We start from the raw sequence: 55,448 nt of genomic DNA, 5'->3' as shown, positions 1-55,448 counted from the left end.
AGCGCATCATGGGCAGTGGCGGGAATCAAGGGCGCGCGCTCATAGTGGCGCAGGTCGAGATATTCGATGATCGTCGTCGCCTCGATCACCGGTGTGTCTTCATCCATCAGCACCGGGAACTTGCCGAGCGGCCACTGGTCGCGCAGCGCGTCCATCACGCCTTCGTCTTCCACATTGCGCAGCGTGTAGGGCAGTTCCTTCTCGTGCAGCGCGATCATCGCCTTCCAGCTGTAGCTGGAGAAGGGATGGGCAAAGAGGATGTAACTCACGGGGTCAGTCTCCGGAAAAGGCGGTTTCGAGCGTGGCGATGTCGATCTTGTGCATGGTCATCAGCGCGCTGCTCATGCGGCGGACGGCGTCTGCGTCGTCGCTGGCCTGCATCTCCAGCGCCCGGCGCGGCACGACCTGCCAGGAGACGCCGAAGCGATCCTTGCACCAGCCGCACATGCTTTCCGCGCCGCCATCCGCGATGAGTGCGGTCCAGACGCGGTCCAGCTCGGCCTGATCCTCGACGGGGATGACGAAGGACACGGCTTCGGTCTGCGGAAACATCGGCCCGCCGTTCAATGCGGAGAAGGGACGGCCGCTCAGCGTGAACAGCACGAGCATGGCCGTGCCGGCGGGGAAATTGGGCGGGAAGGGCGAGTCATCGACATAGCGGACGATCCGGTCGATGCGGGAATCCGGGAAGAGCGAGACGTAGAAGGTCGCGGCCTCCTCGGCTGTCCCGTCCATCCAGATGCAGGGCGTGATCGCGCTGGTCATGCTCGCTCCTCCTTATCGACCGCCCACAAGCGCAAAACGCGCGCCCTGCGGATCGGTGCCCATGACGACCCAGTCACCGCCGGGAACCTCATGGGGGCCTGTGGTGATGGTGCCGCCATGCGCCGCCACTGCTTCCATCGCAGCGCGGATGGACGGCACCCGGAAATAGAAGCGCCATTCGGCCCGCTGGTCTTTCTGTTCCAGACTGGCGCCGATGGGCAGATCGCCCACGGACAGGAAGCGATAGTCGCCCATCGGCCCCATCGGCATGGCGGAGGGATTGGTCCAGCCGAACAGGCCTGTATAGAAGGCGAGCGCTGCCGGCTGGTCCGGCGAGGATAGTTCGTTCCAGCCGCAATGGCCCACCGCTTGCGGCGAGAAGGCGCGGCTGACGCCACCCTCGACGCTGCCACGCATGATGTAGAAGGGCGCGCCGTGCGGGTCGGCGGCCATGGCGAAGCGGCCGACACCGGGGATGTCCTGCGGCTGTACGTAGAGGCGACCGCCCATGGCCGGGATCGCCGCCGCTATCGCATCGACATCATCGACGCCGATATAGCCGAGCCAGATCGGGCGGCCGCCGCCGGCGATCATCTCGGCATCCAGCGCCATCATGCCCCCGACCTCGCCATCGGCGGCGCGGATCATGCGATAGTCCATGCCCGGCATGTCGCTTCGCTCCGCGATGCTCCAGCCGACCACGGCCCCGTAGAAGGCGCGTGCGGCCGCCAGATCGGAGGTCATCAGCTCGTACCAGATGAATTCGCCGTGCCTGTTGGTCATGGGGCCTCCTCCTCCCGCCAATGCTATTTGCGCTCGTCCAGAATCACGGTGAACCCACCGTAGATCATGCGCGGGCCGACCATTGGATTGTCCTCCGGGGCGTGCGCCATGCGCTCGTCGGCCATCAGCTTCTGCCAGCCGGAATCGCGAGTCGCCTTGTCCGGCCACTCGATCCAGGAGAAGACGACATCCTCGCCCTCTTCCGCCAGGACGGCGGTGCGCAGATCGTTGGTCTTGCCGGGCTGCACATCGTCATTCCAGCCCTCCACCACGCGCAGCGCGCCATATTCGATGAAGAGTGGATCGACCCGGCGGGCGATTTCCAGATAGTCTGCCTTGCGGCCGGGTTTCACCGGCACGAGGATGCCATCGATATAGGTCATGCGGATACTCCTTCTGATTGGACCGCATCATCGGAGATGAAGTCGGCCATTTGCGCCGCCATGGCGGCCTTGAATGCGGGACGCGCCTCGCCGCGCGCGACATAGGCGGTCAGCACGTCCGGTATGGCGAGGCGATCCGGCGAGAGATTGCGCAGCGCCTCGACCATCAGAAGGTCGCCGACCGTGAAGCGCTCTTCCAGCCAGGGTTTGTCGCCCAGCGCTGCGGCAAGCCGGTCGAGGCGGCCTTCCACCTGCTTGACGGCATCCGGGCGGCGCAGCCTCGCCCACTCCTGCCCGGCGCAGAACAGGTCGATGTCGGCAAGGTGCATGATGCCCGGCTCGATGCTGTTGAGTGCGGCGACGGCCCATGTGATCGCCCGCGCCCGCCCGACGGGATCGCGCGGCATCAGCCGCTCGTCCTTCTCGGCGATGTGGAGGACGATGGCGCCACTCTCGAACAGGGCGACATCCCCTTCCCGATAATGCGGCACCTGGCCGAAGGGCTGCTCGCGATAATAGTCCGCCGGCCGGTCGATGGCGCTGATCAGGCGGGTGCGATAATCGAGGCCTGCCTCCTCCAGCGCCCAGCGCACCCGCAGATCGCGGACATGGCCGCGCGCGAACGGCGGCACCCATGAAAATGCAGTCACCTCGATGGAGGCGCTATCCCTCTGAGACATGTATCACTCCTCTCTATGCGGTCTGAATGCCGCAGGGGCTCAGTCGCCTTCCTTGCGCGTACCCTTGAGCAGGGCGTAGACTGCCATCGCGTGACCCTGACCGAGATCGAAATCGCGCTTGAGACTGGCGACCAGCGTCGCCGCCTTCACCTCCGGGCGCAGCTTCTTCTCGTCGTCGAGAAAGCCTTGAAAGGCGGCGTAAGCGCGCAAGTCGTCCGGCGACTGGCCGGTTTTTGCCTTGATCGTGTCCAGATAGGCCTGGAAGGACATGGTCGCATCTCCTGCCGAAGCGCTCAGGCCGGTTGCGGGACGGCGCTCATGTCCATCCACGCGGTTTCCCAGATGTGGCCATCGGGATCGGCGAAGCTGCGGCCATACATGAAGCCGTGGTCCTGCAGCGGATTGGGATCGGGCGTGCCGCCCGCGGCAGCCGCGCGCTCCGTGATCGCATCCACGGACGCACGGCTCTCCTCGCTGAGTGCGAGCAGCACTTGCGCACATTCATGCGCATCGGGAATTTTTCGCGGCGTGAAACTGGCAAAGCGCTCGCGGGTGAGCAGCATGACGCAGATCGTCTCGGAAAAGCGCATCATCGCGGCGCTCTCGTCGGTGAATTGCGGATCGTTGACTGCTCCGATCGCCTCATAGAAGCGCATCGACTGTGCCAGATCCGTGACTGGCAAATTGACGAAAATCATCCGTTCCATGGCAGCTACCCGTCCTCTCCCAAACCCTCTCGCCGTATCGACCCATCCGAATCACCGACCTTGACGGAAGAAATTAGATGTTGCAACTATGGAGTTAGAAAAAATAACTCGCGAGCCGAATCCGCCGCAGAAGCGCCGGTTTGACGACGCCTGCGGCCTTGCGCACGGGCTCGATCTGGTCGGGGAGCGCTGGGCGCTGCTTGTCGTCCGAGAATTGCTGCTTGGGCCGCGTCGCTTTTCCGATCTGCGCGCCGCCTTGCCGGGGCTGAGCGCCAATGTGCTCACCCAGCGCCTGACCGAGCTGGAGGAGCGCCACATTGTCGAGCGTCTGCGCTTGCCGCCGCCCGCCAATGTGCAGGTTTATGGCCTGACGCCATGGGGCAGGGAGGCCGAGCCGATGGTGCTGGCGATGGCGCAATGGGCCTATCGCTCGCCGACGCATGACCGGATGCTGCCGCTCAACGGCACGGCCATGATGCTCTCCTTCAAGATCAATCTGGATCGGGCAGCGGCGGCGGAGATGGTGCTGCAGGTCGGCTTTCGCATTGACGGCACGCCCTATCGCGCCAGTCTGGATCGCGGGCTTTATCATGTCGAAGCCGGCGAGGTCTCGGCGCCGGACTTCGCCTATGAGGGCAGCGCGCGCGGCCTTGCCAAGCGCTTCTACGGCAAGATGCCCGTCGACCAGCTTGCCGAGACGGGCGAGCTCAGCGTGAGTGGCGATGCGGCGCTGGAGGCGCACTTCGCGGCGCTGTTCAACTTGCCGGCTCGATACCAGCCCAACGAAAGCGGCTCGACTTTGCCCCTCTGACCCGACATAGACAGGGAGGGGAACAAAGAGGGGGCAAGCTTGGTGGCGACGGTGGAAACGGTGGCGTTTCTCGGGCTGGAGGCCCGGCCTGTCGAGGTGCAGTGCCAGCTTGTCTCCGGCTTGCCGAACTTCATCGTCGTCGGGCTGGCGGACAAGGCCGTGGCGGAAAGCCGCGAGCGCGTGCGCAATGCCATCGCCGCCATCGGCCTCTCGCTGCCGCCCAAGCGCATCACGGTCAATCTTTCGCCGGCCGACCTGCCCAAGGAAGGCTCGCATTACGATCTGCCGATTGCGCTCGCCTTGTTGGGGGCGATGGGCGTGGTGGATGCCGAGCAACTGGCCGATCATCTCGTCGTCGGTGAGCTGGGATTGGACGGGCGCATCGCGCCGGTGCCGGGTGTGCTGCTGGCCGCACTCCATGCGGCGCAGGCGGACAAGACGCTGATCTGCCCGGCGGCGCAAGGGTCGGAGGCTGCCTGGGCAGGCTCGGAAGGCGTGCTGGCTGCGCCGGATCTGCTCGGTCTCATCAATCATCTCAAGGGCGCGACGGTGCTGCCGCGCCCGGCACCCGGCACTGTCGAACCGCCTGTGCCGGGGCCGGATCTGCGGCAAGTGAAGGGCCAGGAGGTCGCTAAGCGAGCGCTGGAGATCGCGGCGGCCGGTGGCCATAATCTGGTGATGGTCGGGCCGCCGGGCGCGGGCAAATCCCTGATGGCGAGTTGCCTGCCCGGCATATTGCCGCCGCTGACCCCGGCCGAAGCGCTGGAAGTTTCCATGGTCGCTTCCGTGGCCGGTACGCTCTCGGGCGGGCGGATCAGCCAGAACCGCCCCTATCGCGCGCCGCATCACAGTGCCTCCATGGCGGCGCTGGTCGGGGGCGGGCTGCGGGTGAAGCCGGGGGAAGTCAGCCTCGCGCATCTGGGCGTGCTGTTTCTGGACGAGCTGCCCGAATTTCAGCGCGCGGTGCTGGATAGTTTGCGGCAGCCGCTGGAGACGGGCGAGGTCAGCGTCGCGCGCGCCAATGCGCATGTGACCTTCCCGGCGCGGGTCCAGCTGATTGCCGCGATGAATCCTTGCCGCTGCGGGCATCTCGCCGATCCCGCTTTGGCCTGCTCGCGGGCGCCACGCTGTGCGGGGGATTATCAGGCGAAGGTTTCGGGACCGCTGCTGGACCGGATCGATCTGCAGGTGGAGGTCGGCGCGGTTTCCGCGGCGGATCTGCTGCTCCCGCCCCCGGTCGAGGGATCGGCGGAGGTCGCCGCCCGGGTCGCGCAGGCCCGGGCCCGCCAGACGGCGCGCGCGGCATCGAGCGGTGGTGCGCGCACCAATGCGGAACTGACCGGCGATGCGCTCGATGCCTACGCCGCGCCGGATGCGCCGGGCCGCGATCTTCTCGCGCAGGCTGCTGCGGCAATGAAGCTCAGCGCGCGGGGCTATACCCGCGTGCTCCGGGTCGCCCGCACCATTGCCGATCTGGCGGGCGCGGAGACGGTGGGGCGGGTGCATGTCGCGGAAGCGCTGAGTTACAGGCGGCGCGCGCCAGTGAATTGAGGGGGTGAATTGAGGGGATGGCTTAGCTCTTCGGCGCGGCGTCCATCGCCTCGCGCGTGCCGGTGGCGGGCGGTTCGTCCTTCAAGGAGGCGGCGACCTTCTCGGCCTGTTCCATGACGCGCAGGATGTTGCCGCCGGCCAGCTTGGCGATATTGGCATCGCTCCAGCCGCGTTTCATCAGCTCCAGCAGCAGCGGCGGATAGCTTTCAACGCCGGTCATGCCGTCCGGCAGGGCCGGCAGCCCATCATAATCGCCGCCTAGGCCGACATGATCATAGCCGGCGACCCTGGCGATATGATCGATATGATCGGCGACCATCTGCACCGTCACGTGCGGCTCGGGATTGGCGGCGAGCCAGGCTTCCATGGCGGCCTTCGCCCGGTCCGGCTGGCCGATATAGAGGCCGTTGAGCGGCGGCTGGTTGTAGAGCGCGCGCTGGGCGCCCTGCTGCACGCCCCACACCCGGCGCGCCTCCGAGATATAATTGGGCGCGAAGGCGACCATGACGATTCCGCCGGTGCGCGCGACTTCCTTGAGTACCTTGTCCGAGACGTTGCGAGGATGATCGCACAGCGCCCGTGCGCTGGAATGGGAGAAGATGACCGGCGCGCGGCTGGCGGCGATCGCGTCCAGCATCGTATCCTCGTTCACATGGCTGAGATCGACCAGCATGTTCAGCCGGTTCATCTCCCGCACCGCCGCCACGCCGAACGGAGTGAGCCCGCCATGGGCCGGATCGTCGGTGGCGCTGTCCGCCCAGGCGATGGTGCGGCTGTGCGTCAGGGTGAGATAGCCCACGCCCAGCTCGGCATAAGCGCGCAGGACCGAGAAGCTCTCGTCGATCTGGCCGCCGCCTTCCGCGCCGATCAGCGAGGCGATCCGTCCGGCCTTGTGCGCGGCCCGCACCTGCGCGGCGGTGCGCGCGAGCGTGAACTCGGCCGGGTAGCCGCGCACGATGGATTTCACGAGGTCGATCTGTTCCAGCGTTTTCTTGACCTGCTCCAGCGGCGGCAGCGTCGCGGGGACGTAGACGGACCAGAACTGACCGCCGACCATGCCCTGCCGCAGCCGGGTGATATCCGTATCGAAATCCTCCGTGTTCAGCCGGGTCAGGTCCACCGACCAGCGGGCATCGCCATCATGGCCGGCGATGGCGCCGGGCCAGTCATTATGCCCATCGATCAGCGGCGTGGCGGCGAGCACCTTCTTGAGGCGCGGCAGATTGGGATCGGCGGGGTCGGCCGGTTCGGCCAGCGCGGTTGTCGCGGAGAAAGCCAGAGCGGCGGTGAGCAGGCGCGTGAGCATGGACATGGCTGCATTTCAGCATGTCCGCGGGCTGGTGGGAAGAGCCCGGCGCGGGGCTTGAGGGGGAGAAATGTCGTACGGCGGGCGGCGGCGCTATGGCTCAGCGCCAGCCTGCGTCCCCCTGTGCGGCGAAGAAGCGCACGCCCGATTGGGCGCTGCGGAGGTTGAAGGGCGCCTTGGTGGTCGCCTTCTCGCCATCGACGAGCAGGTCCAGCGTCTTGCCGGCGCTCTCTATCTCCAGATGATCGGCGGTGCCGAGCGATTCGGAAGGCCCATTGCGGAAATCGCCCGAGAGCCAGGCCCAGCCATGCGCGAACAGTTCGCCGGCATTGCGGGCGAGCACGCCATAGGCGTGCAGGCCCTGCTTGGCCGGCTCGACGAAGATCGCGGGATAATCGCGCGGATCGCCGACGAGGGAGACGGCCGGGGCCTCGAAGGTGGCGGTGATGGCCTCCGGCACCTTTTCCGCCAGCGCGGCGAGATCATGATTGCGCAGCGCCTCGCGCACATTGCCCCACGCGGCCGTGGGGCCGACGATGATGCCCGTATAGGCGGTGATCTCGTCTGCCTCGATCACCGGCACGGGCATCACGGTCCCCTTGTCCGCCAGATAGGCCTTGGCGATGGCGAGCGGATCGAGATTGCCGTGGAGCCGGTGGGCCAGCAGGTTCATCGTGCCCCCGGGCAGCGCGAGCAAGGTGCCATCCCAGCCGGCGAGCGCCTGCGCGGTGGAGGCCAGCGAGCCATCCCCGCCGAGAATGATGACGAGGCCGATGCCGCGCTCACGGGCCTGCGCGGCGTCTGGGAGCGGGCCGTCGTCGATGGGCCGGGAGGTGCCGATGGGGCGGCCGGCCTGCGCGAACGCGGCCTGGATCGCGGACACCAGCGCAGGATCGCATGTGCCGCTGCGCTCATTATAGATGAAGAGGGAGTCGCTCATTGTGACCGTCATGCTCGCCGGGAACGTCTGGCGGGGTGTTTGGATGCAGGATGGCGGCGGTGACAAGCAATTTCGCGTGGCCTCCGCTCGGTGCTTGAGCCGCGCGGACACACGCGCTAGGACGCCGCATTGCTTTTATTGCGGCGCGGCATCAAGCGCCCGATCAGCCAGCAGGCGGCAGGAAACAGACGATGGCCGAATTCTCCCTCCCCGCAAACAGCGTCGTTCGCAAGAACGGGACCGTGCATAAGGCGCAGGACGGCGCCACGAACGTCAAGACGTTCAAGGTCTATCGCTACGATCCGGATAGCGGCGAGAACCCCCGCTACGACACGTTCGAGATCGATCTCGATAAATGCGGGCCGATGGTGCTCGATGCGCTCATCAAGATGAAGGGCGAGCAGGATTCGTCGCTGACCTTTCGCCGCTCCTGCCGCGAGGGCATTTGCGGCTCCTGCTCGATGAACATCAACGGCAAGAACGGCCTCGCCTGCACGACCGCGATCGAGGATTGCAAGGGCGAGGTCCGCATCACGCCACTGCCGCATATGGACGTGATCAAGGATCTCGTGCCGGACTTCACGCATTTCTATGCGCAATACAGCTCGATCAAGCCCTGGCTGCAGACCGTCACCCCGCCGCCGAGCGGCAAGGAGCGGCTGCAGAGCCCCGAGGATCGCGAGAAGCTGGATGGGCTCTACGAGTGCATCCTGTGCGCCTGCTGCTCCTCCAGCTGCCCGAGCTACTGGTGGAATTCCGATCGCTTCCTTGGCCCGGCGATCCTGCTCCAGGCCTATCGCTGGCTCGCCGACTCGCGCGATGAGATGACCGGTGAGCGGCTGGACGATCTGGAAGATCCCTTCCGCCTCTATCGCTGCCACACCATCATGAACTGCGCCAATGTGTGCCCTAAGGGCCTGTCGCCCGCCAAGGCCATTGCCGAGACGCGAAAGATGATGGTCGAACGCGCGATTTGACGTCACAGTCGACCGAGACAACGACAATTCGGAGATCGGCGATGGTGAAGGAAGGCGAAGTTCTGGATGGCGGCTGCTTGTGCGGAGAGCTCCGCTACAAGCTGACCGGGCCGACGCTGTGGGTGTCCCAATGCTGCTGCAAGGATTGCCAGAAGGCGACCGGCACCGGCCACACCACGATCATCGGCATCCACAACAGCCAGCTCACCATCGAGGGCACGCCCAAGACCTATACCAACCATGGCGATACCGGCGGGGATGTGACGCGGCATTTCTGCGGAACATGCGGCGGGCGGATTTTCACCTCCGGCACGCTGCCGGGCGAGTTCATCATGGTGCAGGCGGGGTCTCTCGATGAGCCCGACCGCGTCTCGCCGCAAAGCGTCATCTACATGAAGGATGCCGTGGCCTGGGACTATTTCGACCCGGCGCTGCCCAAATATGAGATCATGCAGCCGCGCGTGCAGCACAGCGCCCCGGCGGAGGCCTCCCCGCGCGACGCATGAGTGGCCTGCTCTCCTGTTATGACGACCTTATCGCCGCTGGAGAGCTGAAACCCGATCCGGATCAGCGCGCTGCCGCGATCCGGCTCGACCGGCTGCAGCAGGAGCTGGAAGCCGCGCCAAAGAAAGGCTCGGTGCTCTGGCGGATGCTCCGCAAGGCGCCCGAGCCGATCCGCGGCGTGTACCTCTGGGGTGGCGTCGGGCGCGGCAAGTCCATGCTGATGGACCTGATGCGCGATTGCCTGGATGGCCCGGCCAAGCGCCGCATCCACTTCCACGAGTTCATGCTCGATGTGCATGCGCGGCTGCGGGCGGTGCGCGAGAGCGAGAGCGGCGACCCGATTGCGCCCGTCGCCGCGCAACTCGCGGCCGAGGCCAAGGTGCTGCTGTTCGATGAAATGGTGGTCAACAACATGGCGGATGCCGCCATCATGTCCCGCCTGTTCACCGCCCTGTTCGATGCCGGGGTGACGCTGGTCGCCACCTCCAACCGCGCGCCGGACGATCTCTACAAGGATGGGCTCAACCGCGAGCTGTTCCTGCCCTTTATCGATCTGCTCAAGGCGCGGCTCGACGTGGTGCCGCTCAACGGGCCGACCGATTATCGGCTGGATCGGCTGGGCGGCATGGACATCTGGCATGTCCCCAATGGCGATGAGACCACCGCCAAGCTGCGCGAAATCTTCTTCCGCCTGACGGATTATCCGCCTGAAGACAGCGCCAATGTGCCGAGCGAGGAACTGAGCGTGGGCGGCGGGCGCAGCCTGCATGTGCCCAAGAGCCTCAAGGGCGTGGCGGTGTTTTCCTTCAAGCGCCTGTGCGGAGAGGCGCGCGGCGCGGCGGACTATCTCGCCATTGCGCGGCGCTTCCACAGCGTCATCATCGTCGGCATTCCGGTGCTCGGGCCGGAAAACCGCAACGAGGCCGCGCGTTTTGTCACGCTGATCGACGCCCTGTACGAGCATAAGGTCAAGCTGATCGGCGGTGCGGACGCCCTGCCTCAGCATCTCTATCCGCAGGGTGATGGCAAGTTCGAGTTCGAGCGGACGGTCTCCCGCCTGATGGAAATGCAGTCGCTGGAGTATCTCGCGCTCGGCCATGGCGCGCACGCCAGTTGACGTAAAATTAGGCTGCCGGTGCTAGCGGCTAGCTGAATGATGATCTGATATGCGGGCCGGTGGGCCTGTGGGACGTGGGGAATCAATGAAGCAGGGGTCCAGCGGTGCAGGACGGCTTTGGCTTGCGGCCACGCCCGTCCTCGTGATTTTTGCCATCGCGGCAGTCCTCTTCGCGCGCCTCCAGAATATCTGGATCGACGAGACGACCCAGCTTTCCGGCGTCACCCTCGCGCCCGGCACGCTGCTCTCCTGGTTGGCCGGCGGCTATGATGCCGGGTTCGGCGTGCCGGACGACCGGATGCCGCCGCTCAGCTACTTCATCGATATGATCGGCTGGCACCTGTGGGGTGCGAACGAGCTGGCGTTCCGGCTTTATCATGCCGCGATCACGGCGGGCGGTATCCTGATCCTGATGCGCGCGCTGGCATCCCGCTACGGGTTGCGCGCGGCCCTGATTGCCGGGCTGCTGCTGGTGCTTTCCCCCCGGCTGGTCTCCATGGCCGTCGAAATCCGCGCCTATCCCATCCTTCTCGCGATCAGCTGTGCGCAGGCGGCGATGGTGATTCGCGGCGACGTGGCGCAAAGCGTGCGGCGGCTGGGCCTGTTCGTGCTGCTCGGTGTGCTGAGCGGCTACACGCACTTCTTCGGCATCGTTGCGACATCGGCTTATACGTTGGCCATCTTCATCGATGCGCGGACTGTGCGCGGCGCCGTGCGGGTGGTGCTGGCCTATGCGCTGCTGCTGCTGCTGTGGGCAGGACTGGCGCCCTTCATTCTGGGAGCGGCCAATCTGAGTTCGCCGGCGCCCGGTTCCGCTGCGCCGGCCGGCGGGGTCGGTCTGGGCGACATCGCGGCCTTTCTGGCGCAGATGCTGGTGAGTGGCGCGACTTTGGTCGATCTGCCGGTGGCTGCCTTGTGCTTTGCGGGGGGCGCCATCCTTCTGCTCATCGCCGCAATCGGTCTTGGCGGGCAGGCCGCGACACGCGGAACAGCCATCCGCCATGATCCGGTCATCGGCCTGATCCTCGCGCTGGCTGCGGGCATGATCGTGACCATCGCGGCGGCGCTGCTGGTCTCGCAATTCGATGCGCTCGCGCCGCGCTATAATATCTGGATGCTGGCGCCGCTCGCGGTGATCCTCGCGCTCGCCGCTGACGGGGCCATCGCGAAGCGCGGGCGGATCGCCGACTGGGTTCGCCACGCAGGCACCGCCCTTCTGGTCATCGGTAGCGCGGCGGCGCTGGTCATGTTCCTGGTGCGGGCCGACTGGTTCATCCACGGGCCTTCGCGCACGCTGGAGGCCATGATGGCCAAGGCGGAGAAGCCGCTCGCCGTGCTGCATGTCGGCGATGCGTGGGCATGGGCCTATTTTCCGCTCTATCGCACCCATCGCGACGATCTGCCGCAATGGCTGCTGACGGCGGACGGGCAATCCGCGATTCGGATCACGCGCGGCGGCGATCCGGGTGGGCCGCCGCGGCCGCTGACGGCGCTGGCCGACCGCGCGACATTGCTGGTCAGCCATGTCGAACTCAAAAGCCACAACGACCTGCGCGCCTTGGCGCGGGGGGAGACGCCCCCGCCGGCGAGGGATTTGGTCCCCGCCCTGACGGCGGCCGGATGGCGCCCGGCGGAAACAATCGATCGTCCCGGTAATTTCGCCTTCATCGGTACGCTGTACCATCATCCCGACCCTGCATCCGCGCCGACCCGTCAACCCGCCGCGCCAGCCATTGAGGACCTTTCCGAGTGACCATCCAGACCATGACAGAAGCTCCGGTCGCGGCGCAGATGCTTCCGGCCGAGCTTGCGATCGTCGTTCCGACTTTCAACGAAGCGCAGAATGTGGCCCTGCTCGCCGATCTGGTCGACAAGGCCCTGCCCGGCGTCGCCTGGGAACTGGTGTTCGTGGACGATAATTCGCCCGACGATACCTCTGGCAAGGTGCGGGCGCTGGCTCAGCGCGATCCACGCGTGCGCATTCTCCATCGCTTTGGGCGCCGGGGCCTGTCGAGCGCCTGCGTCGAGGGCATTCTTGCGACGTCCGCCCCTTATGTGGCGATCATGGATGCCGATCTTCAGCATGACGAATCGGTGCTCAAGACCATGTTCGAGCGGATCAGGGCGGACGATGTCGATCTGGTGGTCGGCAGCCGCTATGTCGAAGGCGGCGGCATGGGCGACTGGAGCGAGAGCCGCCAGCGGATGAGCCAGTTCGCCACCAAGCTGGCGCTCAAGCTGACCAAGACGCCGATTTCCGACCCGATGAGCGGCTTCATGATGATGCGGCGGGATGCCTTCATGCGCTCGCTGCCCAATCTCTCGACCGTGGGCTTCAAGATCCTGCTGGATATCGCGGCCAGCGCACCAACGCCGCTGCGGGTTGCGGAAGTGCCCTACACCTTCCGCACGCGCCAGTTCGGTGAGAGCAAGCTCGATAGCCTGGTGCTGTGGGAGTATGTGCAGCTGCTCATGGACAAGGCGGTGGGCCATATCGTGCCCGTCCGCTTCCTGAGCTTCGCCATGGTCGGCGGCACGGGTGTGGTCGTCCACTTTGCGGTGCTGACGCTGCTGTTCGTGGCGCTGGGCATGAGCTTCGCGGTGGCGCAGACCGCAGCGACGCTCGTCGCCATCACCAGCAACTTCCTGCTCAACAACATGTTCACCTACCGCGACCAGCGCCTGCAGGGCTGGGGATTGCTGCGCGGCTGGATCACCTTCAATCTCGTCTGTGCCTTTGGCGCGGCGGCCAATATCGGCGTGGCGGACTGGTTGTTCGTCAACAAGGCCTATTGGGCCTTGTCCGCGCTGGCGGGCATCATGGTCAGCGTCGTGTGGAACTATGTGATGTCGGCCTTCTTCACCTGGAAGAAGAAGGGTTGAGGAACGGACACCCGGCGGTTCGCACATCGCCGGGGCGTTCTGCATCTGACGGGAACGTGCATCGGGCAGGAAGATGCGCTAGCGAAGCGGCAAAGGAGCCGCCAACGTGCTGAGTCTTGTGAAAACTGCCTGGAAAATCATGATGGGGGTGAAGGACGCGCTGGTCCTGCTCTTCCTCATCCTCTTCTTCGCGATGCTCTATGCCGGCCTCAAGGCCGCGCGGATGGAAGAGAGCTTTCCGGCAAGCGGCGCGCTCTATCTTGCGCTGGACAGGCCGATCGTGGAGCAGCCCCGGCCGATCGATCAATATGCGATGGTCGCGGGCACCGGCGGGTCGGGCGAATATCGCCTGCGCGACGTGGTGCGCGCCATCGAGGCAGCGGCGGGCGACAGCGCGATCAAGGCCGTGGTGCTCGATCTGGATGGCTTTGGCGGCGGCGGGCAGGTCGCCATGCAACGTGTGGGCGAGGCGCTCGACAAGGTGCGCGCCGCGGGCAAACCGGTGCTCACCCGCGCCTCTTATTATGACGATGCCAGCTACATGCTGGCCGCCCATGCCAGCGAGGTGTGGCTCGATCCGCTCGGCATGGTCGGGGTGACCGGGCCGGGCGGGAGCAATCTCTACTTCAAGGGCCTGATCGACCGGCTGGGGGTGAAGGCGCATGTCTACCGTGTCGGCAGCTTCAAGAGCGCGGTGGAGCCCTATACGCAGGCCGAACAGTCGCCCGAGGCGCGCGCCGCCAATGAGGCGCTGGTGACGGCGATCTGGTCCGACTGGCTGGAGCATGTCGGCAAGGCGCGTCCGGCGGCGCGGGTGCGCGATTATCTGGCCGATCCGCTGGCGCTGCTGCGCGCCAATGGCGGCGATACCGCCAAGGCGGCGCAGGCGGCGGGGCTGGTCGACAAGCTCGGCGATCCGGTGACATTCGGCAATCATGTCGCCGAAATCGTCGGGGAGGCGAGCGACCCGCGGCCGGGCGATTATGCCGCCATCCCGTTCGAGGGCTATTTGCGCAAGCATAAGGAAGGCAGCGGCGGGCAGGTCGGCGTCGTCACCGTCGCCGGAGAGATCGTGGATGGCGAAGCGGCGCCTGGGCAAGCCGGCGGGACCAGCGTCGCCAGCCTCATCAACGACGCGGTGGCCGAGGATTCGGTGAAGGCGCTGGTGCTGCGCGTCGATTCGCCGGGCGGATCGGCAGCGGCGGCGGAGGAAATCCGTCTGGCTCTGGCGCAGGCGCGCGCCAAGGGCCTGCCGATCGTCGTCTCGATGGGCAATGTCGCGGCCAGCGGCGGCTATTGGGTCAGCACGGCCAGCGACATGATCTTTGCCGAGCCGGCGACGATCACCGGGTCGATCGGCGTGTTCGGCATATTGCCGAGCTTCGAGGATGCGCTCGCCAAGGTCGGTATCACCAGCGATGGCGTGAAGGCCACGCCGCTATCCGGCGAGCCGGATGTGATCGGCGGGGTCAGCCCGGAGTTCAACGCGCTGGCGCAAGCGAGCGTGGAGGATATCTACGGCAAGTTCATCGGTCTGGTTGCCAGCAACCGCAAGATGACGCCGCAGCGGGTCAACGAGATCGCGCAGGGCCGGGTGTGGGCCGGCGGCATGGCGCATCAGCTCAAGCTCGTCGACCGCTTCGGCGGGGTCGAGGATGCCGTTGCGGAGGCGGCGCGGCGCGCCAAGCTGAGCGGTGACGCCGCAAGCGCGCGCTATTTCGATCCCGAACCGGATTCGCTGGCGCAGTTTCTCGGCATGTTCATGAGCGGGGAGGCGAGAGCGCCGACCCTCACCGCCCCGCGCGATCTGCTGAGCTATGCGGCGCGGCAGCAGCGGCAGATTGCCGTGCGGATCATGCGTGACCTGCAGGTGCTGGTCGAGGGGCCGTCCATCCGCGCGGACTGCCTGGAGTGCCGCGCCTTTACGCCGGCCAGCGCCATGACATCGGGCGAGCAGGCAGGCTGGCTCGGCATCCTCCTTGGCGCTGCCCAGCGGCCGCTCTGAAATGGCGGCCGCGATCACCGGCGGTTGCCTGTGCGGTGCCTGCCGCTATGCGACCGATGCGGCGCCGATCAACATTCGCGCCTGCCATTGCCGGCTCTGCCAGAAAGCGACTGGCGCACCGCTTTATGCGCGGGTGCTGGTGCCGCTCGATGCCGTCCGCATCGAAGGTCCGGTGGGATGGCATCACAGCTCGGCGGCTTTGCGACGCGGCTTCTGCACCGCGTGCGGCACCACATTGTTCTCGGAGCGCGCCTCGGCCAATGTGATCGGCCTTGCCATTGGCAGCCTGGATGAACCCGAGCGCTACCCGCCGACCGAGCATATCTGGACCTCAAGCGGGCTGAGCTGGCTGACATCGGCCGATGATCTGCCGCATTATCCCGAGGGGCCACCCGCCTGATCCGGGCTGATGCCGGTGCGATAATGCGGGAGCGCAAGGCCGCGCACGATGGCGACGGCGCGCAGGATGAAGCCGGCGATCACCGCCAGCACGGCGGCCCAAGGGGCTGCCATGCCGATGCTGGCGAGCAGGGCATAGAGGCCGGCCGACAGGGCGGCGGCGGTCACATAGATTTCCGGGCGCAGCACGATGGAGGGGTGGCCGGCCAGCAGATCACGGATGATGCCGCCGACGCAGGCCGTAATGATGCCCATCAGCGCGCTGATGAAGGGCGGGATGTCGAGGCTCATGGCCTTGGCGGTGCCGAACACGGCGAAGGCAACCAGCCCCACGGCGTCCAGCCAGTCGAGCGCGCGCTCGCTCCACCAGCGCTCGGGCGTCATCCACACCACCAGCGATGCACCGAGGCAGATGAGCGCGGGGCGCACATCGTGAATCCAGAAGACCGGTGCGCCGATCAGCAGATCGCGCACCGTGCCGCCGCCAACGCCGGTGGCGATGGCAAAGAAGGCGAAGGTGACGAGGGTCTGGCCGAGGCGCGCCGCCGCCAGCGCGCCCGAGGCCGCAAAGACGAAGATGCCCACCAGCCCCATGGCGGAGAGCAGCGCGTCGACGGGCACGGGCAGATCCTGCGGTGTCATGCGCCTTCCTTAGCGCAGATCGGCGGGCTTTCCATCTCTGCTGCCCCCTCTGCTGATACGGCGTTTCGCCAGTCGCGCAGGATGGGACAGGCTGCTAGGCTCGCGCCGACATTGCCACGGAGCCTGACAATATGAGCCTTTCGCTTCTCGTCTTCTATGGATCCTATCGGGAGGCGCGCGCCGGCATCAGGCTTGCCGATTATTGCGTGCGCACGCTGTCCGAACGAGGCCATAAGGTGGAGCTGATCGATGCGCGCGCGATCGGCCTGCCGATGCTGGACAAGCGCCTCTCCGACTACGCGCCCGGCACCGCACCGGCCGAGATGACGGCTCTCGCCGACAAGATCAGCGCGGCCGATGGCTTCGTGTTCGTCACCGGCGAGTATAATTCCGGTCTGCAGCCCGGCCTCAAGAATCTCATCGACCATTATTATCAGGAATGGCGGCGGCGGCCGGCCGGCATCGTCAGCTATTCGGCGGGGCGGATGGCGGGGGCGCGCTCCAGCTACGCCTGGCATCCGACGCTGACGACGCTGGGGATCGCCGTGATTCCCGCCAGCGTGGCAGTCGGCGGGATCACGGACAGTCTCGATGCGGCCGGCGAACCAAGCGGCGCGGGTGGCGCGGCGCTGGTGCGCAGCTTTGCCGGCTTTGCGGACGAGCTGGAATGGTGGGCCGGCGCGGTGAAGGCGCAGCGCAAGCCGGGCTGACGTCAGATGGCGTCGCGGGTGCCGAACAATGCGGTGCCCACCCGCACATGGGTGGCGCCGAGCATCACAGCCGTCTCATAGTCGCCGGACATGCCCATGGAGCGGCCCGGCAATCCATGATCGCGGGCCAGCTTGTCGAGCAGGGCGAAATAGGGCGCAGCTTCGACCTCCGCAGGGGGCACGCACATCAGCCCGACGACCGGCAGGTCCGCCGCGCGCGCCTGTGCCAGCAGGGCCGGCACATCGGCGATGGCGCAGCCGCCCTTCTGCTCTTCCTCGCCGATATTGACCTGCAGGAAGCAGTCCGGCCGGCGGCCCGCCTTGTCCATGGCCCTGGCCAGCGCCGCGATCAGCGAGGCGCGGTCGACGCCATGAACGGCATCGAACAGCGCGACCGCATCCTCCGCCTTGTTGGACTGAAGCTGGCCGACGAGGTGGAGGCGGATATCGGGATAGGCCTCGCGCAGCGCCGGCCATTTGGCCTGCGCTTCCTGCACGCGGTTTTCGCCGAACACGCACTGCCCGGCCTCGATAAGCGGGCGCACCGCCTCGGCCGGATGCGTCTTGCTGATGGCGATCAGCGTCACCGACCCCGCAGGACGACCCGCGACGCGTTCGACCCTGCTGATGCTGTCCCGCACATGCGCCAGCCGGCTTTCGGCCGTGCCCTCAGCGCTCATCTGATTATTTTGCCCATTCATCGGCGCCGCTATAAAAGGCGCGATGCACGCAGGCCAAGGCAAATCGCGCACTCCCCTGCCAACCCTGTGGCTGATGAGCGACGAGCGCGTTGCGACGGACGATCTGCTGCGCGCCATCGCGCGTCTGCCGCGCCAGTCGGCCCTCATCTTCCGCCATTATCGCCTCGACCCCATCGCACGGCGGGCCTTGTTCAATCAGGTGCGGCGGGCGGCGAACAAGCGTCATTGCCGCATTCTGCTGGCCGGCGATGCGGACATGGCCCGGCACTGGGGGGCAGATGGCCATCATGGCCCGACGGCCGGACCGCGCGACCCGCGCTGGCTGCATAGCGCGCCGGCGCACAGCCATAGGGAAGCGTTGGCCGCGCAGGGCGCCGGTGCGGACGTTGTGCTGCTCTCGCCGCTGTTTCGCACGCGTTCGCACCCCGGCGCGCGACCACTCGGCCCTGCCCGCTTTGCGGCGCTTGCACGACTGGCGACCCTGCCGGTGATGGCGCTTGGCGGGGTTCACCCACGCCATGCCGCCTTGGTGCGGCGCCTTGGGGCTGTGGGTTATGCGGCCATCGACGGGTTGACGCCCAGACGTGGCCCGCGCGGTGGCGCTATTTGAACAGCGCGAGGTCGATGGACGCGGCCAGCGCCTCATAACCTGCATCGGTGCCGTGCAGAAAGTCGCCCATATGATAACCGGGCCGCATCTGTTGCGGATTGGCGGGGTCCGCAAAGGCGGCGTCGAAATCCAGCCAGGCATCGAAGATCGTGCCGGAGCGGATGGCGGCATTGATGCCTTGCCGCACGGTCTCGGCCTCCGGCGTCCAGTAGGTCGCGCCCTTATAGGGGGCGATCGTCGCGCCGACCGCCGTGATGCCGCGCGCCCGTGCACGCTCGGCGATCTGGCGATAGCCCGCCAGCATCGTCTCCAGCGTTACCCTGGTGCCATCGGCGAGGACATTGGGCCGGCCGGTCTGCTGGGCCATGCGCTCGGCGCCAAAGGCGATGCCAAGATCGTTCACGCCCTCGAACACGATCAGATAGCGGATGCCGGGCAGGGCGAGGATGTCACGGTCCAGCCGGGCCAGCGCGCTATCGCCAAAGCCATCGCTGAGCACGCGGTTGCCGCTGATGCCCTGATTGGCGATGCCCCACTTGCCGGGATTCGCCGCCAGCAGACGGGCGGCGAGGAAGTCCGGCCAGCGCCGGTTCGCGCCGGGCGTGGAGCCAATGCCGTCGGTGATCGAATCGGCGAGCATGGCAATCGTTCCGGCACCGTCCTGCGCATCGATCTCCACGGCGGCGAGGAAGGGGCGATGCGGACCTTGCTGCACAGGCTCGAAAGGCTTGCCGAGATAATTGCCGGGGGGTGAGACGCGCAGTGTATCCAGCCCGCTTTCATGGCAGGTGCAGGGGCCGGTATCGCCCGGCACATAGATCTGCACGGAGAGGCGGGCGAGGTCCGGCACGGGCATGTCGACCGTGTCGCTCAGCAAGGGTGCGCGCGCCGGGATGCGGGCTGTCGCCGCGCCGCCGAAGCGCAGCATCCGGGCCGAGCCCGGTACTTCGGCGCCTTGCGGATCGAGCAGGGCGATGCGCACCCCGCCGATCTCCAGCGGCTTTTCGCCATAGGCATTGGTCAAGCGCAGCCGCAGTGCCTTGCCGCCGGCTGCGGTGCGGAGCGTCTGCACCAGCGTCTGATTCTTATAGCTTCTCGGCGCCATGAGCGGGCCAAGATCCGTGCGGGGACGGACCGGCGCGGCGGACCAGCTGGTGATCCAGTCTGCCCGGGCGGGGGCGGCCGAGAGAAGCAGGCCGAGGACCATGGCGACGATGCCCGTCGTGCGTCCGATCCGGCTTTTTTCGGCGTGATCGCGACGATGATGGACGATCTGATTTGTGCGCATAGTCCCTCTCCCCGTTGCGGCGCCATTCGGCGGCCCGCACTGCGGTGCTGCCTTGTGGGGCGCTGCTGTGTCAATCATCGAGACGGAAGAACCACAGCACTTGCGGGCGCGACTCATCGCGCTCGCAAACCAAAGGTCAGCGCACAAGCGGGCTTAGAACTTGAAGGTGGTCCCGACGTAGACGGCCTGGCTGTCCTGCGCCTGATCGGTCACGGTCGGTGCGAGCCGGTTGTTCGGCCCGGCATAGCGCACGCCAGCCTTCAGGTTCAGGTTGCGGGTCAGCGAGTAGCTGCTCGACAGATCGACGGCATAGCTGGGCTCGGCGCCGAGCGTGGCCGGCGTATCTTCCGCCGGGGAGGCGGCAGCGACTTCGCGATGCTCAAGCTGGACATTCGCCGAGAAGCGATCCTGCTTCGGGCGCAGCGTGAAGCTGGCGACCGGCTCGCTGATCGACTTCTCGATGATCGGGTCGAGCCTGGAGGATTCGATGCGGGTGCCCGGCGTGAACCGCGCGAGACCCTTGGTCACGCCCAGCCGGTATGCGACAGGCGCGACGCCGAGATTGGGCAGAACCCGCTCGGACCGGCCATCCAGCGCGGAGGCCATGGCGTTTGGCGTGCGGACGAGAATGGTCAGCGAGCGATTGCCGGCCGCCGAACCGCTGGTCGGCGTGAAGCGGAAGCCCTTGCTCTGCGATTCGCGCGCGGCCTGCGCATAGGCCTTGGCCAGCTTCTCGTCATGGGTGACCGGCGTGAACGAACCGATGCTGCCCAGCATCTTCAGCGACACGCCGCTTTGGTCCAGACCCTTCGATTCTGCGCCGAGAACGGCGGAAAGCGCCGGGGTGAGGGCGAGCGAAAGGGCGGCTGTCAAAGCCCCCGCCAACGCGATCTTTCCCGTCTTCACCGTCACCGTTCGCTCCCTGCGCCGACTCCATTTTGAGGGCCGGTCTGTGTTCTTATATCATGAGGGGATAGCGCGGACCAGAAGCAGAGACGATTCGCTGGAAAGCGTGACCGATTCTCCACAGTGGCCACCGGCGAGCCGGTTATCCCCTTATAATCCCTTCGTGAAACGACCATTGTTCAACACGGTTGCAAAAATCAACCCACCGCAACTGAAATTGCGCCGGGCCGATGCCGGCAGCGGCGCGAGCGGCAGAGCCCGCGCAATCCGCCACTTGTGCCGCCGCCCTGCCTCACTATAGAGGCTGATCGACAGGGAGCCCGGTCACCACCGGACATCACGGGATAGGCAACGCATGGTTCTGAGCGGACACAAGACTTTGAAGGGCGGCCTGCTGCTGGCGCTTTCCTGCGGGCTGCTGGCAGGCTGCGGTGGCGGGAAGGATCGCCCCAAGGCCGATCTGGCCGCCTCGCGCGTGACCAGCATCGGCATCAACGGCTATCTCTGGCGCGCCAGCCTCGAGACGCTGTCCTTCATGCCCCTGCTCCAGACCGATTCCAACGGCGGCGTGATCCTGACCGACTGGTACATCAATCCCGCCGCGACGAACGAGCGCATGAAGCTGACGGTGACGATCCTCGACCAGGATCTGCGCGCCGATGCCCTGCGCGTGGCGGCCAGCCGCCAGATGCTGCAGAACGGCCAGTGGATCGACGCCCCGGTGCAGGCGGCGACGACCCAGAAGCTTGAAGAAATCATCCTGACGCGTGCCCGCGACCTGCGGCGCCGCGCGATCAGCGGCTGACAAAGCCCGGCCTCGGCGCCCGTCACGGGGCCGGACCGGCCCTATTGATGAACGAGGCGAGAGTGAGCGACAGACGCTTCAACCCTGCGCAGGCTGACGCCCGCTGGCAGGCCGTGTGGGACGACAGGGAGAGCTTCAAGGCCGGCACCCGCCAGGGCGCGCCGAGAAGCTATGTGCTGGAGATGTTCCCCTATCCCTCCGGGCGCATCCACATCGGCCATGTGCGCAACTATTCCATGGGTGACGTGCTGGCCCGCTTCCGCCGGATGCAGGGCCATGATGTGCTGCACCCGATGGGCTGGGACGCCTTCGGCATGCCCGCCGAAAATGCCGCGATGGAAAAGAAGATCCATCCGGGCAGCTGGACGCGCGACAATATCGCCTCGATGAAGGCGCAATTGAAGCGCCTCGGCTTCGCGCTCGACTGGAGCCGCGAGCTGGCGACCTGCGAGCCGGATTATTACGGCCAGGAGCAGGCGCTGTTCATCGACCTGTATGAGGCCGGCCTCGTCTACCGCAAGGAAAGCGCGGTGAACTGGGACCCGGTCGACATGACCGTGCTCGCCAATGAGCAGGTGATCGACGGCCGCGGCTGGCGCTCGGGCGCGCTGGTCGAGAAGCGCAAGCTCAACCAATGGTTCCTGCGCATCACCGACTTCGCAGACGACCTGCTCGCCGGCCTGGGCACGCTGGACAAGTGGCCCGAGAAGGTTCGCCTGATGCAGGAGAACTGGATCGGCAAGTCGCAGGGCATGCAGTTCCGGTTCCGGCTGGCAACGCCGGTTGGCGAGATTCAGGAGCTGGAGGTCTTCTCCACCCGTCCGGACACGCTGTTCGGCGCGAGCTTCGCAGCCATTGCCGCCGATCACCCAATTGCGCTGGCGCTCGCTCAGGACAATGCCGATCTCGCCGCGTTCGCCGAGGAATGCCGCCGGTCGGGCACCGCCGCGGCTGACCTGGAGACGCAGGAGAAGAAGGGCTTCGATACGGGCCTGAGCGTTGTCCATCCGCTCGATCCGGACTGGAAGCTGCCCCTGTTCGTCGCCAATTTCGTGCTGATGGATTATGGCACGGGCGCCGTCTTCGGCTGCCCGGCGCATGACCAGCGCGACCTCGACTTCGCGCGCAAATATATGCTGCCGGTGGAGCGCGTCGTCGCGCCGCAGGGCGAGGAGCAGGCGCCGATCCATGACGAGGCCTATACTGGCCCCGGTCGCCTCGTGAACTCGCGCTTCCTCGACGGCATGGCGGTGGAAGAGGCCAAGGCCGAAGTCATCCGCCGCGCCGAGGCCGAGGGCTGGGGCAAGGGCACGACCGTGTGGCGCCTGCGCGACTGGGGCGTCTCGCGCCAGCGCTACTGGGGCACGCCCATTCCGTTCATCCATTGCTCGGATTGCGGCGTGGTGCCCGTCCCCAAGGCGCAACTGCCGGTGGTGCTGCCCGAGGATGTGAGCTTCGACGTGCCCGGCAATCCGCTCGACCGGCACCCGACGTGGAAGCATGTCGATTGCCCCAAATGCGGCAAGGCTGCCGTGCGCGAGACCGACACGCTCGATACCTTCGTGGATTCGAGCTGGTACTTCATCCGCTTCGCCAGCCAGCCCGATGACCAGCCGTTCGACCGCGCCGAGGCCGAGAGCTGGCTGCCGGTCGGCCAGTATATCGGCGGTATCGAGCATGCGATCCTGCATCTGCTCTATGCCCGCTTCTGGACGCGCGCGCTGGCCCATATCGGCAAGATCAGCGTTGCCGAGCCGTTCGAGAGCCTGTTCACGCAGGGCATGGTTACGCATGAGACCTATGCCCGCAAGCAGGGCGAAGGCCTGCCGCCGCTCTACTACGCACCGAGCGAAGTGACGCGCACCGCCGAGGGCGCGACGCTGCTGGCCGATGGCGCGCCGGTCGAGATCGGCCGCGTCATCAAGATGTCCAAGTCCAAGAAGAATGTCGTGGACCCGGACGAGATCATCGAGCGCTATGGCGCGGACGCGGTGCGCTGGTTCATGCTCTCGGACTCGCCGCCTGAGCGCGACCTGCCGTGGAGCGAGGCCGGCATCGAGGGCTCATGGCGCTTCGTCAATCGCTTGTGGCGCATCTTCGGGCAGGTCGGCGAAACCGGCGACGGCAGCGAGGACAAAGCGCTCAAGCGCAAGCTGCACCAGACGGTCGACGGCGTCGCCAGGGATATCGAGGCGCTCGCCTTCAACAAGGGCGTCGCCAAGATCTATGAGCTGGCCAATGCCATCGAGAAGGCGGCGCCGTCCGTCACCCGCGCCGAGGCGATTCGCGCGCTGACGCTGCTGGTCGCGCCGATGACGCCGCACATCGCCGAGGAAGCCTGGGCCGAGATGGGCCATGAGGGCCTGATCGCCGACGCCATGTGGCCGTCTGTCGATCCGGCCTTGCTGGTCGATGACGAAGTGACCATCGCCATTCAGGTGATGGGCAAGCTGCGCGATACGATCACCGTCGCCAAGGGCACCGACAAGGCGACGCTGGAGAGCCTCGCGCTCGCCGCGCCCAATGTCGCGCGGCAGTTGGAAGGCCGGGCGCCGAAGAAAGTGATTGTGGTTCCGGATCGTCTGGTCAATCTGGTCGTCTGATGACCAGCGCTTTCCCTCCCCTCGTTTTGGGCCGCCTCGTTCTGGGCCTCGCCCTTGCCGCCAGCCTCTCGGCCTGCGGATTGAAGCCCATGTATGCGGGCGGGCGCAGCGGGGCTGCGGCGCAGGCGCTGGCGAGCGTGCAGGTGGAGCCGATCCCCGGAAAGAATGGCTGGCTGATGCGCAATGCGCTCAATGACCGGCTGGCGGCGATGGGCGATGCCGCGCCGCGCTTTCTGCTCAAGGTGCAGCTCGATGATCGCATCGAGGGCCTGGGCGTGCGCGCCGATGACACGGTGACGCGCGAACGCCGGACCCTGCGCGCGCGCTATCAGCTGGTCGACACGCAGGATGGCAAGACCGTGCTCGACGAGACGTCAAGTTGGGACGCGGGCATCGATGTGGCCTCCAGCGAATATGCGACGGTTGCGGCCGAGGATAGCGCGCTGGAGCGACTGACCGAGATCGTCGCCGACCGCGTGCTGGCCAGCGTGGCGCTCGCCGCGCGCGAATGAGCCTGCGGGCGGACAATCAGGCCGCGCTCAAGGCGCTGGACGACCCCGCGCCGAACATCCGTCTCTATCTGCTGTACGGGCCGGATGAAGCCGGCAGCGAAGCGCTGTCGGCGCGCGTCGGCAAGGCCATGGGGGCGGGCGCCGAGCGGATCGACCTGGATGGGGCGACGCTGCGCAGTGACCCGGCCCGCCTGCCGGATGAGGCCGCCGCCATCTCCATGTTCGGGGACAAGCGCTGGGTGCGCGTGCAGCCGGCGGGTGAGGAAGTCGTGCCCGCCGTCGAGGCCCTGCTGCAGGCGCCTGCGACCGGCAATCCGGTGGTGATGATCGCGGGCAATCTGCGCAAGACGAGCAAGCTGCTCAAGCTGTGCGAAGGCGACAAGGCGGTGATGGCCATCGTCAGCTATGCGCCGGAGGGTCGCAATGCCGATGCGCTGGCGGTCAGCATGGCGCGCGAACTCGGGCTGGAACTGCCGGGCGATCTGGCCCGTCGGCTGGTTGCGCTGACCGGCGCGGAGCGCGGGCTGCTGGCCGGCGAGATCGAAAAGCTGGCGCTGTATCTGGATGCCTCGCCGGAGGAGCCCAAGGCCGCGACGCCTGAGGCGCTGGATGCGCTGGGCGCCGAGGGGGGCGACCAGCAGCTCTTCAAGGCGGCGATGGTCGTGCTCTCGGGCAATGTCCGCGCCACCGAGCATGAGATGGCCCGGCTGCGCCAGAGTGGCGGCTCGCTGGCGGGGCTTGCCCGCCTCACCCTGCAACGCGCGATCGGCTTTGCGCAGGCACAGGGCGGACAGGCACCGCGCTTTGGCGGGCGTGGCGACGAGGAGGTGGCGCGCCGCTGGAGTGCCGAGGCGCTGGACAAGGCCATTCACCGGTTGGCCGAAGCCGAGCGCACCAGCCGCCTCTCGCACCAGATCGGCGAGACAGTGCTGGCGCAGGAGTTGATCAATGTCGCACGGCTCGGCGCACGCGGGCGCTAGGGCCAATCGACATTCAGCGCTGACGGCCTGCAAATGGCGGCATTCCGCGCTTCCGGTTTCTTAATCTGTCTGGGCCAGCGATCTTCAAGGCAGCGGGATCCCGGATCAAGTCCGGGATGACGAAAGAAGGGCTGACGAAAGCGTTTCTGCCCTCAAACCCGGTGCCATTGACGCGCCCGGGCAGGCACCCGATATTCCGTGCATGGACAAGATGAACCTCAGCGATGCCGAGTGGCGCGAGCGCCTGACCCCCGAGCAATATCATGTGCTGCGCGAGCACGGCACCGAGCGCGCCTTTGCGGGTGCCTATGACAAGCTCAAGGATGCCGGCATCTATCATTGCGCCGGTTGTGGCCTGCCGCTGTTCGACAGTGGGCATAAATATGACAGCGGCTCGGGCTGGCCGAGCTTCACCGCGCCGTTGGAAGACGAGGCAGTCAGCGAATATACCGACACGAGCCACGGCATGCGCCGGGTCGAGGTGCGCTGCGCGCGCTGCGACGGGCATCTGGGCCATGTCTTCCCTGATGGGCCGGGGCCGGAAGGCCTGCGCTACTGCATGAACAGCGTCGCGCTGGACTTCGAGCCGCAGGGCACCGCACAGGACGATTGATATCCTATTCAGCGCTTGTAAAGGCGCTGGACGCTTGTAGCGTCCTGCACAGTTGCAGCACGCAGCGGTTCGGAGCGGTACAAGGCAAGGCATGGCCAAGGCAAAATCGGGGAGCTCGATCAGGCTCTGGACCATCCGGCTGATCAAGGTCGGCATCGCACTCGCCATCGGCGGACTGATCGCGCTGGTGATTGCGGTCGTCATCGCGATGCAGTCGCTGCCGAGCTTCGACTCGCTCAAGAGCTCGCCCAATGGCCAGATGATCCGCGTCCATGCCGCAGACGGCTCGGTGCTCGTCTCGCTCGGGCCGAGCTATGGGCGCTGGCTCAACCATTCGCAGATTCCCGAGGTGATGACCCGCGCTTTGGTCTCGGTGGAAGACAAGCGCTTCTACATGCACCCCGGTGTCGATCCGATTGGCGTCGCCCGCGCGGCCTGGGTGGGCTATGTCCGCCGTGGCGAGGGCCGGCGGTTGCAGGGCGCGTCGACCATCACCCAGCAGTTGGCGCGCAACATCTTCCTCAACAACAGCTATTCCGCCGGCCGCAAGCTGCGTGAGATGATCCTGGCGCTGGCGATGGAGCGCAAGTTCAGCAAGTCCCAGATTCTGGAGCTGTACCTCAACAAGGTCTATTTCGGCGGTGGCGCCTATGGCGTGGATGCCGCGAGCCGCAAGTTCTTCAATCACCCGGCAACGACGCTCAGCCTCGAGGAAGCGGCGATCATCGCCGGGCTGGTGAAGGCGCCCTCGCATTATTCGCCCACGGCCGATGCCGATGCTGCCGCCGGCCGCGCCAGTGTGGTGCTGGACGTGATGGCGGCCAATGGCGACCTTACCAGCGCCGAGCGGGCCGCCGCCGATCTCGACAGCGTGCGACTGGTGCCCGAGAAGGCGCAGGACAGCGTGCGTTACTTCACCGACTGGGTGCTGCCGCAGCTCGATACGCTGATCGACGAGCGCGAGCAGCCGCTCGACGTCTACACGACGCTCGATCCCCGGATGCAGCGGGCTGCCGTCGCGGCGCTCAAGGGCAATGTGCCGGGTGGCGCGCAGGGTGCGCTGGTCAGCCTCGACCGCGATGGCGCGGTGCGGGCGCTGGTCGGCGGGCTGGATTATGTCAGCTCCAACTATAACCGCGCGACCGTCGCCCAGCGGCAGCCGGGCTCGGCCTTCAAGCTGTTCGTCTATCTCTCGGCGCTGGAAGCGGGTTACACGCCCGAGACGCGGGTCGTGGACAGCCCGGTGACGATCAACGGCTGGTCGCCGCGCAACGACAATCGCCGCAATGTCGGCGAGATCGACGTGCGCACCGCCTTTGCCTATTCGATCAATACCATCGCCGCCAAGTTGGGCATGGAAGTGGGCTTCTCGACCGTCGCCGACATGGCGCGGCGGTTCGGCATTTCCACGACGATCAACACCCATCCCTCGATGGTGCTCGGCACGTCCGAGGTCCACCTCATCGACATGACGCAGGCCTTTGCCTCGGTCGCCCGCAAGGGTGTGGCGGTGCGGCCCTATGGCATCCTCAAGGTGACCACGGCCGATGGCACCACCCTGTATGAGCATGAGGACGATACCAGCCGCGTGCTGGTGGCGCCCTGGGTCGCGGCGGGGATGACCGATCTGATGCAGACGGCGGTGAACACCGGCACGGGCCGCGCGGCCCAGATCGGCCGGCCTGTCGCAGGCAAGACCGGCACGACCACCAGCAACAAGGATGGCTGGTTCGTCGGCTTCTCCAGCGGCATCACCACCGGGGTGTGGATGGGCCGCGACGATAGTCGTAGAGTGGGTGGCTTGGCCGGCGGTCGCGCGCCAGCGCGGGCCTTTGCGGCCTTTATGCGCACCGCCGTGGCCAATCGCCCGGTCGAGAATTTCGAGACCGAGGTGGTGCTGCCCGAATGGCAGCTCGAACCGGACGAAGAGGCCTATGGCTCGCCCGACAATGGCATGATGGTGGACGAGAACGGCTTGCCACTGCCGCCTGCCGAGGGCCAGAGCAGCGGTGCCGAAGGCGCAACGCCGGGCGACACCAGCGGCACCGAAGCGCCGCGCCGGATCGACCAGCGCTGGATCGACGAAGTGCTCGGCCGCGACGAACGCCCGGCGCGCCCGGCACCCGCCCAGCCGGGCCAGCAACGCCCGCCGCCGCAACAGCGTCAGGCGCCGCCCGCGCAGCCCCAGCCGCAGCGGGAATCGCCGTCGATCCTGCCATCGGGGATGCAGTAGGGGGCTGGTTCAGCCGCGGAAGACTGGTCAGTGCAGCGCCGGACGTGCGCGAATCTTCCACCAGCATTCAGCCTCGCTGGCGAACAAGCTTACACGCGGGCAAAGGGGAAGCTCCTGACCGGACAGGCCGGTCAGGACGCCAATTCACATGTGGATGGGCTTGCCGAGCACTGCCATCGCGGCTTCCTTCACCGACTCATTGTGCGTCGGGTGGGCGTGGCAGGTGTAGGCGATGTCCTCTGACGTCGCGCCGAACTCCATGGCCTGCGCAGCCTGGGCGATCATCGTGCCGGCGGGATCGGCGACGATCCACACGCCCAGCACGCGGTCGGTCTCGGCATCGGCGATCACCTTCACGAAGCCGTCGGTCGCGCTGATCGCCTTGGCGCGGCTGTTCGCCATCATCGGGAACTTGCCGACCTTGACCTCGCCCTTCTCGCGGGCAGCTTCCTCGGTCAGACCGACACCGGCGATCTCCGGGCTGGTGTAGACGACGCTGGGGATGACGTCATGATTGACGATGCCGGTCATGCCGGCGATGTTCTCGGCGACGGCAATGCCTTCATCCTCGGCCTTGTGCGCGAGCATGGGGCCGGGAATCACGTCGCCCAGGGCCCAGACGCCATCGACCTTGGTGGAGAAATCGGGACCGGTCTCGATCTGGCCGCGCTGGTTCAGCTCCAGCCCGATCTTGTCGAGGCCGAGGCCCTGCGTGTTCGGGCGGCGGCCGATGGCGACCAGCACCGTATCGGCCTCGATCGTCTCGGCGGTGCCACCGGCAGCCGGCTCGACCGTCACGCTGGCCTTGCCGCCCTTGACGGCGACGCCGGTCACCTTGGTGCCGGTGCGGATCTCGAAACCCTGCTTGGCGAACAGCTTGGCGGCTTCCTTGCGCACCTCGCCATCCATGCCGGGCAGGATCTGGTCGAGATATTCAATCACGGTGACCTTGGCGCCCAGGCGACCCCAGACCGACCCCAGTTCGAGGCCGATGACGCCGCCGCCGATCACCACCAGATGATCCGGCACCTTCTTGAGCGCCAGCGCGCCGGTGGAATCGACCACCACGCCCTTGTCATTGTCGATCTCGACTCCGGGCAACGGCGTCACGCTGGAGCCGGTGGCGATAACGATGTTCTTGGCGGTCACCGTCTTGCCGGCCACCTCGACGCTGTGCGCGTCCTTGAAGCTGGCGAGCCCCTTGAGCCATTCAACCTTGTTCTTCTTGAACAGGAACTCGATGCCGCCGGTGAGGCCCTTCACGGCCGCATCCTTGTCCGCCAGCATCGCCGGCAGATCGAGCGACACGGAGCCCAGCTTGATGCCGTGCTTGGCCAGCACGCCATCCTTGGCCTCATGGAACAGGTGCGAGGCGTGCAGCAGCGTCTTAGAGGGAATGCAGCCGACATTGAGGCAGGTGCCGCCCAGCGTCTCCCGGCTTTCCGCGCAGGCGGTCTTCAGCCCAAGCTGCGCGGCGCGGATCGCCGCCACATAACCGCCCGGCCCGGCGCCGATTACGAGAACGTCATAGTCGAACTGGTCTGCCATTACTCGCTCCATTGACCGGTCACCGTTTTGTGTTCCTGCGAAGGCAGGAACCCACGGCTAGGTCGCAATCACCGACCACAGATCGCGCCATTCGGGATTGTTCTCCCTGATCAGGCGGACTTTCCAGGCCCGTTTCCATTTCTTCATTTGCAGTTCGCGCAGCCGCGCTTCCTGCAGATCGTCATATACTGCGTACCAAACAAGGAGCCGGCAACCATAGCGTTTGCTGAACCCTTCGACGTGACCCTCGCGATGCTGATGACACCGCGCGACGAGGACGCTCGTGACGCCGAGGTACAGCGTTCCGTTCGGCTTGCTGGCCATCAGATACACAAAGCCAGATTTCGTCGTTTCTTCTCCGTCGATGGGCTCCTGCCTTCGCAGGAGCACGCGTCAATCTGCTATTTTTCCCTGCCTCACAAATCGATCAGCAGCCGGGTCGGGTCCTCGATGGCGTTTTTGAGGGCGACGAGGAAGGTCACGGCCTCGCGGCCATCGACCATGCGGTGATCGTAGCTCAGCGCCAGATACATCATCGGACGCGCGACGATCTGGCCGTCGACCACCACGGCGCGCTCCTCGATGCGGTGCAGGCCGAGCACGCCGGACTGGGGCGGGTTGATGATCGGCGTCGACATGAGCGAGCCGAACACGCCGCCGTTGGAGATGGTGAAGGTGCCGCCGGCCATGTCCGCCATCGACAGCGTGCCTTCCTTGGCGCGCTTGCCGAAATCGGCGATGGTCTTCTCGATCTCGGCGATGCTCATCGTCTCGGCATTGCGGATGACCGGCACCACGAGGCCATTGGGCGCCGACACCGCGACCGAGATGTCGCAGAAATCATTGTAGACGATCTCGTCGCCCTCGATCTGCGCATTGACGCCCGGAATATCCTTGAGCGCCATGCATGCGGCCTTCACGAAGAAGCCCATGAAGCCCAGACGCACGCCGTGCTTCTTCTCGAACAGATCTTTGTACTTGGCGCGCGCCGCGATGACGGCGCTCATGTCCACATCGTTGAACGTGGTCAGGATCGCGGCGTTGTTCTGCGCTTCCTTGAGGCGCCGCGCGACAGTCTGACGCAGGCGCGTCATCTTCACGCGTTCCTGGTGGCGCGACGGGCCGGAGCTGCCGGCAGCCGGTGCCGGCGCGGCGGCGGCCACGGCGGACTCGCTCGCGACGGCGCTGCCATCGGCGATGGCGGCCATCACGTCGTCCTTGGTCAGGCGCCCGTCTTTGCCCGTGCCCTTGATCTTGCTGGGGTCGAGGCCATGCTCCAGTACCAGCCGGCGGACGGCAGGCGAGAGGGTGATGGCGCCAAGCGTGCTGTCGCCCTCATGCGCGGCCTGCGCGGGCGCGGGTGTGAGCGTCGGCGTCGGTGCAGGCGCTGCCTCGGTCTTGGCCGGGGCCGGCGCAGCGGCTTCCGCCTTGGCCGGTGCGGGCTTGCTGGCCGCAGCCGCACCTTCCTGCACGGTGGCGATGACGGCGCCGACATTCACGGTGTCGCCTTCCTTCACCAGCAGCTCGCCCAGCACGCCGGCAACCGGCGCGGGGACTTCCACCGCAACCTTGTCGGTCTCCAGGCTGGCGATCGGCTCATCGGCCTTCACCGCGTCGCCGGGCTTCTTCAGCCACTGGCCCACCGTCGCTTCCGTGACGGATTCACCCAGAGTCGGCACTTTCACTTCAGTGGCCATGTCTTTCCTCCTGCCCGGCGCGGCCTGCGCGGACTATGCTTTCTTCTGGCGCTTGATCTCGGTGCGCACATTGTGACCGAGCGCGTCCGCAATGAGCGCACCCTGCTCGGCCTGGTGACGGCGGGCAAGGCCGGTGGCGGGCGAGGCCGAAGCCTTGCGACCTGCGTAGCGGGCGCGCATCGGCGCCTTGCCGGCCTGATCGAGCGCCTCCTCGATATAGGGCTCCACGAAGAACCACGCACCATTGTTGCGGGGCTCCTCCTGACACCACACCACTTCCTCCAGCACGGTCATGCGCTTGAGGCGCGTGGCGAGCGCCTCGGTCGGGAAGGGATAGAGCTGCTCGATGCGGACGATCTGCACGTCCTTGTCTCCGGCTGCGTCGCGCGCTTCCATGAGGTCATAGGCGACCTTGCCGGAACACAGCACCAGCCGGCGCGTCTTCTCGTCCGCCGCGGGCGCGGGGTCGGATAGGATGCGCATGAAATGGCGATCGCCCTGGAAATCCTCGGCCTTGCTCACTGCCAGCTTGTGCCGCAACAGCGACTTGGGCGTGAAGATGATGAGCGGCTTGCGGAATGGGCGCAACATCTGCCGGCGCAGGATGTGGAAATAGTTGGCCGGCGTGGTGCAGTTGGCGATCTGGATATTGCCTTCCGCGCAGAGCTGCAGGAAGCGCTCGAGCCGTGCGGAGCTGTGCTCGGGCCCTTGCCCCTCATAGCCATGCGGCAGCAGCAGCACGAGGCCATTGGCCCGCAGCCACTTGGACTCGGACGAGGCGATATATTGATCGATGATGATCTGCGCGCCATTGGCGAAATCGCCGAACTGCGCTTCCCACAGCACCAGGCTCTTGGGGTCCGCCATGGCATAGCCATATTCAAAGCCCAGCACGCCATATTCGGAGAGCGGGCTGTCATAGACCTCGAAATGGCCGTGCGGCACGGTGGAGAGCGGGATGTACTTCTTCTCGCTGTCCTGATCGACCCAGACGGCGTGACGCTGGCTGAACGTGCCGCGGCCCGAATCCTGACCCGACAGGCGCACGCCATAGCCTTCCGACAGTAGCGAGCCGAAGGCCAGGGCCTCGCCCGTCGCCCAGTCGAAATTCTCGCCGGTCTTGAACATCTCCGCCTTGGCATCGAGCACGCGGCGCAAGGTGCGGTGGACGTTCACGCCTTCGGGCACCGTCGTCAGCGTCCTGCCCAGGCTCTCGAACAGCTTGGGGGAGACGGCGGTTTCGACATTCTTGCGCGCGGTTTCGATGTCGGCGGGCTGATGCAGGCCGGACCAGCGACCGGCGAACCAGTCGGCATGATTGGCCTTGTAGGTCTTGGCCGATTCAAACTCTTCCTCGAGATGATCGACGAAGCCCTCGACCTGCGCGGAGAGGAACGAATCGTCCACCACGCCCTCTTCACGCAGACGCGAGGCATAGACCTCGCTCACCGGCGGATGCTGCTTGATGCGCGCATACATGAGCGGCTGGGTGAAGCTCGGCTCGTCGCCCTCATTGTGGCCGAAGCGGCGGTAGCACCACATGTCGATCACGATGTCGCGATGGAAGGTCTGGCGATATTCGATCGCCAGCTTGCAGGCGAAGGTCACCGCCTCGGGATCATCGCCATTCACATGAATGATCGGTGCCTGCACGCCCTTGGCGACGTCGCTCGGATAGGGCGAGCCGCGCGAGAATTGCGGGCTGGTGGTGAAGCCGATCTGGTTGTTGACGACGAAGTGGATGCAGCCGCCAGTATTGTAGCCGCGCACGCCGGAAAAGCCGAAGCACTCCCACACAATGCCCTGACCGGCGAAGGCCGCATCGCCATGGATGAGCACGGGCAGCACCTGCTTGTGCTTGCCGGGGCCGATATCGTCGCGGAACAGCTGCTGCGCGCGCACCTTGCCGAGCACGATCGGGTCCACCGTCTCCAGGTGCGAGGGGTTGGGCACCAGCGACATGTGGACATTGATGCCGTCGAAATCACGGTCGGTCGATGTGCCGAGATGGTATTTCACGTCGCCGGAGCCGCCGACATCCTCGGGATTGGCAGTGCCGCCCGAGAACTCGTGGAAGATCACGCGGAAGCCCTTGGCCATCACATTGGCCAGCACATTGAGGCGGCCACGATGGGCCATGCCGTACACGATCTCGCGCACGCCGAGCTGACCGCCATATTTGATCACAGCTTCGAGCGCCGGAATCATGGATTCGCCGCCATCGAGGCCGAAGCGCTTGGTGCCGACATATTTGCGGCCCAGGAACTTCTCATATTGCTCGGCCTGGATGACCTTGGCGAGGATCGCCTTCTTGCCCTCGGGCGTGAAGATGATTTCCTTGTCCTTGCCTTCCATGCGGTCCTGCAGGAAGCGGCGCTCCTCCACATCGGAGATGTGCATATATTCGAGGCCAACATTGCCGCAGTAATTGGCGCGCAGAATGTCCACCAGCTCGCGGATCGTCGTCCACTCAAGGCCGAGCGCGCCGCCGACATAGACCTTGCGGTCCTGCTCCGCGCCGGAGAAGCCATGATATTCTGGCGTCAGGTCGGCCGGCAGGTCGCGCTGGCTCAGGCCGAGCGGATCGAGATTGGCCGCCAGATGGCCGCGCACCCGATAGGTGCGGATGAGCATCATCGCGCGGATCGAATCGGCGGCGGCCTTGGCGACATCGGCCTGCGAGGCGGGCGCGCCGCTCCTGGCGGCGGCGGCCTTGATCGCCACCTGCATCTGCGTGGGGTCGAGCGCGGCGGTCAGGTCGTCCGTGCTGTCGAGTGGCCAGCCCTTGCGCGCCCAGCTCGGCCCTTGTTCGGCCTCTTGCGCGCCGCTGAATTCCTGATTCTCGTAACCCATCGGTTCGATCCTTGCCTCTCTCCGCCGGGCGGAAGACGCCTGTGCCGCCATCCCGGACCGGCCTTGTAAGCCGTCCCGGGTGAAGCGGCTGTTAACCACCTACGCCTTGAGCACCTCAAGCAGCGTCGTGCCCAGCTCCGAAGGGCTGGCCGCGACCTTGATGCCCGCTGCTTCCATCGCCGCGATCTTGCTTTCCGCATCGCCCTTGCCGCCCGAGACGATCGCACCGGCATGGCCCATGCGACGGCCCGGAGGCGCCGTGCGGCCCGCGATGAAGCCGGCCATCGGCTTCTTGCGGCCCTTCTTGGCCTCGTCGATCAGGAACTGCGCGGCCTGCTCCTCGGCATCGCCGCCGATCTCGCCGATCATGATGATGCTCTGCGTCGCCTCATCGGCGAGGAACAGCTCCAGCACGTCGATGAAATTGGTGCCGTTGACCGGATCGCCGCCGATGCCGACGGCAGTCGTCTGGCCAAGGCCGGCATTGGAGGTCTGGAACACCGCCTCATAGGTCAGCGTGCCCGAGCGCGACACGACGCCGACGCTGCCCTTGCGGAAGATGGAGCCGGGCATGATGCCGATCTTGCACTCGTCCGGCGTCAGCACGCCGGGGCAGTTCGGGCCGATGAGGCGCGACTTGCTACCCGAGAGCGCGCGCTTCACGCGCACCATGTCGAGCACCGGAATGCCTTCCGTGATCGTGACGATCAGCGGCACTTCCGCGTCGATCGCTTCCAGGATCGAATCGGCGGCGAATGGCGGCGGCACGTAGATGACGCTCGCGGTGGCGCCGGTCTTGGCCACGGCTTCTTCCACCGTGTCGAACACCGGCAGGCCGATGTGGCTGGTGCCGCCTTTGCCCGGCGTCACGCCACCGACCATCTGCGTGCCATAGGCCAGCGCCTGTTCGGTGTGGAACGTGCCGGTCGCGCCGGTCATGCCCTGCGTGATGACCTTGGTGTTCTTGTCGACGAGGATGCTCATGGGCTCGCTTCGCTTCCTTGTTCCCCGGCGAAGGCCGGGGTCCAGTTCTGACAGATGGACTCGAACAGATCGTTCCAGTCCGGGTTTACTTCTTCAATGATCCGCAGTTCGCGCTGTCGCGCGTTCTGAAGATCGTCATGGGCTTCGTACCAAACCAGCAGCTTGCAGCCATATTTGGCGGTGAAGCCCTTGATCTCTCCTGTCCGATGCTGAGTGACGCGTCTCACCAGATCACTCGTCACACCGGTATAAATCGTCCCGTTCCGCCGACCTGCCATGATGTAAACATAGCCGGCGCAGGTCATTGCATCACCGCCGCTGCTGGGCCCCGGCCTTCGCCGGGGAACAGGAAGAGCAAGCGATGCGCTTCATCGCTTACGCCAGGCTCGGATCGATGCCCTTGCACGCCACCAGCAGTTCCTTGACCGCATCGACGCTGACCTGGAGATTGCCCTTGGCTTCGTCATCCAGCGCGATCTCGACGATCTGCTCGACGCCGTCCTTGCCGATGATCACCGGCACGCCGACATACAGGCCGTCGACGCCGTACTTGCCCTCGACATAGGCGGCGCAGGGCAGCAGGCGCTTCTGATCGCCCAGATAGGCCTCCGCCATGGCGATGCCGCTGGTTGCGGGCGCATAATAAGCCGAGCCGGTCTTGAGCAGGCCGACGATCTCGCCGCCGCCCGAACGAGTGCGCTGCACGATGGCATCGATACGCTCCTTGGTGGAGCGGCCCTGCTTGATGAGGTCGGGCACGGGAATGCCGGCGACGGTCGAATATTGCACGACCGGCACCATGGTATCGCCATGGCCGCCGAGCACGAAGGTCGTGACGTCCTTGGCGGACACTTCGAACTCTTCGGCGATGAAGTGGCTGAACCGGGCCGAATCGAGCACGCCGGCCATGCCAACGACCTTGTTGTGCGGCAGGCCGGAGAATTCGCGCAGCGCCCAGACCATCGCGTCGAGCGGGTTGGTGATGCAGATCACGAACGCGTCGGGCGCATTGTCGCGAATGCCCTCGCCGACGGCCTTCATGACCTTGAGGTTGATGCCGAGCAGATCGTCACGGCTCATGCCCGGCTTGCGGGCGACGCCGGCGGTGACGATGATGACGTCGGCCCCGGCAATGTCGGCATAATCGTTGGAGCCGGTGATCTTGGCGTCGAAGCCTTCGACCGGACCGCACTGCGAGAGATCGAGCGCCTTGCCCTGGGGAATCCCTTCGACCACGTCGAACAGGACGATATCGCCAAGCCCTTTGAGAGCCGCGAGGTGAGCAAGCGTGCCGCCGATATTGCCGGCACCAATAAGCGCGATCTTCTTCCGGGCCATGCGCGTCTCCTTCTTTGCGCGGTGGTCGATGAGGCGCCCATAGGCCCAATTTCCTTACCGTTCAATGACGATCGGGCCAGATTCCGGCTTTTCTTTGCGATTAGTTCGCAATATCATTTAGGGGCGTTCAGCCGGTCCTTGAGGCGGATGAGTGACCGTCATCGATGGATCGCGACGCCTTCGACGCGATACCGTCCAACGGCCGAGAACGCCGAACGGTCCACCGCGCGGGCAAAAGAACGAATAGTTTTTTGCTGCACTGCGCCTTGACGTGGGGTTCGACCGACCCATATGGCGGCCGTTAGCACTCACTCGCTGACAGTGCTAACACAGTGTTTCACAGGCGGGGTGCCGGAGTCGGTATCCGGGGGGCGCGCAGGCTTCGGCAAGGGCCGGCCGGGCGATCCATCGGAGAGCGACAGCGCCCGCCGCTATGGAAAGGACTTGGATAATGGGATTTCGTCCGCTGCACGACCGCGTGCTCGTTCGCCGCATCGAAGCCGATGAGAAGACTGCCGGTGGCATCATCATTCCCGACAGCGCCAAGGAAAAGCCGCAGGAAGGCGAGATCGTCTCCGTGGGTACGGGCGCCAAGGCGGAAGACGGCAAGGTGACGCCGCTCGACGTCAAGGCCGGTGACCGCGTGCTGTTCGGCAAGTGGTCCGGCACCGAGGTCAAGGTCGACGGTGAAGACCTGCTCATCATGAAGGAAAGCGACATTCTGGGCGTCATCGCCTGATTCTCGCACTCCGTTGAATTCAAGGAAGGACTAGCAACATGGCAGCCAAGGACGTCAAATTTTCCCGCGATGCCCGTGAGCGCATCCTGCGCGGCGTGGACATTCTCGCCGATGCAGTGAAGGTCACCCTCGGTCCCAAGGGCCGTAACGTCGTGATCGACAAGAGCTTCGGCGCCCCCCGCATCACCAAGGACGGTGTGTCGGTCGCCAAGGAAATCGAGCTCAAGGACAAGTTCGAGAACATGGGCGCCCAGATGGTGCGCGAAGTGGCCTCGAAGACCAACGACATTGCCGGTGACGGCACCACCACCGCGACCGTTCTCGCCCAGGCGATCGTGCGCGAGGGCATGAAGTCGGTTGCGGCCGGCATGAACCCGATGGACCTCAAGCGCGGCATCGACCTCGCGGTGACCAAGGTGGTCGAGGACCTCAAGGCCCGCTCCAAGGCCGTTTCCGGCAACAAGGAAATCGCCCAGGTCGGCATCATCTCCGCCAACGGCGACACCGAAGTCGGCGAGAAGATCGCTGAGGCTATGGAAAAGGTCGGCAAGGAAGGCGTGATCACGGTCGAGGAAGCCAAGGGCCTCGATTTCGAGCTGGACGTCGTGGAAGGCATGCAGTTCGACCGCGGCTACCTCTCGCCCTACTTCATCACCAATCCCGAGAAGATGCAGGTCGAGCTGGCTGACCCCTACATCCTCATCCACGAGAAGAAGCTCTCCTCGCTGCAGGCGCTGCTTCCCATCCTGGAGGCCGTGGTGCAGTCGGGTCGTCCGCTGCTCATCATCGCCGAGGATATCGAGGGTGAGGCTCTGGCCACGCTCGTCGTCAACAAGCTGCGTGGTGGCCTGAAGGTCGCTGCCGTGAAGGCGCCGGGCTTCGGTGACCGTCGCAAGGCCATGCTGGAAGACATCGCCGTCCTGACCAAGGGCGAGGTGATCTCCGAGGATCTCGGCATCAAGCTCGAGAACGTCACGGTCGGCATGCTCGGCACCGCCAAGCGCGTCACCATCGACAAGGACAACACCACCATCGTCGATGGCGCTGGCGATGCGGATGCCATCAAGGGCCGCACCGAGCAGATCCGCGCGCAGATCGAGACGACCACGTCCGACTACGACCGCGAGAAGCTGCAGGAGCGTCTGGCCAAGCTGGCTGGCGGCGTGGCCGTCATCAAGGTTGGCGGTGCGTCCGAGGTCGAGGTGAAGGAGCGCAAGGATCGCGTTGACGATGCGCTGCACGCCACCCGCGCGGCTGTCGAGGAAGGCATTGTCCCCGGCGGTGGTACGGCTCTGCTGTACGCCACCAAGGCGCTGGCCGGCCTCAAGGGCGTCAATGACGACCAGACCCGCGGCATCGACATCATCCGCAAGGCCATCGAAGCGCCGCTGCGTCAGATCGCCCAGAATGCGGGCTTCGACGGTGCCGTCGTCGCTGGCAACCTGCTGCGCGAAAATGACGAGACCCGGGGCTTCAACGCTTCGACCGACGTCTATGAGAACCTGGTGGAAGCCGGCGTGATCGACCCGACCAAGGTTGTGCGCGCGGCTCTGCAGGACGCGGCTTCGGTTGCCGGTCTGCTCATCACCACCGAGGCGACCATTGCCGAGCTGCCCGAGGACAAGTCCTCGGCTCCGGCTGGCATGCCCGGCGGCATGGGTGGCATGGGCGGCATGGACTTCTAAGAAGTTCACCGTTTTGGTATCAGGGAAGGCCGTCGGGAAACCGGCGGCCTTTTCCTTTGGGCAACGGCGGGCCGTGCGGGCGCCGCCGGTTTCGCACAAGCATCTTCCCATCGGCGCGCAATGCCGACACAGTAGGACATCGCAACCTGGCGCTGCCTGTTCCGCGGCGCCCGATCAGGATGACCGCATGACCGACCTTTCCCGCCGCGAAGCCGTGGCCGCCGCCGCCCTCGCCGGCCTCGCCGCGCTGGCGCCCGCTTCGCTTGCCGCGCAAACCGCCTCAAACCGCGATCTCACCTGGGATCTCAGCGCGCTTTATGCCGACGATGCCGCGTGGGACAGCGCCCGCCTTTCCGCGCTCGAGGCGGTCAAGGGCATGGCGGCCTATAAGGGGCGGCTTGGCGAAAGTGCCGAGACGCTCGCGGCGGCCTTCACCATGCAGTCCGACCTCTACCGGCAGATCCTGCGCGTCTATGTCTATGCCAGCCTGCGCGCCGACGAAGATGTGCGCGTCTCTGCGAACCAGGAGAAGCAGGGGCAGGCGGTTGACCTGTTCACCGCGTTCAGCGAGGCCAGCGCCTGGATCGCGCCGGAAGTGCTGAGCATTGGCGAGGCGAAGATCAAGCAGTTCATCGCCGCGAATGCCGTGTTGCGCGATCGGTTCGATCATGCGCTGGCCGACATGCTGCGTCGCGCGCCGCATACCCTCTCGCCGGAAGGCGAAGGGCTGCTGGCGAGCGCAACATCCGTGCTCTCGGCGCCCGGCGACATTTCGGACCAGTTGCGCAGCTCGGACATCCTCTGGCCCAGCATCACCCTGTCCACCGGCGAAAAAGTGAAGCTCGACAATCAGGGCTATACCGTCCACCGCGCAGCGCCCGAGCGGGCGGATCGCAAGGCGGTGTTCGATGCCTTCTGGAAGACCTACGGGGAGTTCCGCAACAGCTTCGGTGCGACCTATCTGGCGCAGGTCCGCGGCAATATCTTCGATGCCAAGGCGCGCAAATATCCCACCGCGCTGGCGTCGGCCCTCGCCGGATCGAATGTGCCGGAGGGCGTCTATCGCACCCTGGTGGCGGAGACCAACAAGGGCCTGCCCCAGCTTCACCGCTATTTCGAGCTGCGCCGCCGGATGCTCAAGCTGCCGGACCTCTATTATTACGATATCTACCCGCCGCTGGTGGAAACGGGGCGCCGCTTTTCGCTCGATGAGATGCGGCGACTGACGCTCGCGGCGGTGCAGCCGCTGGGGCGCGATTATGCCGCCTCCCTCTCACGCGCGACGGCCGCGCGGTGGATGGACCCGTGGCCACGGACCGGCAAGCGGCCGGGCGCCTATATGCAGTCCAGCGCCTATGATGTGCATCCCTATCTGCTGCTCAACCTGAGCGACGAATATGAGAGCCTGAGCACCTATGCGCATGAGTGGGGCCATGCCATGCACAGTCTGCTCGCCAATGCCGCGCAGCCCTTTGAGAAAGCGGATTATCCGATCTTCACCGCCGAGATCGCCTCGACGCTGAACGAGCTGCTGCTGCTCGATTATATGGAGTCGCAGGCCAAGACGCGCGAGGAGAAGCTCTTCTATCTCGGCCAGCGGATGGAGAATATTCGCGGCACCTTCTTCCGCCAGACGATGTTCGCCGAGTTCGAACTGGTGGCGCATGACCGGGCCGAGGCGGGCGATGGTCTGTCGGGTGGCGCCTTCACCACGCTCTACACCGATCTGCTGGCGCGCTACCATGGGCCGAAGGTCGGCATGGAGCCGGCCTATGGCAATGAATGGGCCTATATTCCGCACTTCTACAACAGCTTCTACGTCTACCAATATGCCACCTGCTTCTCCGCCGCCGTCTATTTCGCCGGTGAAATCAAGCGCCGCGGGGCGAAGGCGCGGGATAATTATCTGGCCGTGCTCAAGGCCGGCGGCTCGGATTATCCGGTCGAGATCCTCAAGCGGGCGGGGCTGAACATGGCGGGGCCGGAGCCCTATCGTGCCGTCGTCCAGCTCCTGTCGGATACGCTGGATGAGGCCGAGGCGCTGATGGCCTGAGCCAAGGCCGGCGCGCGGGGTCTTCACCGCACGCGACTCATGAAAATGGGGGCCGGCATCGCTACCGGCCCCCACGATGCCATCGCCTTCCAGCCCGTCTCCGGGACATCCGGCGTCTGGCACGACGCTCTCGACCGTGAGATCGTGCGCCTCACGTCCTGTTCCTTGCGGAAGTCCGACGTGCTGATCCGGCTGCGGCAGGCCGCCTTCGGATCGACCGCGCGAGGCTCGCCCGAAGGGCAAGCCGTGCCGGCCTTTGCGGATGCGGGATCATGCCTAGACGGCAGAGCCTGCATCCTTCCCGCTGCCTCGCGATCCTGTTCCCGGGGGAAGCGTGATCCTGCGGTTGGCGGCGGGCCGAACCAATCCGCCGAGCACGTTGCCGCGCGGAGGTCTTGGTCCGTAAGATCGACTCAACATCCTGATTTAACAGAACATTTCTGTCTCTCTATGGCTTGATGGTCTCACGAGAATCGAGTCGTGCAAAGCATTATCCGCCGCTGCAATGCGGGGAGCGAGATCAAAACTGTGGATGAGTGTGGATAAGTCCGGGGATAATCCGCGCCGGACCGATCATTGTTCTGCGCTGTAGGGAAGCGGCCGCAGATTCGCCAGCAAAAAGGCGCACAAAAAAGGCGACGCCTTGCAGCGTCGCCTTTTTGATTTGCAGCAGAGCGACCTCAGTGGGTCGCGCCGTGCCTCATCTGCTTACAGGCCGCCGAACGGAACGCTCATGGCAGCGGCAGAGATGTAGGCAGCAAAAATCTTCTTGAGAATGGTCATGTCGTGGCTCCCGGAATTGATCGGGCGCAGCGCCCGGGTCTCTGGAGGCCATTTGTGTTGCAACGCAGCAAAGTTCAATTGCAAAGGCCGGGCGATGGATGCAAAAACTGCAATCGTTGTGGCCTGCGCATTCAATCGGAAATGCTTATTGCTCCGATAAATCAACGATTCTCTGGAATTCCTCGTCGCTCACTGACGACACGGACAGGCGCGATTGTCGCACCAAAGCCATGTTCGCAAATGCAGGATCGGCCTTGATCTGCTTGAGCGTGACCGGCTTGGCGAGTTTGCGCACTGGCGCGACTTCCACCGCGAACCACTTGCCGGTTTCGTCCGTGCTGTCCTGCTCGGCCCCGCGCACGATCTCCATGATGCCGACGCATTCGACGCCGATATTGCTGTGATAGAACAGCGCCTGGTCACCGACCTCCATGGCCTTCATGTTCAGCTTGGCGGCATGGTTGCGCACCCCGTCCCACTCGGCGCGGCCCTTCTCGACCAGATCGTCCCAGGAGAACACATCGGGCTCCGATTTCATCAGCCAGTAGCGCATGGGCGATCGATCCTCCTTTGCCAGCCTGCCCGGGCGCCATTCCATGCCGGTCTGCGGGGTGCAAGGCCTTTGCTGTCACCAAGCCCCGGCGTGACAGCCCCGCCGCGAACGCCTAGTCAGGCATCATCATTTCACGTTCGAGTGAGACCGTCATGACGTCATCCGATCCGCTGGGGCATGTCCCCACTCTCTCGCTCGCGCGCCTCTCGCCGCAGGATTTCGCCGATGCGATCGGCAGCAGCTTCCGCGAATATGGCTTCGCCATCGTCACCGATCATGGGATGGACCCGGACCTCGTGGCGCGGGGCTGGGCGCTGGCAAAGGCGTTCTTCGCGCTGCCCGATCCGGTCAAGCGCACCTATCTCGTGCCCGGCGGCGCGGGACAGCGCGGGTACACGGCGTTCGGGACAGAGGTCGCCAAGGGCGCCAGCGAGAACGACCTCAAGGAATTCTGGCATGTCGGCCGCGCCCTGCCGGCCGGTCATCCCCTCGCCGCCGATATGCCGCCCAACATCTGGCCGGACGAGATCGCGGGGTTCGAGGAGACTTTTACAGCGCTGTTCGCGGCGTTCGATGCCGTGGGCGCGCGCATCCTCTCCGGCGTCGCGCGCCATCTCGGCCTGGCGCCCGACTGGTTCGACGCCAAGATCGACGAGGGCAATTCCATCCTGCGGCTGCTGCATTATCCGCCCGTCTCCGCGCAGGCGCCGGGCATTCGCGCCGGCGCGCACGAGGACATCAACCTCATCACCCTGCTGCTCGGCGCCGAGGAAGGCGGGCTGCAGCTGCTGACGCGCGAGGGTGAGTGGATTCCGGCCACACCGCCCGCTGGCGCGCTGGTCATCAATGTCGGCGATATGCTGCAGCGGCTGACCAATCATGTGCTGCCCTCGACCAGCCACCGCGTCGTCAATCCGCCGCCCGAGCGCCGGCACATCCCGCGCTATTCCATGCCTTTCTTCCTGCATCTGGAGCCGGACGTGATGATCGAGGCGCTGCCGCAATGCGTGAGCGCGGAAAATCCGCTGCGTGAACCGCCGATCAGCGCGCATGACTATCTGCACGAGCGGCTGCGCGAGATTGGGCTGAAGAAGGGTTAGGTTTTCACCAAGCACATCCCGTTCGTGTCGAGCCCTTCGACTGCCCGCAGGGCGGGCGCTCAGGATAAACTTCAGCTGCAAGCTGAAGTCGAGACACGCGAGCGCTGTTCTAACGTGTCTCGACTTCGCTCGACACGAACGGGCGGAGGAATGTGGGTCTGCGAACCCTATTTCCGCCAGCGGGAGAGGGTGATGCCGATCTTCTCGTTCCGCTCGGAGAGGGCCAGCTTGACGATCTTCACCGTCACGTGGCGCGCCTTGCGGTCCTGCAGGAAGATGGTGTCGATGATGTGATCGGCCACGGCCTCGACCAGCATGAAGTGCTGGCCGCGCGTGATCGCCGTGGTCGCCGCATGCTTGAGGTCCATATAGTTTTTGGACGTGCTGAGCGGCGTATTCGGCTCGTAATGGCTGCGATGCTCGAGCAGGGCGCGAATGCTGATTCGCAGCGGCTGCGGCAGATGGGTTTCCTCGGAATAGATGCCGGTCAGCACATCCACCTCAAGATCCTCAATCTCGAGCAGCAGCATGTCATCCATGGGATTCACGCCGTTTGCCGGATTGGCGCTGTGCCCTCCCGTTCCTGGCATTCCCGCCTCGCGTCCCGCCATCATAGCCTCGAATAACCCTTTTCATTTGGGCGTGAAGCGCTAAAGGCCGCCGCCTCGGGCGCTATTGCCCGCTTGGAAGGCGGACGGCAAGCGGTGACACGGATCGGCGAGCTGGCAGGAACCGGAGACGCGGCCATCACCGCGTTGCTCGATGCGGCATTTGGTCCGGCGCGCCACGGCCGCACGGCCTATCGCATCCGCCTGGGCATGGCCTGGTTCACGGACCTCTCCTTCGCCGCCTTCGATTCGGACGGGCAATTGATCGGCACGCTGCAAAGCTGGCCGGTGGCGCTGCACGGCCCGGACGGTCGCGAGACACCCCTGATCATGGTCGGGCCGGTCGCGGTAGTCCCAGCGATGCAGCGCCATGGCACCGGCCGTGCGCTGATGGACCGGCTGATCGAAACCGTCGATCTGCATCCGGGCGATCCGCTGGTGATGATCGGCGATCCTGAATATTATGGCCGCTTCTGGGGCTTTACGGCCGATGCAACGGGGGATTGGGCGGTGCCCGGTCCGGTCGAGCGGCACCGCTTGCTGACCCGCGCGGCGCCCGGCATGGTGCTGCCCTCCGCTGGCAGTCTTGGCCCGCGCGGCACGGCCCTGGTGGCGGGGGCGACGGCCACGCCGGCGGTCTGAGCGCGCTGATCGCGGCGGACGCCGTGTGGTACGGGTGCGAGACGCCCTTTGCCAAGCCGGCTGGCCTTGCCTATCTGCAGCGCATGGTTGCGCCTCTCGATCCCGGTTCCGATCTGCCCATTGCCGGCGTCCCGCAGGATGCCGATCCGGCGCGCCCCTATCCGGTCATGGACTGGTCGCCCACGCGCTGCGGGCACAGCGCCATGCGAATCGATGCGCAGGGCCGCTGGTTTCATGAGGAGCGCGAGATCCGCCGCCCCGAACTGGTGAGCCTGTTCGCGCGCTTGCTGCGGCGCGAGCCGGACGGGCGGCATGTGCTGGTGACCCCGGTCGAGATGCTCGACATCGAGGTCGAGGACGCGCCTTTGTTCGCGGTGGAAGTGGCGAGCGACGGGGAAGGGCAGGCGCGCACGCTGCGGTTTCGCATTGGAGCGACCGGGCAGTGGATCACGGCGGACGGCGCCCATCCGCTGGGGATGGAAGAGAATGCGGCTGGGCTGCGTCCCGCGCTCGGGCTGGAGGCTGGCCTGCGCGCGCGGCTGATCCGCCCGGTCTATTATGCGCTGGCCGATCTTGCCATCGCGGAGGGGCTCGATCCTCTGGGCCTGTGGAGCGGCGGCGTCTTTCACGCGCTGGAGACGACGGCATGAGCTGGCGGGACCGGCTGACCGCCTCTTTGCGGCCGGAATTCGACTCGGCGCATACCCATGATTTCTTCCTGTATCGCAACCGGCCCGAGCCGGCGGGGCCGTTCACGCCGGCAGCGGTGCTGATCGCCGTAACCGACCGCCCCGATCCGGGCATGATATTCACCCTGCGCCACGCAGGGCTGCGCGCCCATGCCGGGCAGGTCGCCTTCCCTGGTGGCCGGCTGGACCCGGGTGATCGCGACGCGGTGGAAGCGGCGCTGCGCGAGGCGCATGAGGAAATCGCGCTGCCGCCCGAAGCGGTGGAGGTGATGGGCCGATCGGATCGCTTCCGCACCGGCACGGGGTTCGAGATCGAGCCGATTGTCGGCATCGTCCCGCCCGATCTGGCATTGCGGCCGTCCGAGGCGGAGGTTGACGCCATCTTCGAGGTGCCGCTCGATTTCCTGCTCGATCCCGCCAACCGCGCCTTGCGCACCGTGGATTGGGAAGGCGGCACCCGCAGCTATTACGAGTTTCTGTGGCAGGAGCACCGCATCTGGGGCGTGACGGCAGCGATGCTGGTCAACCTTGCCCGGCGCATCGAGGCGGCCGCATGAGCGCGCCCCTCCCCGAGCGGCTCCCCGATGCCGAATGGCGGGCCTGGCCGGGCCTGCTGGCGCTCTGCGAGGCGCTGGGCGCAGACCAAGGCGAAGCCCGCTTCGTCGGCGGCGCGGTGCGGGACGCGCTGCTGGGCATCGCGGTCAAGGATATCGACATCGCGACCGTCCATCTGCCGGAGGAGGTGGTCCGCCGGGTGAAGGCCGCTGGCCTGCGCGCCGTGCCGACCGGCATTGCGCATGGCACGATCACTGCCATTCTCGATCATCGCCCGATTGAGATCACCACATTGCGCCGGGATGTTTCCACCGACGGGCGCCGGGCCACGGTCGCCTTCGGCACGGATTGGCGAGATGACGCGGCCCGCCGCGACTTCACGATGAACGCGCTTTATGCCGATCCCGCCAGTGGCGCCTTGTCCGATTATTTCGACGGGCGCGCCGATCTGCTGGCTCGCCGCGTGCGCTTCATCGGCGATCCCCATCAGCGCATCGCCGAGGATCATCTGCGCATCCTGCGCTATTTCCGCTTTACGGCCCGGTTCGGCACGCTGGATCGTGACACGCCGGATTATCGCGCCTGCGTGGCGCACGCGACCAGCCTCATGGCGCTTTCACGGGAGCGCGTCGCGGACGAGATGCTCAAGCTGCTCGGTCTGCCCGACCCGGCGGACGTGATCGCGGCGATGGTGGGCGATGCAGTGCTGGCGTCCGTGATGCCGGAGATCGATGCCCACGGCGTTGCCGCCTTGCGCGCGCTGATCGCCGCCGAGCAGGCGACGGGCATCGCGCCCGCAGGCTTGCGCCGGCTGGCGGCGCTGCTGCCGCCCGATGGCGCGCTGGCCGATCAGGTCGGTGCACGGCTGCGCCTCTCCAACAAGGCGCGGCAGCGTTTGCGCGCGGCGGCTACCCCGACCTCGGCGGCCACTCCACAGGCACTGGCCTATGCCCTGGGCGAGGACAGCGCGGTCGATCAGCTGCTGCTGGGCCGGGCCTTTTCGCCCGACTGCGCGCCCGCGCTGATCGGCTGGCAGGCGCCGCGCCTGCCGCTTTCGGGAGGCGATCTGATTGCGATGGGGCTGACGGCTGGCCCGCTGGTGGCGCGGACACTGCAGGCGCTGGAGAGAGCGTGGATCGACCGGGGCTTTCCCGCGCCGGACGAGACGCGCGAGATGGCGCGTCAGATGGTCGGGGCGGCGCTGCGCTCCAGCCAGTAGTGGAAGGCCTCCTGCGGCGGCAGGGGGCGCGCGAAATGATAGCCCTGACCGAAATGGCAGCCGAGCTTGCGCAGGGCATCGGCCATGTCCGGCGTCTCGATGCCCTCCGCGGTGGTTTCCATGCCGAGCGCGCCTGCAAGGCTGACGATGGCGCGCACGATGGCGATCTTGTCGGCGTCGCCGATCATGTCCGTCACGAAGCTGCGGTCGATCTTGAGCACGTCGATGGGGAGCGACTGGAGGCTGGCGAGGTTGGAAAAGCCGGTGCCGAAATCGTCCATCGCCACCGTGACGTCCATCGCCTGCAGCGCCCCCAGCAATTGCCGGGTCTTGTCCGGGTCGGCGATGAGCGCGCTTTCGGTCAGCTCGATGATCAGGCGGTTGCCGGCAATGCCGGCATAGCGCAGCGCTTCTTCCACCGCGCGGGGCACATTGTCGCGCACCATCTGCACCGGTGAGAGGTTGACGTTCATGGTGATCGGCAGGGTTTCCCCGAACCGCCTGTCCCAATCCGCGAGGGTCTGCACGCACTCGCACATTGCCCAGCGCCCCAGCGGCACGATCAGCCCCGATTCCTCGGCGACCGGAATGAACTCATTGGGGGAGACCTGCCCCAGCACCGAATCTTCCCAGCGGGTGAGCGCCTCGAAGCCCTTCACCGCGCCGGTCTGCAGGTTGATGAGCGGCTGGAACACCATGGTCAGCTCGCCATTGTCGATCGCCTCGCGCAGGCGGTTCTCCAGCGTGAAGCGCTTGAGCGCCTCGCGGAGCACATTGGCCCGGTAGACTTCCAGCGCGCCGGACTTCTTGGCGCGCTTCACCGCCGCCTGCGCCTGCCGGAGCAGCCGCTCGATATCGTCGCTGTCTTCCTGCGCCAGCGCGCAGCCCAGCGCGACCTCGACGTTGATGAGATAGGTGGAGAGGCGGATGGGTGCCTCGAACGCCTTGCGCACGCGCTCGGCGATCTGGAGCACTTCGGACAGGCCGTGGCCGACATGGGCGAAGATGGCGAACTCGTTGCCGCCGATTCGGGCCAGCACGTCCCCTGCGCGCAGCACGGATTTGACGCGGCGCGCGACGGTGATGATCAGCTCGTCGCCCGCCATGGCGCCCAGCGATTCGTTGATGCGGCTGAATCGCACGAGATCGAAGCCGATGATCGCATAGGTCGCCTTGCTGGCGGCCGGGCGGCCGTTTTCGGCGAGGCCTTCGATCTGCTCCACAAAGCCGATACGGTTGGGCAGCGAGGTCAGGCTGTCCGTCATCAGCTCCTTGCGCAATGTGCTTTCCGCATTGCGCTCGCTGGTGCGGTCCGTGGCGGTGAAGAGCACCAGCCGGGCGGGCTGCGCATCGTCTTCCTCCACCCAGGTCAGCGAGCAGCTGTAGGCGCGCAGCCCGAGCCGGTCATGAAATTCCAGCTCGAAGCGGTCGGAGCGGCGCTGCGAATCGAACATCGCCTGCGCGCGGTGCCGCCAGTTGCGCTGCCTGCGTTGGCTGTCCTCGCAGTCGAGCAATTCGTTGGCGGCCTGATCCTCGACGAAGCTGAAAAACTCCGCATTGCCGACCAGAACGTGCAGGCCTGATGGCGATTGGGTCAACAGTGCAGCCGGGTAGGGCAGCGCCTTGAGGAAGGCGGTATAGCCGCGCAGGTCGTCGACCGCCGGCAAGGGCGCTGTCATGGAGGCGTCAAAGGGCGCAGGCCGCGGGCGTGCCGCTGCCTCTACATGCTCCGTCTCGCGTTTCGCGCTTGCCGTCATGGATCGCCGGGTTAACGGCCCATGGTAAATTAAGGCTGAAAGTCTGGCGCAAGCCCCTATTTTTGTTGATGCTGCAACAGTCCCCCTCGTCCCGTGACGGGAAAAGGAGGATTTGTGCGCTGAGGGGTCAGTCGAATCGGTTGTCGCGGGGGAAGCCGTTGGGCGGCATTCGCCCGGCAGCGCCGCGGGCTGCGCGCCAGGAGAGCAGGTCGGTTTCGGTGCGGGTCCGGCCGCTGTCCCCGCCCATCGTCCAGGAGAGGCCCTGCGCCAGCGTAAGCGTCATCGCGTCGGAGAGGCCGCCATCCTTGTAGCGCTGCAGAGTGACGCCCTGTCCGCGCGCCATTTCCGGCAGTTCGGCGAGCGAGAAGATGACCAGCTTGCGATTCTCGCCGATGACAGCGACCGAATCGGCCCCCGGTGCCACCGGCCGCACCACCTTGAGCTGCGCGCCGGCCTTGAGGTTCACTACTTGCCGGCCCTTGCGGGTCTCGGCGATGATCTCGCTCATCGCCGCGATAAAGCCGCGCCCGTCGCTGGCGGCGAGCAGCAGTTTGCCGTCCGCCTTGGCCGGCAACAGCGCGACGATGTCGGTCTCATTGGCCAGATCGATCATCAGCCGCACCGGCTCGCCAAAGCCGCGCCCGCCCGGCAGCTTGTCAGCGCCCAGCGTGTAGAAGCGCCCGTCCGATCCGGCGAGCAGCAGCTTGTCCGTGGTCTGCGCGTGGAAGGCATAGGCCGGGCCATCGCCTTCCTTGAACTTGAGCGCATCGGTCGCGGTGAGGTCGGCATGGCCCTTCATCGCGCGAATCCATCCGCGCTGGGACATGATGACGGTGATCGGCTCGCGCTCGATCATCGCCTCGAGCGGAATTTCGCGCGCCGGCCCGGCCTGCTCGAGCCCGGTTCGCCGTGCGCCGATGCCCTTTTCCGGCGTGTAGCGCTTGCGCAGATCGGCGAGGTCGCGCTTGAGGCGGGTGCGCTGGCGGGCGGGCGATTCGACGAGCTTGTGCAGATCCTCGCGTTCGGCGGCGAGGTCGTCGCGCTCGCGCCGCAGCTCCATTTCCTCCAGCTTGCGCAAAGAGCGCAGCCGCATGTTGAGGATCGCCTCGGCCTGCCGGTCGGTCAGCTGGAACTCCGCCATCATCACCGGCTTGGGCTCATCCTCGCTGCGGATGATCTCGATCACCCGGTCGAGGTTGAGATAGGCGATGATATAGCCGTCGAGCAGTTCCAGCCGGTTGTCGATCTGTTCGATGCGGTGCCGGGCGCGGCGGACCAGCACCTCGATCTGGTGCTTGAGCCATTCGGTCAGCAGATCGCGCAGGCCCATCACGCGGGGCGTGTGGCTGGCATCCAGCACGTTCATGTTGAGCGGGAAGCGGCTCTCCAGATCGGTCAGGCGGAACAGGCTGTCCATCAGCACGTCCTGATCCACCGTGCGGGCGCGGGGCTCCAGCACGATGCGCAGAACCTCGTCCGACTCGTCGCGCACGTCGGCGAGGATCGGCAGCTTCTTGTCGGCGATGAGCTGGGCGATCTGCTCGATCAGCTTGCCCTTGGCGACGCCATAGGGAATCTCGTCGATCACCGCGATCCAGGTGCCGCGCCCTTCATCCTCGCGGTGCCAGCGGGCGCGCAGGCGCATGCTGCCCCGGCCGGTCGCATAGGCGTCCGAGATCACCGAGGGCGGATCGACCAGCACGCCGCCGGTCGGGAAATCCGGCCCTCTCATATACTGCATGAGCTGGGCATGCTCGGCCTCCGGCTGGTCGATCAGCAGCGTGGCCGCGTCGATCACCTCAGCGACATTGTGCGGCGGAATGCTGGTCGCCATGCCGACGGCGATGCCGCTGGCGCCATTGGCGAGCAGATTGGGGAACAGGCCGGGGAAGACCTCGGGCTCTTCCTCCTCGCCATTATAGGTCGGGCGGAAATCGACGGTGCCATGGTCGAGGCCGGCCATCAGATCGGCAGCGGCCTGCGTCAGCCGCGCCTCGGTGTACCGCATGGCGGCGGCGTTATCGCCATCGATATTGCCGAAATTGCCCTGCCCGTCGACCAGCGGGGTGCGCAGGGAGAAGTCCTGCGCCAGCCGGACCATCGCATCATAGACCGAGGCGTCGCCATGCGGGTGATATTTGCCGATGACGTCGCCCACGACGCGGGCGCATTTCTTGTAGCTGGTGGTGTTGCGCTCGGGATTGGCCACCAGAATATCCGGCGCCGGCCCGCTCGGTTCGAGCCGCAAGAGGCGCATTGCCCACAGCAGGCGGCGGTGGACCGGCTTCAAGCCGTCGCGCAGATCGGGCAGCGAGCGCGCGGTGATCGTGGAGAGCGCGTAGACCAGATATCGCTCGGACAGCGCGGAATCGAAGGGGTGGTCCTTGATGCTGTCCAGCGGATCGCGAAAATCTGTCATGCCGAGCGATTAGCAAGCGCAGCGGCGCTTGGGTAGGGGAGCTATGCGCCTTCGGTTGCGTCGCCTGCATTCTCCGAGCCATTGGCCTCCATGATCGCGGAGGCGGCGTCGGCCAATCGGCGAGCGGCGAGGATGTCGTTGGCCATGTTGGCGCGCAGCAGGGGCGCCAGTCGCTCGGCTTCCGACATGAGTTGCGCGCAGAGCCAGGTGAAGCGGTCGGCCAGCGCCACGAGATCGTCCGCCGCCTGCGCTTTCTCGCCATCCGGGCGGGCGCGGACGAGGCGTGGAAAACCGACGGCGTCCGCCTTGGCAGCGGCCAGCGCGCGATCCTGGAGGGCGCACAGCCGCGCCGCCGAATCGTGCAGGGCGGGGTCGACTGGGGGATGGTGGAGGCTCACCGCGATCGCCTTGCGCAGGCAGGCAATGCCCATCGCCAGCGCACAGGCTGCAGCCGTGCCGGAGCCGGACGAGAGGTCGCCCGAGGCGATCTCCTCCAGAACATCCTCAAATGGTGCGCGCGCCAGCATGCGCCTTAAGCGGACCTGCGCAGATTAGGTTCCCGTGGCTTGATCCGCTCAGGCTGGCAGCGGGACGGGGCGCCCGGCGGGCGGCATATGCTGGTCGACAATGAAGGAGGCTGCCGAGACGAGAATGGCGCCGACTGCCAGCACCGCGAAGAAGGGGATGACGCTGCCATTGCCCAGTTCCAGCAGCGCGCCGCCGAACGCACTGGCCGACACCGCGCCGACCCGGCTCATGAAGATACCGAAGCCGATTCCCGACGAGCGGCAGGAGGGCGGATAGCCATGGGTCATGATGACATACATGGTCGCGATGCCGCCGCTGAAGGCCGCCGCCGAGGCGCCGATCAGGCTGACCACGATCAGCCGCTCGGTCTCGGTCGGCACCGGGGAGAGCGTCTCGACGAAAAAGCCGAGCGTGACGATGCAGAGGAACAGCGCGATGCTGATGCCGCTCATCACCGTGCGGGTGCCCAGCCGCCGGCTGAGGAAGCCGGCGGCAATCGCCGCGACCATGGAGGTGATGCCCGCCACCGAGACGGCATTGCCCGCCTGCGGCAGGGTGAAGCCGGCGGCGGTCAGGAATGTGGTGGACCAGTTGAGGATGCCATAGGCGACGAGGGCGCAGGCGGTGAAGGAGGTGCAGACGCCGATGTTCATCCGCAGATTGCTGCGGTGGAGCACGCCGATGGCGACGCCGGCGCCATCATCCGCGCGATGGCGCTCCGGCATGAGGTCGATGTCTTCATCCAGCACGCGGCGGGCAACGGCCTGCGCCTCCGCCTTGCGGCCGCGCGCGATGAGGAAGGAGGGGCTGTCGCGCAGCACGGCGATAATCAGCACGATGAGGAAGAGCGTCGCGATGCCGAAGACCATGAAGGTCCAGCGCCAGCTATAAAGGTCCGACAGGGCCGGGGCGACCCAGCCGACGACGGCGCCGCCAATCGGGGTGCCGACCGAGAGCGAGCTGACCGTGATCGGCCGCAGCCGGTCCGGCAGCCACTCGCTCGCCATGGTCAGCGCGTTGGAATAGGCCGCGCCAAAGCCGATGCCGCTGACCAGCCGCCACAGGGCCATGCTGGTCACGCTGCCGGCCTGGCCCGCCGCGATGGTGCCGAGGCCGAAGATGATCGCGGCGAAGGCGAGGGCGTAGCGCCGGCCGATCCTGTCGCCCAGCATCCCGCCCAGCCAGCCGCCAAGGCCGAAGCCGATCAGCGCCGCGCTCATCGCAATGCCGAATGTGCCGCGATCCACGCCGAAGTCAGCGATCACCAGGGGCGCGACGATGCCGAGCAGCTGCATGTCGATGCCATCGCTGACGAGGATGAGCAGGCAGATGCCGACCGTTATCCACTGGAACCTGCGCACGGGCCTGCTGGCCAGCGCGGCGCTGAATGTGGTGGCGGCGGTGGATGCCATGCCTGCCTCTCCCCTCGGATCTGTTGTTGGCCGGATATCGGCCGTTTGCGACGGCGTAACGGATTGAATATCATTTGTCGAAGGAATGAACGTGGATGGGCGCGCCCCGCCGTCTCTCAGGGGCGGGCGGCGCCGCAGCCATTGATCGGGGCGCGCGAGAGGCCTATCCCGCCGGCATGACGCACGCTGCCTATCCCGAGCTTCGCCTTCGCCGTACCCGCGCTGCCGCCTGGAGCCGCCGGCTTCATGCCGAGCATCGCCTGACGCCGGCCGATTTCATCTGGCCGCTGTTCATCACGGCGGGTCGTGGGGTCGAGGAGCCGGTCGGCTCGTTGCCGGGCGTCTCGCGCTGGTCGGTCGATCTCGCCGTGGCGCGCGCGCGGGAGGCTGCGGCGGCGGGCATTCCCTGCCTCGCGCTGTTCCCCAACACCCCGCGTGACTTGCGCAGCGACGATGGCGCGGAGGCGCTCAACCCGGACAATCTGATGTGCGAGGCGATCCGCGCGATCAAGGATGCCGTCCCGGAGATCGGCCTGCTGACCGACGTGGCGCTCGACCCCTATACCGCGCACGGCCAGGACGGGCTGCTCGATGAAGCCGGCTATGTCGTGAACGATGCTACGGTGGAGATGCTGATCGGCCAGGCGCTCAATCAGGCCGCCGCCGGCGCGGACATCATCGCGCCGAGCGACATGATGGACGGGCGCATCGGCGCGATTCGCGAGGCGCTGGAGGCCGATGGCCACGCCAATGTGCAGATCATGGCCTATGCCGCCAAATATGCGAGCGCCTTCTACGGCCCGTTCCGCGATGCGGTCGGCTCGGGCGGGCTGCTCAAGGGCGACAAGAAGAGCTACCAGATGGACCCGGCCAATGGCGCCGAGGCGCTGCGCGAAGTGGCGATGGACATTGCCGAGGGCGCGGACAGCGTGATGGTGAAGCCCGGCCTGCCCTATCTCGATATCGTCGCGCGGGTGAAGGATACCTTCAACATCCCGGTCTTCGCCTATCAGGTGAGCGGCGAATATGCGATGATCGAGGCTGCCGTGACCGTCGGCGCGGGCGAGCGCGACGCGCTGGTGATGGAAACGCTGATGAGCTTCAAGCGGGCCGGCTGCACGGGCGTGCTGACCTATCACGCGCTGCATGCCGCCCGGCTGCTGGGCGGCTGAGCGGGCCAGTGAGGGAGCGCCATGGCCAGAATGATCGCTGAAACCGAGCGGCTGATCCTGCGGACCGAGCGGCCGGGCGATCAGCAGGTCTGGCTTGCCCACATGAACACGCCGGAAGTGCGGGCCTATCTGGGCGGCCCCAGACCGGCGGAGGCCATTGCGGACAATTTCGCGCGGATCGCGGCCGATTGGGAGACCAAGGGCATCTCGCTGGCGATGATCGAGCGCAAGGCCGACGGGTTGCTGCTCGGCGATTGCGGGCTTGGCGTCATCGATTCGCCGGAAGCCCCGGCCGCGCTGGCCGGGCAGTGGGAGATCGGCTGGATCATCCGGCACGATTGCTGGCGCAAGGGCTATGCGCAGGAGGCTGCGCGGGCGATGTTGGCGCGGGCGTTCGGGCCGTGGGATCTGCCGGCGGTCTTCGCGCAGACCTCGCTCAGCAATCCGCCCTCCTGGGGCCTGATGGAGAAACTCGGCATGCGGCGTCGTGCCGATCTGGACTATGGTGACAGCCGTTATCCCGCTGCCGACAATCCCACGATCATCTATGAGATGCGGCGCGCGGACTGGACGGCGCTGAGCGAGGACAAGTCATGACCCGGCCTCTTATTCTTCCCTTCAACGGCAAGACGCCGAAGATTCACGAAACCGCCTTCGTGGCGCCGGGCTGCGTCATTATCGGCGACGTCGAGATCGGCCC

At 66.2% G+C, this 55,448-nt stretch carries 55 protein-coding genes (2 of these 55 cut by a window edge); 28 read left to right on the top strand and 27 right to left on the bottom strand.

What is annotated here, in order from left to right; genetic code table 11:
• The 7 genes in view from M2339_RS13650 to M2339_RS13620 are tightly spaced (at most 39 nt apart) and all read right to left on the bottom strand, a layout consistent with a single transcriptional unit that may run on beyond the window.
• Positions 1-269: the start of a glutathione S-transferase family protein gene (locus tag M2339_RS13650; RefSeq protein ID WP_264588227.1), read on the bottom strand. Its footprint begins 388 nt before the window's first position; 269 of the gene's 657 nt are visible here — the first part of the coding sequence; its start codon is at positions 267-269; its stop codon lies beyond the left edge, outside the window.
• 4 nt (positions 270-273) lie between these two features.
• Positions 274-765 (bottom strand): VOC family protein, encoded by a 492-nt coding sequence (locus M2339_RS13645; protein ID WP_264588228.1) that lies wholly within the window; start codon positions 763-765, stop codon positions 274-276.
• Positions 766-777: 12 nt separating this feature from the next.
• Positions 778-1,548: a VOC family protein gene (locus tag M2339_RS13640; RefSeq protein ID WP_264588229.1), complete on the bottom strand. Its 771-nt coding sequence runs from the start codon at positions 1,546-1,548 to the stop codon at positions 778-780.
• Positions 1,549-1,571: 23 nt separating this feature from the next.
• Positions 1,572-1,931, bottom strand: a complete 360-nt coding sequence (locus tag M2339_RS13635; protein WP_181560964.1) for a DUF1428 domain-containing protein — start codon at positions 1,929-1,931, stop codon at positions 1,572-1,574.
• A complete protein-coding gene (locus tag M2339_RS13630; protein WP_264583930.1) occupies positions 1,928-2,611 on the bottom strand; it encodes a glutathione S-transferase family protein in 684 nt (227 codons plus the stop codon). Before M2339_RS13630 ends, M2339_RS13635 begins: the two co-directional genes overlap by 4 nt.
• A gap of 39 nt (positions 2,612-2,650) precedes the next feature.
• On the bottom strand, positions 2,651-2,881 hold the full coding sequence (locus M2339_RS13625) for a DUF4287 domain-containing protein (RefSeq protein WP_181560962.1): 231 nt from the start codon (positions 2,879-2,881) through the stop codon (positions 2,651-2,653).
• Between the two features lie 23 nt (positions 2,882-2,904).
• Positions 2,905-3,318, bottom strand: coding sequence for a VOC family protein (locus M2339_RS13620; protein WP_264583931.1), 414 nt, complete (start codon positions 3,316-3,318; stop codon positions 2,905-2,907).
• A gap of 88 nt (positions 3,319-3,406) precedes the next feature.
• Here M2339_RS13620 and M2339_RS13615 point away from each other — a divergent pair, with 88 nt between their 5' ends.
• Complete coding sequence (locus M2339_RS13615) at positions 3,407-4,129, top strand: winged helix-turn-helix transcriptional regulator (protein WP_264588230.1); 723 nt, start codon at positions 3,407-3,409, stop codon at positions 4,127-4,129.
• 39 nt (positions 4,130-4,168) lie between these two features.
• Positions 4,169-5,680, top strand: coding sequence for a YifB family Mg chelatase-like AAA ATPase (locus tag M2339_RS13610; protein ID WP_264606396.1), 1,512 nt, complete (start codon positions 4,169-4,171; stop codon positions 5,678-5,680).
• Between the two features lie 22 nt (positions 5,681-5,702).
• Here M2339_RS13610 and M2339_RS13605 read toward each other — a convergent pair whose 3' ends face one another.
• Both M2339_RS13605 and M2339_RS13600 read right to left on the bottom strand, forming a co-directional pair.
• Positions 5,703-6,992: a dipeptidase gene (locus M2339_RS13605; RefSeq protein WP_264606395.1), complete on the bottom strand. Its 1,290-nt coding sequence runs from the start codon at positions 6,990-6,992 to the stop codon at positions 5,703-5,705.
• Positions 6,993-7,086: 94 nt separating this feature from the next.
• Positions 7,087-7,926: a diacylglycerol/lipid kinase family protein gene (locus tag M2339_RS13600; RefSeq protein WP_264588233.1), complete on the bottom strand. Its 840-nt coding sequence runs from the start codon at positions 7,924-7,926 to the stop codon at positions 7,087-7,089.
• Positions 7,927-8,117: 191 nt separating this feature from the next.
• Between M2339_RS13600 and M2339_RS13595 the strand changes: the two genes are divergently transcribed.
• The 7 genes from M2339_RS13595 (at position 8,118) to M2339_RS13565 (ending at position 15,812) form a co-directional block, all read left to right on the top strand.
• Positions 8,118-8,903 carry a succinate dehydrogenase iron-sulfur subunit gene (locus M2339_RS13595; protein ID WP_264574082.1) on the top strand — a complete coding sequence of 262 codons (786 nt, stop codon included), beginning with the start codon at positions 8,118-8,120 and terminating at the stop codon, positions 8,901-8,903.
• A 41-nt stretch (positions 8,904-8,944) separates the two neighbouring features.
• Positions 8,945-9,409, top strand: a complete 465-nt coding sequence (locus M2339_RS13590) for a GFA family protein (RefSeq protein WP_264588234.1) — start codon at positions 8,945-8,947, stop codon at positions 9,407-9,409.
• A complete protein-coding gene (gene zapE, locus M2339_RS13585; RefSeq protein WP_181560955.1) occupies positions 9,406-10,524 on the top strand; it encodes a cell division protein ZapE in 1,119 nt (372 codons plus the stop codon). Before M2339_RS13590 ends, zapE begins: the two co-directional genes overlap by 4 nt.
• A gap of 85 nt (positions 10,525-10,609) precedes the next feature.
• A complete protein-coding gene (locus tag M2339_RS13580; RefSeq protein ID WP_264606394.1) occupies positions 10,610-12,277 on the top strand; it encodes a hypothetical protein in 1,668 nt (555 codons plus the stop codon).
• Positions 12,274-13,407: a glycosyltransferase family 2 protein gene (locus M2339_RS13575; RefSeq protein WP_319801026.1), complete on the top strand. Its 1,134-nt coding sequence runs from the start codon at positions 12,274-12,276 to the stop codon at positions 13,405-13,407. The genes M2339_RS13580 and M2339_RS13575 overlap by 4 nt, the downstream gene beginning before the upstream one ends.
• A gap of 109 nt (positions 13,408-13,516) precedes the next feature.
• Positions 13,517-15,412: a signal peptide peptidase SppA gene (sppA, locus tag M2339_RS13570; RefSeq protein ID WP_413714914.1), complete on the top strand. Its 1,896-nt coding sequence runs from the start codon at positions 13,517-13,519 to the stop codon at positions 15,410-15,412.
• Positions 15,387-15,812 carry a GFA family protein gene (locus tag M2339_RS13565; protein ID WP_264606393.1) on the top strand — a complete coding sequence of 142 codons (426 nt, stop codon included), beginning with the start codon at positions 15,387-15,389 and terminating at the stop codon, positions 15,810-15,812. The genes sppA and M2339_RS13565 overlap by 26 nt, the downstream gene beginning before the upstream one ends.
• Here M2339_RS13565 and M2339_RS13560 read toward each other — a convergent pair.
• Positions 15,788-16,453 (bottom strand): trimeric intracellular cation channel family protein, encoded by a 666-nt coding sequence (locus M2339_RS13560; RefSeq protein ID WP_264583964.1) that lies wholly within the window; start codon positions 16,451-16,453, stop codon positions 15,788-15,790. The genes M2339_RS13565 and M2339_RS13560 overlap by 25 nt on opposite strands.
• Positions 16,454-16,584: 131 nt before the next feature.
• Between M2339_RS13560 and M2339_RS13555 the strand changes: the two genes are divergently transcribed.
• Entirely contained in the window at positions 16,585-17,163 is a 579-nt protein-coding gene (locus tag M2339_RS13555) for an NADPH-dependent FMN reductase (RefSeq protein WP_264588238.1), read from the top strand.
• A 2-nt stretch (positions 17,164-17,165) separates the two neighbouring features.
• On the opposite strand, the gene M2339_RS13550 is transcribed toward M2339_RS13555, so the two are convergent.
• A complete protein-coding gene (locus tag M2339_RS13550; protein ID WP_264588239.1) occupies positions 17,166-17,843 on the bottom strand; it encodes a YggS family pyridoxal phosphate-dependent enzyme in 678 nt (225 codons plus the stop codon).
• 94 nt (positions 17,844-17,937) lie between these two features.
• Between M2339_RS13550 and M2339_RS13545 the strand changes: the two genes are divergently transcribed.
• Positions 17,938-18,474, top strand: a complete 537-nt coding sequence (locus tag M2339_RS13545; protein WP_264606392.1) for a thiamine phosphate synthase — start codon at positions 17,938-17,940, stop codon at positions 18,472-18,474.
• Here the strand turns inward: M2339_RS13545 and M2339_RS13540 are convergent.
• Positions 18,467-19,762 carry an SGNH/GDSL hydrolase family protein gene (locus M2339_RS13540; protein ID WP_264588241.1) on the bottom strand — a complete coding sequence of 432 codons (1,296 nt, stop codon included), beginning with the start codon at positions 19,760-19,762 and terminating at the stop codon, positions 18,467-18,469. The genes M2339_RS13545 and M2339_RS13540 overlap by 8 nt on opposite strands.
• Positions 19,763-19,915: 153 nt before the next feature.
• On the bottom strand, positions 19,916-20,674 hold the full coding sequence (locus M2339_RS13535; RefSeq protein ID WP_181560946.1) for a hypothetical protein: 759 nt from the start codon (positions 20,672-20,674) through the stop codon (positions 19,916-19,918).
• 349 nt (positions 20,675-21,023) lie between these two features.
• Between M2339_RS13535 and M2339_RS13530 the strand changes: the two genes are divergently transcribed.
• The 6 genes from M2339_RS13530 to M2339_RS13505 all read left to right on the top strand — a co-directional run bounded on the left by M2339_RS13530 (position 21,024) and on the right by M2339_RS13505 (position 28,414).
• Positions 21,024-21,473 (top strand): DUF3576 domain-containing protein, encoded by a 450-nt coding sequence (locus M2339_RS13530; protein ID WP_264574095.1) that lies wholly within the window; start codon positions 21,024-21,026, stop codon positions 21,471-21,473.
• Positions 21,474-21,520: 47 nt separating this feature from the next.
• The gene (gene leuS / locus M2339_RS13525) at positions 21,521-24,076 is read left to right on the top strand and encodes a leucine--tRNA ligase (RefSeq protein WP_264588242.1); all 2,556 of its coding nucleotides are present in this window, start codon (positions 21,521-21,523) and stop codon (positions 24,074-24,076) included.
• Positions 24,076-24,588: an LPS assembly lipoprotein LptE gene (lptE, locus tag M2339_RS13520; protein WP_264588243.1), complete on the top strand. Its 513-nt coding sequence runs from the start codon at positions 24,076-24,078 to the stop codon at positions 24,586-24,588. Before leuS ends, lptE begins: the two co-directional genes overlap by 1 nt.
• Positions 24,585-25,568 carry a DNA polymerase III subunit delta gene (locus tag M2339_RS13515; RefSeq protein WP_181560942.1) on the top strand — a complete coding sequence of 328 codons (984 nt, stop codon included), beginning with the start codon at positions 24,585-24,587 and terminating at the stop codon, positions 25,566-25,568. Before lptE ends, M2339_RS13515 begins: the two co-directional genes overlap by 4 nt.
• A 202-nt stretch (positions 25,569-25,770) precedes the next feature.
• The gene (gene msrB / locus M2339_RS13510; protein ID WP_264572327.1) at positions 25,771-26,181 is read left to right on the top strand and encodes a peptide-methionine (R)-S-oxide reductase MsrB; all 411 of its coding nucleotides are present in this window, start codon (positions 25,771-25,773) and stop codon (positions 26,179-26,181) included.
• A 91-nt stretch (positions 26,182-26,272) separates the two neighbouring features.
• The gene (locus tag M2339_RS13505; RefSeq protein ID WP_264588244.1) at positions 26,273-28,414 is read left to right on the top strand and encodes a transglycosylase domain-containing protein; all 2,142 of its coding nucleotides are present in this window, start codon (positions 26,273-26,275) and stop codon (positions 28,412-28,414) included.
• A gap of 144 nt (positions 28,415-28,558) precedes the next feature.
• Here the strand turns inward: M2339_RS13505 and lpdA are convergent, their stop codons facing one another.
• The 7 genes from lpdA to mdh form a co-directional block, all read right to left on the bottom strand.
• Positions 28,559-29,962, bottom strand: coding sequence for a dihydrolipoyl dehydrogenase (gene lpdA / locus M2339_RS13500; RefSeq protein WP_264588245.1), 1,404 nt, complete (start codon positions 29,960-29,962; stop codon positions 28,559-28,561).
• A 57-nt stretch (positions 29,963-30,019) separates the two neighbouring features.
• Positions 30,020-30,328: a GIY-YIG nuclease family protein gene (locus M2339_RS13495; RefSeq protein WP_264606482.1), complete on the bottom strand. Its 309-nt coding sequence runs from the start codon at positions 30,326-30,328 to the stop codon at positions 30,020-30,022.
• A 50-nt stretch (positions 30,329-30,378) separates the two neighbouring features.
• A complete protein-coding gene (gene odhB, locus M2339_RS13490; RefSeq protein WP_264588246.1) occupies positions 30,379-31,659 on the bottom strand; it encodes a 2-oxoglutarate dehydrogenase complex dihydrolipoyllysine-residue succinyltransferase in 1,281 nt (426 codons plus the stop codon).
• A 33-nt stretch (positions 31,660-31,692) separates the two neighbouring features.
• Positions 31,693-34,512, bottom strand: a complete 2,820-nt coding sequence (locus M2339_RS13485) for a 2-oxoglutarate dehydrogenase E1 component (RefSeq protein ID WP_264588247.1) — start codon at positions 34,510-34,512, stop codon at positions 31,693-31,695.
• A 99-nt stretch (positions 34,513-34,611) separates the two neighbouring features.
• A complete protein-coding gene (gene sucD / locus M2339_RS13480) occupies positions 34,612-35,496 on the bottom strand; it encodes a succinate--CoA ligase subunit alpha (RefSeq protein WP_181560935.1) in 885 nt (294 codons plus the stop codon).
• Positions 35,493-35,801: a GIY-YIG nuclease family protein gene (locus tag M2339_RS13475; RefSeq protein WP_264588248.1), complete on the bottom strand. Its 309-nt coding sequence runs from the start codon at positions 35,799-35,801 to the stop codon at positions 35,493-35,495. Before M2339_RS13475 ends, sucD begins: the two co-directional genes overlap by 4 nt.
• Before the next feature lie 70 nt (positions 35,802-35,871).
• Positions 35,872-36,834 (bottom strand): malate dehydrogenase, encoded by a 963-nt coding sequence (gene mdh, locus M2339_RS13470; protein WP_264576916.1) that lies wholly within the window; start codon positions 36,832-36,834, stop codon positions 35,872-35,874.
• A 451-nt stretch (positions 36,835-37,285) separates the two neighbouring features.
• Between mdh and groES the strand changes: the two genes are divergently transcribed.
• The 3 genes from groES to pepF all read left to right on the top strand — a co-directional run bounded on the left by groES (position 37,286) and on the right by pepF (position 41,311).
• Positions 37,286-37,573, top strand: coding sequence for a co-chaperone GroES (groES, locus tag M2339_RS13465; RefSeq protein ID WP_181560932.1), 288 nt, complete (start codon positions 37,286-37,288; stop codon positions 37,571-37,573).
• Positions 37,574-37,611: 38 nt separating this feature from the next.
• Positions 37,612-39,258: a chaperonin GroEL gene (gene groL, locus M2339_RS13460; protein ID WP_181560931.1), complete on the top strand. Its 1,647-nt coding sequence runs from the start codon at positions 37,612-37,614 to the stop codon at positions 39,256-39,258.
• Between the two features lie 187 nt (positions 39,259-39,445).
• Positions 39,446-41,311 (top strand): oligoendopeptidase F, encoded by a 1,866-nt coding sequence (gene pepF / locus M2339_RS13455; protein ID WP_264606390.1) that lies wholly within the window; start codon positions 39,446-39,448, stop codon positions 41,309-41,311.
• Positions 41,312-42,019: 708 nt separating this feature from the next.
• Here the strand turns inward: pepF and M2339_RS13450 are convergent.
• Together M2339_RS13450 and M2339_RS13445 are read right to left on the bottom strand one after the other, a co-directional pair.
• Complete coding sequence (locus M2339_RS13450; RefSeq protein WP_264588250.1) at positions 42,020-42,229, bottom strand: hypothetical protein; 210 nt, start codon at positions 42,227-42,229, stop codon at positions 42,020-42,022.
• A 10-nt stretch (positions 42,230-42,239) separates the two neighbouring features.
• On the bottom strand, positions 42,240-42,647 hold the full coding sequence (locus tag M2339_RS13445; RefSeq protein ID WP_181560927.1) for an EVE domain-containing protein: 408 nt from the start codon (positions 42,645-42,647) through the stop codon (positions 42,240-42,242).
• Between the two features lie 152 nt (positions 42,648-42,799).
• Here M2339_RS13445 and M2339_RS13440 point away from each other — a divergent pair, with 152 nt between their 5' ends.
• Complete coding sequence (locus M2339_RS13440) at positions 42,800-43,747, top strand: isopenicillin N synthase family dioxygenase (protein ID WP_264588251.1); 948 nt, start codon at positions 42,800-42,802, stop codon at positions 43,745-43,747.
• Positions 43,748-43,914: 167 nt separating this feature from the next.
• On the opposite strand, the gene M2339_RS13435 is transcribed toward M2339_RS13440, so the two are convergent.
• Complete coding sequence (locus M2339_RS13435; RefSeq protein WP_181560925.1) at positions 43,915-44,286, bottom strand: dihydroneopterin aldolase; 372 nt, start codon at positions 44,284-44,286, stop codon at positions 43,915-43,917.
• A gap of 165 nt (positions 44,287-44,451) precedes the next feature.
• Here M2339_RS13435 and M2339_RS13430 point away from each other — a divergent pair, with 165 nt between their 5' ends.
• From M2339_RS13430 to M2339_RS13415, 4 genes are all read left to right on the top strand, one after another.
• Positions 44,452-44,997: a GNAT family N-acetyltransferase gene (locus tag M2339_RS13430; RefSeq protein ID WP_264588252.1), complete on the top strand. Its 546-nt coding sequence runs from the start codon at positions 44,452-44,454 to the stop codon at positions 44,995-44,997.
• Positions 44,998-45,080: 83 nt separating this feature from the next.
• Positions 45,081-45,647 (top strand): DUF1285 domain-containing protein, encoded by a 567-nt coding sequence (locus tag M2339_RS13425; protein WP_264606389.1) that lies wholly within the window; start codon positions 45,081-45,083, stop codon positions 45,645-45,647.
• Positions 45,644-46,243 (top strand): CoA pyrophosphatase, encoded by a 600-nt coding sequence (locus tag M2339_RS13420; RefSeq protein ID WP_264571538.1) that lies wholly within the window; start codon positions 45,644-45,646, stop codon positions 46,241-46,243. The genes M2339_RS13425 and M2339_RS13420 overlap by 4 nt, the downstream gene beginning before the upstream one ends.
• Complete coding sequence (locus tag M2339_RS13415) at positions 46,240-47,460, top strand: CCA tRNA nucleotidyltransferase (protein ID WP_264588254.1); 1,221 nt, start codon at positions 46,240-46,242, stop codon at positions 47,458-47,460. The genes M2339_RS13420 and M2339_RS13415 overlap by 4 nt, the downstream gene beginning before the upstream one ends.
• Here M2339_RS13415 and M2339_RS13410 read toward each other — a convergent pair.
• The 4 genes from M2339_RS13410 to M2339_RS13395 all read right to left on the bottom strand — a co-directional run bounded on the left by M2339_RS13410 (position 47,424) and on the right by M2339_RS13395 (position 53,576).
• Positions 47,424-49,139: a putative bifunctional diguanylate cyclase/phosphodiesterase gene (locus M2339_RS13410; RefSeq protein WP_264576906.1), complete on the bottom strand. Its 1,716-nt coding sequence runs from the start codon at positions 49,137-49,139 to the stop codon at positions 47,424-47,426. The two genes, M2339_RS13415 and M2339_RS13410, sit on opposite strands and share 37 nt — an antisense overlap.
• Before the next feature lie 205 nt (positions 49,140-49,344).
• Complete coding sequence (gene parC, locus M2339_RS13405) at positions 49,345-51,636, bottom strand: DNA topoisomerase IV subunit A (protein WP_264588255.1); 2,292 nt, start codon at positions 51,634-51,636, stop codon at positions 49,345-49,347.
• Positions 51,637-51,677: 41 nt separating this feature from the next.
• Complete coding sequence (locus M2339_RS13400; protein ID WP_264583985.1) at positions 51,678-52,163, bottom strand: cyclodeaminase/cyclohydrolase family protein; 486 nt, start codon at positions 52,161-52,163, stop codon at positions 51,678-51,680.
• Positions 52,164-52,211: 48 nt separating this feature from the next.
• Positions 52,212-53,576: an MFS transporter gene (locus M2339_RS13395; RefSeq protein WP_264577840.1), complete on the bottom strand. Its 1,365-nt coding sequence runs from the start codon at positions 53,574-53,576 to the stop codon at positions 52,212-52,214.
• A 176-nt stretch (positions 53,577-53,752) separates the two neighbouring features.
• On the opposite strand from M2339_RS13395, the gene hemB reads away from it, so the two are divergent.
• The 3 genes in view from hemB to M2339_RS13380 are tightly spaced (at most 21 nt apart) and all read left to right on the top strand, a layout consistent with a single transcriptional unit that may run on beyond the window.
• Positions 53,753-54,748, top strand: coding sequence for a porphobilinogen synthase (gene hemB / locus M2339_RS13390; protein WP_264588421.1), 996 nt, complete (start codon positions 53,753-53,755; stop codon positions 54,746-54,748).
• Positions 54,749-54,769: 21 nt separating this feature from the next.
• Complete coding sequence (locus tag M2339_RS13385; protein ID WP_264588256.1) at positions 54,770-55,345, top strand: GNAT family N-acetyltransferase; 576 nt, start codon at positions 54,770-54,772, stop codon at positions 55,343-55,345.
• Positions 55,342-55,448, top strand: partial view of a gamma carbonic anhydrase family protein gene (locus M2339_RS13380; RefSeq protein ID WP_264588257.1) — the 5' end (the start) only. Its footprint extends 451 nt past the window's final position; 107 of the gene's 558 nt are visible here — the first part of the coding sequence; the start codon lies at positions 55,342-55,344; its stop codon lies off the right edge, out of view. The genes M2339_RS13385 and M2339_RS13380 overlap by 4 nt, the downstream gene beginning before the upstream one ends.

Source organism: Sphingobium sp. B2D3C, from assembly GCF_025961835.1.
Classification (GTDB): Bacteria; Pseudomonadota; Alphaproteobacteria; order Sphingomonadales; family Sphingomonadaceae; genus Sphingobium.
The sequence above is the reverse complement of the archived record's forward strand: the minus strand, read 5'-3'. Positions and strand labels throughout refer to the sequence as shown.

What these genes read in the sequence shown, in the direction of transcription:
- M2339_RS13645 (WP_264588228.1), bottom strand. Translation starts at nt 765, where the DNA reads ATGACCAGCGCGATCACGCCCTGCATCTGGATGGACGGGACAGCCGAG.
- M2339_RS13640 (WP_264588229.1), bottom strand. Translation starts at nt 1,548, where the DNA reads ATGACCAACAGGCACGGCGAATTCATCTGGTACGAGCTGATGACCTCC.
- M2339_RS13635 (WP_181560964.1), bottom strand. Translation starts at nt 1,931, where the DNA reads ATGACCTATATCGATGGCATCCTCGTGCCGGTGAAACCCGGCCGCAAG.
- M2339_RS13630 (WP_264583930.1), bottom strand. Translation starts at nt 2,611, where the DNA reads ATGTCTCAGAGGGATAGCGCCTCCATCGAGGTGACTGCATTTTCATGG.
- M2339_RS13625 (WP_181560962.1), bottom strand. Translation starts at nt 2,881, where the DNA reads ATGTCCTTCCAGGCCTATCTGGACACGATCAAGGCAAAAACCGGCCAG.
- M2339_RS13620 (WP_264583931.1), bottom strand. Translation starts at nt 3,318, where the DNA reads ATGGAACGGATGATTTTCGTCAATTTGCCAGTCACGGATCTGGCACAG.
- M2339_RS13615 (WP_264588230.1), top strand. Translation starts at nt 3,407, where the DNA reads ATGGAGTTAGAAAAAATAACTCGCGAGCCGAATCCGCCGCAGAAGCGC.
- M2339_RS13605 (WP_264606395.1), bottom strand. Translation starts at nt 6,992, where the DNA reads ATGTCCATGCTCACGCGCCTGCTCACCGCCGCTCTGGCTTTCTCCGCG.
- M2339_RS13600 (WP_264588233.1), bottom strand. Translation starts at nt 7,926, where the DNA reads ATGAGCGACTCCCTCTTCATCTATAATGAGCGCAGCGGCACATGCGAT.
- M2339_RS13595 (WP_264574082.1), top strand. Translation starts at nt 8,118, where the DNA reads ATGGCCGAATTCTCCCTCCCCGCAAACAGCGTCGTTCGCAAGAACGGG.
- M2339_RS13590 (WP_264588234.1), top strand. Translation starts at nt 8,945, where the DNA reads ATGGTGAAGGAAGGCGAAGTTCTGGATGGCGGCTGCTTGTGCGGAGAG.
- zapE (WP_181560955.1), top strand. Translation starts at nt 9,406, where the DNA reads ATGAGTGGCCTGCTCTCCTGTTATGACGACCTTATCGCCGCTGGAGAG.
- M2339_RS13580 (WP_264606394.1), top strand. Translation starts at nt 10,610, where the DNA reads ATGAAGCAGGGGTCCAGCGGTGCAGGACGGCTTTGGCTTGCGGCCACG.
- M2339_RS13560 (WP_264583964.1), bottom strand. Translation starts at nt 16,453, where the DNA reads ATGACACCGCAGGATCTGCCCGTGCCCGTCGACGCGCTGCTCTCCGCC.
- M2339_RS13555 (WP_264588238.1), top strand. Translation starts at nt 16,585, where the DNA reads ATGAGCCTTTCGCTTCTCGTCTTCTATGGATCCTATCGGGAGGCGCGC.
- M2339_RS13550 (WP_264588239.1), bottom strand. Translation starts at nt 17,843, where the DNA reads ATGAGCGCTGAGGGCACGGCCGAAAGCCGGCTGGCGCATGTGCGGGAC.
- M2339_RS13545 (WP_264606392.1), top strand. Translation starts at nt 17,938, where the DNA reads ATGAGCGACGAGCGCGTTGCGACGGACGATCTGCTGCGCGCCATCGCG.
- M2339_RS13540 (WP_264588241.1), bottom strand. Translation starts at nt 19,762, where the DNA reads ATGCGCACAAATCAGATCGTCCATCATCGTCGCGATCACGCCGAAAAA.
- M2339_RS13530 (WP_264574095.1), top strand. Translation starts at nt 21,024, where the DNA reads ATGGTTCTGAGCGGACACAAGACTTTGAAGGGCGGCCTGCTGCTGGCG.
- leuS (WP_264588242.1), top strand. Translation starts at nt 21,521, where the DNA reads ATGAACGAGGCGAGAGTGAGCGACAGACGCTTCAACCCTGCGCAGGCT.
- lptE (WP_264588243.1), top strand. Translation starts at nt 24,076, where the DNA reads ATGACCAGCGCTTTCCCTCCCCTCGTTTTGGGCCGCCTCGTTCTGGGC.
- M2339_RS13515 (WP_181560942.1), top strand. Translation starts at nt 24,585, where the DNA reads ATGAGCCTGCGGGCGGACAATCAGGCCGCGCTCAAGGCGCTGGACGAC.
- msrB (WP_264572327.1), top strand. Translation starts at nt 25,771, where the DNA reads ATGGACAAGATGAACCTCAGCGATGCCGAGTGGCGCGAGCGCCTGACC.
- M2339_RS13505 (WP_264588244.1), top strand. Translation starts at nt 26,273, where the DNA reads ATGGCCAAGGCAAAATCGGGGAGCTCGATCAGGCTCTGGACCATCCGG.
- lpdA (WP_264588245.1), bottom strand. Translation starts at nt 29,962, where the DNA reads ATGGCAGACCAGTTCGACTATGACGTTCTCGTAATCGGCGCCGGGCCG.
- odhB (WP_264588246.1), bottom strand. Translation starts at nt 31,659, where the DNA reads ATGGCCACTGAAGTGAAAGTGCCGACTCTGGGTGAATCCGTCACGGAA.
- M2339_RS13485 (WP_264588247.1), bottom strand. Translation starts at nt 34,512, where the DNA reads ATGGGTTACGAGAATCAGGAATTCAGCGGCGCGCAAGAGGCCGAACAA.
- sucD (WP_181560935.1), bottom strand. Translation starts at nt 35,496, where the DNA reads ATGAGCATCCTCGTCGACAAGAACACCAAGGTCATCACGCAGGGCATG.
- M2339_RS13475 (WP_264588248.1), bottom strand. Translation starts at nt 35,801, where the DNA reads ATGACCTGCGCCGGCTATGTTTACATCATGGCAGGTCGGCGGAACGGG.
- mdh (WP_264576916.1), bottom strand. Translation starts at nt 36,834, where the DNA reads ATGGCCCGGAAGAAGATCGCGCTTATTGGTGCCGGCAATATCGGCGGC.
- groES (WP_181560932.1), top strand. Translation starts at nt 37,286, where the DNA reads ATGGGATTTCGTCCGCTGCACGACCGCGTGCTCGTTCGCCGCATCGAA.
- groL (WP_181560931.1), top strand. Translation starts at nt 37,612, where the DNA reads ATGGCAGCCAAGGACGTCAAATTTTCCCGCGATGCCCGTGAGCGCATC.
- pepF (WP_264606390.1), top strand. Translation starts at nt 39,446, where the DNA reads ATGACCGACCTTTCCCGCCGCGAAGCCGTGGCCGCCGCCGCCCTCGCC.
- M2339_RS13445 (WP_181560927.1), bottom strand. Translation starts at nt 42,647, where the DNA reads ATGCGCTACTGGCTGATGAAATCGGAGCCCGATGTGTTCTCCTGGGAC.
- M2339_RS13440 (WP_264588251.1), top strand. Translation starts at nt 42,800, where the DNA reads ATGACGTCATCCGATCCGCTGGGGCATGTCCCCACTCTCTCGCTCGCG.
- M2339_RS13435 (WP_181560925.1), bottom strand. Translation starts at nt 44,286, where the DNA reads ATGGATGACATGCTGCTGCTCGAGATTGAGGATCTTGAGGTGGATGTG.
- M2339_RS13425 (WP_264606389.1), top strand. Translation starts at nt 45,081, where the DNA reads ATGGTTGCGCCTCTCGATCCCGGTTCCGATCTGCCCATTGCCGGCGTC.
- M2339_RS13420 (WP_264571538.1), top strand. Translation starts at nt 45,644, where the DNA reads ATGAGCTGGCGGGACCGGCTGACCGCCTCTTTGCGGCCGGAATTCGAC.
- M2339_RS13415 (WP_264588254.1), top strand. Translation starts at nt 46,240, where the DNA reads ATGAGCGCGCCCCTCCCCGAGCGGCTCCCCGATGCCGAATGGCGGGCC.
- M2339_RS13410 (WP_264576906.1), bottom strand. Translation starts at nt 49,139, where the DNA reads ATGACAGCGCCCTTGCCGGCGGTCGACGACCTGCGCGGCTATACCGCC.
- parC (WP_264588255.1), bottom strand. Translation starts at nt 51,636, where the DNA reads ATGACAGATTTTCGCGATCCGCTGGACAGCATCAAGGACCACCCCTTC.
- M2339_RS13400 (WP_264583985.1), bottom strand. Translation starts at nt 52,163, where the DNA reads ATGCTGGCGCGCGCACCATTTGAGGATGTTCTGGAGGAGATCGCCTCG.
- M2339_RS13395 (WP_264577840.1), bottom strand. Translation starts at nt 53,576, where the DNA reads ATGGCATCCACCGCCGCCACCACATTCAGCGCCGCGCTGGCCAGCAGG.
- hemB (WP_264588421.1), top strand. Translation starts at nt 53,753, where the DNA reads ATGACGCACGCTGCCTATCCCGAGCTTCGCCTTCGCCGTACCCGCGCT.
- M2339_RS13385 (WP_264588256.1), top strand. Translation starts at nt 54,770, where the DNA reads ATGGCCAGAATGATCGCTGAAACCGAGCGGCTGATCCTGCGGACCGAG.